Source organism: Acidimicrobiales bacterium (assembly GCA_041394245.1).
GTDB lineage: Bacteria > Actinomycetota > Acidimicrobiia > Acidimicrobiales > Aldehydirespiratoraceae > JAJRXC01.
In genome coordinates, this window is record JAWKIR010000002.1 from 2,114,739 (window position 1) to 2,172,409 (window position 57,671).

The 57,671-nt window shown below is 68.8% G+C and carries 50 protein-coding genes (2 of these 50 cut by a window edge); 34 read left to right on the top strand and 16 right to left on the bottom strand.

Annotated elements, in window-relative coordinates; all coding sequences use genetic code 11:
* From R2707_10595 to R2707_10605, 3 genes are all read left to right on the top strand, one after another.
* Nucleotides 1-2,646, top strand: the 3' portion of a protein-coding gene (locus R2707_10595) for an ATP-binding cassette domain-containing protein (GenBank protein ID MEZ5245536.1). Its footprint begins 666 nt before the window's first position; the window shows 2,646 of its 3,312 coding nt (coding positions 667-3,312); its start codon lies off the left edge, out of view; it ends in the stop codon at nucleotides 2,644-2,646.
* Between the two features lie 109 nt (nucleotides 2,647-2,755).
* Nucleotides 2,756-4,330, top strand: coding sequence for a S1C family serine protease (locus tag R2707_10600; protein MEZ5245537.1), 1,575 nt, complete (start codon nucleotides 2,756-2,758; stop codon nucleotides 4,328-4,330).
* A gap of 10 nt (nucleotides 4,331-4,340) precedes the next feature.
* The gene (locus R2707_10605) at nucleotides 4,341-5,015 is read left to right on the top strand and encodes an O-methyltransferase (protein MEZ5245538.1); all 675 of its coding nucleotides are present in this window, start codon (nucleotides 4,341-4,343) and stop codon (nucleotides 5,013-5,015) included.
* On the opposite strand, the gene R2707_10610 is transcribed toward R2707_10605, so the two are convergent.
* A complete protein-coding gene (locus R2707_10610; protein MEZ5245539.1) occupies nucleotides 5,012-6,112 on the bottom strand; it encodes a mechanosensitive ion channel family protein in 1,101 nt (366 codons plus the stop codon). The genes R2707_10605 and R2707_10610 overlap by 4 nt on opposite strands.
* Before the next feature lie 86 nt (nucleotides 6,113-6,198).
* Here R2707_10610 and R2707_10615 point away from each other — a divergent pair, with 86 nt between their 5' ends.
* From R2707_10615 to R2707_10655, 9 genes are read left to right on the top strand one after another with little or no spacing between them, the layout of a single operon-like run.
* On the top strand, nucleotides 6,199-6,588 hold the full coding sequence (locus tag R2707_10615) for a TOBE domain-containing protein (GenBank protein ID MEZ5245540.1): 390 nt from the start codon (nucleotides 6,199-6,201) through the stop codon (nucleotides 6,586-6,588).
* Nucleotides 6,585-7,289, top strand: coding sequence for a substrate-binding domain-containing protein (locus R2707_10620; protein ID MEZ5245541.1), 705 nt, complete (start codon nucleotides 6,585-6,587; stop codon nucleotides 7,287-7,289). Before R2707_10615 ends, R2707_10620 begins: the two co-directional genes overlap by 4 nt.
* Nucleotides 7,286-8,074 carry an ABC transporter permease gene (locus tag R2707_10625; protein MEZ5245542.1) on the top strand — a complete coding sequence of 263 codons (789 nt, stop codon included), beginning with the start codon at nucleotides 7,286-7,288 and terminating at the stop codon, nucleotides 8,072-8,074. Before R2707_10620 ends, R2707_10625 begins: the two co-directional genes overlap by 4 nt.
* Nucleotides 8,071-8,709: an ATP-binding cassette domain-containing protein gene (locus R2707_10630; protein MEZ5245543.1), complete on the top strand. Its 639-nt coding sequence runs from the start codon at nucleotides 8,071-8,073 to the stop codon at nucleotides 8,707-8,709. Before R2707_10625 ends, R2707_10630 begins: the two co-directional genes overlap by 4 nt.
* A 2-nt stretch (nucleotides 8,710-8,711) precedes the next feature.
* Nucleotides 8,712-9,491: an SDR family oxidoreductase gene (locus tag R2707_10635; protein ID MEZ5245544.1), complete on the top strand. Its 780-nt coding sequence runs from the start codon at nucleotides 8,712-8,714 to the stop codon at nucleotides 9,489-9,491.
* A gap of 23 nt (nucleotides 9,492-9,514) precedes the next feature.
* A complete protein-coding gene (locus R2707_10640) occupies nucleotides 9,515-10,270 on the top strand; it encodes an ABC transporter ATP-binding protein (GenBank protein ID MEZ5245545.1) in 756 nt (251 codons plus the stop codon).
* Nucleotides 10,267-10,974 (top strand): ABC transporter ATP-binding protein, encoded by a 708-nt coding sequence (locus tag R2707_10645; GenBank protein ID MEZ5245546.1) that lies wholly within the window; start codon nucleotides 10,267-10,269, stop codon nucleotides 10,972-10,974. Before R2707_10640 ends, R2707_10645 begins: the two co-directional genes overlap by 4 nt.
* Nucleotide 10,975: 1 nt before the next feature.
* A complete protein-coding gene (locus R2707_10650; protein ID MEZ5245547.1) occupies nucleotides 10,976-11,371 on the top strand; it encodes a DUF2510 domain-containing protein in 396 nt (131 codons plus the stop codon).
* Nucleotides 11,371-11,787 (top strand): DUF2752 domain-containing protein, encoded by a 417-nt coding sequence (locus R2707_10655; protein MEZ5245548.1) that lies wholly within the window; start codon nucleotides 11,371-11,373, stop codon nucleotides 11,785-11,787. The genes R2707_10650 and R2707_10655 overlap by 1 nt, the downstream gene beginning before the upstream one ends.
* A 21-nt stretch (nucleotides 11,788-11,808) precedes the next feature.
* On the opposite strand, the gene R2707_10660 is transcribed toward R2707_10655, so the two are convergent.
* Complete coding sequence (locus R2707_10660) at nucleotides 11,809-13,365, bottom strand: AMP-binding protein (protein MEZ5245549.1); 1,557 nt, start codon at nucleotides 13,363-13,365, stop codon at nucleotides 11,809-11,811.
* Nucleotides 13,365-14,711 carry a carotenoid oxygenase family protein gene (locus tag R2707_10665; protein ID MEZ5245550.1) on the bottom strand — a complete coding sequence of 449 codons (1,347 nt, stop codon included), beginning with the start codon at nucleotides 14,709-14,711 and terminating at the stop codon, nucleotides 13,365-13,367. The genes R2707_10660 and R2707_10665 overlap by 1 nt, the downstream gene beginning before the upstream one ends.
* A gap of 97 nt (nucleotides 14,712-14,808) precedes the next feature.
* Here R2707_10665 and R2707_10670 point away from each other — a divergent pair, with 97 nt between their 5' ends.
* The 3 genes from R2707_10670 to R2707_10680 are packed head-to-tail and all read left to right on the top strand — an operon-like array spanning nucleotide 14,809 to nucleotide 18,731.
* On the top strand, nucleotides 14,809-16,176 hold the full coding sequence (locus tag R2707_10670) for an ABC transporter substrate-binding protein (GenBank protein MEZ5245551.1): 1,368 nt from the start codon (nucleotides 14,809-14,811) through the stop codon (nucleotides 16,174-16,176).
* 18 nt (nucleotides 16,177-16,194) lie between these two features.
* Nucleotides 16,195-18,153, top strand: a complete 1,959-nt coding sequence (locus R2707_10675) for an ABC transporter permease (protein MEZ5245552.1) — start codon at nucleotides 16,195-16,197, stop codon at nucleotides 18,151-18,153.
* Nucleotides 18,150-18,731, top strand: coding sequence for a TetR/AcrR family transcriptional regulator (locus R2707_10680; protein ID MEZ5245553.1), 582 nt, complete (start codon nucleotides 18,150-18,152; stop codon nucleotides 18,729-18,731). Before R2707_10675 ends, R2707_10680 begins: the two co-directional genes overlap by 4 nt.
* A 224-nt stretch (nucleotides 18,732-18,955) precedes the next feature.
* Here R2707_10680 and R2707_10685 read toward each other — a convergent pair whose 3' ends face one another.
* Complete coding sequence (locus R2707_10685) at nucleotides 18,956-21,034, bottom strand: prolyl oligopeptidase family serine peptidase (protein MEZ5245554.1); 2,079 nt, start codon at nucleotides 21,032-21,034, stop codon at nucleotides 18,956-18,958.
* 46 nt (nucleotides 21,035-21,080) lie between these two features.
* Here R2707_10685 and R2707_10690 point away from each other — a divergent pair, with 46 nt between their 5' ends.
* On the top strand, nucleotides 21,081-22,064 hold the full coding sequence (locus R2707_10690) for a Gfo/Idh/MocA family oxidoreductase (protein ID MEZ5245555.1): 984 nt from the start codon (nucleotides 21,081-21,083) through the stop codon (nucleotides 22,062-22,064).
* On the opposite strand, the gene R2707_10695 is transcribed toward R2707_10690, so the two are convergent.
* From R2707_10695 to R2707_10715, 5 genes are all read right to left on the bottom strand, one after another.
* Nucleotides 22,049-26,113: an FtsK/SpoIIIE domain-containing protein gene (locus R2707_10695; GenBank protein ID MEZ5245556.1), complete on the bottom strand. Its 4,065-nt coding sequence runs from the start codon at nucleotides 26,111-26,113 to the stop codon at nucleotides 22,049-22,051. The two genes, R2707_10690 and R2707_10695, sit on opposite strands and share 16 nt — an antisense overlap.
* 20 nt (nucleotides 26,114-26,133) lie before the next feature.
* Nucleotides 26,134-26,388, bottom strand: a complete 255-nt coding sequence (locus R2707_10700) for a WXG100 family type VII secretion target (GenBank protein MEZ5245557.1) — start codon at nucleotides 26,386-26,388, stop codon at nucleotides 26,134-26,136.
* Between the two features lie 159 nt (nucleotides 26,389-26,547).
* Entirely contained in the window at nucleotides 26,548-27,333 is a 786-nt protein-coding gene (locus R2707_10705; protein MEZ5245558.1) for an enoyl-CoA hydratase-related protein, read from the bottom strand.
* A complete protein-coding gene (locus R2707_10710) occupies nucleotides 27,330-28,133 on the bottom strand; it encodes an enoyl-CoA hydratase-related protein (GenBank protein ID MEZ5245559.1) in 804 nt (267 codons plus the stop codon). The genes R2707_10705 and R2707_10710 overlap by 4 nt, the downstream gene beginning before the upstream one ends.
* Complete coding sequence (locus R2707_10715; GenBank protein MEZ5245560.1) at nucleotides 28,130-29,182, bottom strand: LLM class F420-dependent oxidoreductase; 1,053 nt, start codon at nucleotides 29,180-29,182, stop codon at nucleotides 28,130-28,132. The genes R2707_10710 and R2707_10715 overlap by 4 nt, the downstream gene beginning before the upstream one ends.
* Nucleotides 29,183-29,255: 73 nt before the next feature.
* On the opposite strand from R2707_10715, the gene R2707_10720 reads away from it, so the two are divergent.
* Genes R2707_10720 through R2707_10745 form a run of 6 tightly spaced genes read left to right on the top strand, consistent with a single transcriptional unit; the run spans nucleotide 29,256 to nucleotide 34,015 of the window.
* Complete coding sequence (locus tag R2707_10720) at nucleotides 29,256-30,083, top strand: DUF2889 domain-containing protein (GenBank protein ID MEZ5245561.1); 828 nt, start codon at nucleotides 29,256-29,258, stop codon at nucleotides 30,081-30,083.
* On the top strand, nucleotides 30,083-31,378 hold the full coding sequence (locus R2707_10725; protein MEZ5245562.1) for an MFS transporter: 1,296 nt from the start codon (nucleotides 30,083-30,085) through the stop codon (nucleotides 31,376-31,378). Before R2707_10720 ends, R2707_10725 begins: the two co-directional genes overlap by 1 nt.
* Complete coding sequence (locus R2707_10730; protein ID MEZ5245563.1) at nucleotides 31,368-31,529, top strand: hypothetical protein; 162 nt, start codon at nucleotides 31,368-31,370, stop codon at nucleotides 31,527-31,529. Before R2707_10725 ends, R2707_10730 begins: the two co-directional genes overlap by 11 nt.
* Entirely contained in the window at nucleotides 31,526-32,719 is a 1,194-nt protein-coding gene (locus R2707_10735; protein MEZ5245564.1) for a zinc-binding dehydrogenase, read from the top strand. The genes R2707_10730 and R2707_10735 overlap by 4 nt, the downstream gene beginning before the upstream one ends.
* 43 nt (nucleotides 32,720-32,762) lie before the next feature.
* Nucleotides 32,763-33,182 carry a hypothetical protein gene (locus tag R2707_10740; protein ID MEZ5245565.1) on the top strand — a complete coding sequence of 140 codons (420 nt, stop codon included), beginning with the start codon at nucleotides 32,763-32,765 and terminating at the stop codon, nucleotides 33,180-33,182.
* Nucleotides 33,179-34,015, top strand: a complete 837-nt coding sequence (locus tag R2707_10745; GenBank protein MEZ5245566.1) for a phytanoyl-CoA dioxygenase family protein — start codon at nucleotides 33,179-33,181, stop codon at nucleotides 34,013-34,015. The genes R2707_10740 and R2707_10745 overlap by 4 nt, the downstream gene beginning before the upstream one ends.
* A gap of 69 nt (nucleotides 34,016-34,084) precedes the next feature.
* Here R2707_10745 and R2707_10750 read toward each other — a convergent pair whose 3' ends face one another.
* The 5 genes from R2707_10750 to R2707_10770 all read right to left on the bottom strand — a co-directional run bounded on the left by R2707_10750 (nucleotide 34,085) and on the right by R2707_10770 (nucleotide 38,334).
* Nucleotides 34,085-35,185, bottom strand: a complete 1,101-nt coding sequence (locus R2707_10750; protein MEZ5245567.1) for a hypothetical protein — start codon at nucleotides 35,183-35,185, stop codon at nucleotides 34,085-34,087.
* A complete protein-coding gene (locus R2707_10755; GenBank protein ID MEZ5245568.1) occupies nucleotides 35,182-35,703 on the bottom strand; it encodes a sigma-70 family RNA polymerase sigma factor in 522 nt (173 codons plus the stop codon). The genes R2707_10750 and R2707_10755 overlap by 4 nt, the downstream gene beginning before the upstream one ends.
* Nucleotides 35,704-35,889: 186 nt before the next feature.
* On the bottom strand, nucleotides 35,890-36,660 hold the full coding sequence (locus R2707_10760) for an SDR family NAD(P)-dependent oxidoreductase (GenBank protein ID MEZ5245569.1): 771 nt from the start codon (nucleotides 36,658-36,660) through the stop codon (nucleotides 35,890-35,892).
* 20 nt (nucleotides 36,661-36,680) lie between these two features.
* On the bottom strand, nucleotides 36,681-36,878 hold the full coding sequence (locus R2707_10765) for a hypothetical protein (protein MEZ5245570.1): 198 nt from the start codon (nucleotides 36,876-36,878) through the stop codon (nucleotides 36,681-36,683).
* A 529-nt stretch (nucleotides 36,879-37,407) separates the two neighbouring features.
* Nucleotides 37,408-38,334, bottom strand: a complete 927-nt coding sequence (locus R2707_10770) for a nucleoside hydrolase (protein ID MEZ5245571.1) — start codon at nucleotides 38,332-38,334, stop codon at nucleotides 37,408-37,410.
* A gap of 62 nt (nucleotides 38,335-38,396) precedes the next feature.
* Here R2707_10770 and R2707_10775 point away from each other — a divergent pair, with 62 nt between their 5' ends.
* From R2707_10775 to R2707_10785, 3 genes are all read left to right on the top strand, one after another.
* Complete coding sequence (locus R2707_10775) at nucleotides 38,397-40,760, top strand: MMPL family transporter (protein MEZ5245572.1); 2,364 nt, start codon at nucleotides 38,397-38,399, stop codon at nucleotides 40,758-40,760.
* A gap of 11 nt (nucleotides 40,761-40,771) precedes the next feature.
* Nucleotides 40,772-43,984, top strand: a complete 3,213-nt coding sequence (ileS, locus tag R2707_10780; protein MEZ5245573.1) for an isoleucine--tRNA ligase — start codon at nucleotides 40,772-40,774, stop codon at nucleotides 43,982-43,984.
* Between the two features lie 98 nt (nucleotides 43,985-44,082).
* The gene (locus R2707_10785; GenBank protein MEZ5245574.1) at nucleotides 44,083-45,258 is read left to right on the top strand and encodes a hypothetical protein; all 1,176 of its coding nucleotides are present in this window, start codon (nucleotides 44,083-44,085) and stop codon (nucleotides 45,256-45,258) included.
* A gap of 13 nt (nucleotides 45,259-45,271) precedes the next feature.
* On the opposite strand, the gene R2707_10790 is transcribed toward R2707_10785, so the two are convergent.
* Nucleotides 45,272-46,252, bottom strand: coding sequence for a 2-oxoglutarate and iron-dependent oxygenase domain-containing protein (locus R2707_10790; protein MEZ5245575.1), 981 nt, complete (start codon nucleotides 46,250-46,252; stop codon nucleotides 45,272-45,274).
* Between the two features lie 127 nt (nucleotides 46,253-46,379).
* Here R2707_10790 and R2707_10795 point away from each other — a divergent pair, with 127 nt between their 5' ends.
* From R2707_10795 to R2707_10810, 4 genes are read left to right on the top strand one after another with little or no spacing between them, the layout of a single operon-like run.
* Complete coding sequence (locus tag R2707_10795) at nucleotides 46,380-46,832, top strand: sigma-70 family RNA polymerase sigma factor (protein ID MEZ5245576.1); 453 nt, start codon at nucleotides 46,380-46,382, stop codon at nucleotides 46,830-46,832.
* Nucleotides 46,829-48,739, top strand: a complete 1,911-nt coding sequence (locus R2707_10800) for a hypothetical protein (protein MEZ5245577.1) — start codon at nucleotides 46,829-46,831, stop codon at nucleotides 48,737-48,739. Before R2707_10795 ends, R2707_10800 begins: the two co-directional genes overlap by 4 nt.
* A gap of 44 nt (nucleotides 48,740-48,783) precedes the next feature.
* Nucleotides 48,784-49,020 carry an AbrB/MazE/SpoVT family DNA-binding domain-containing protein gene (locus R2707_10805; GenBank protein ID MEZ5245578.1) on the top strand — a complete coding sequence of 79 codons (237 nt, stop codon included), beginning with the start codon at nucleotides 48,784-48,786 and terminating at the stop codon, nucleotides 49,018-49,020.
* Nucleotides 49,017-49,454 (top strand): hypothetical protein, encoded by a 438-nt coding sequence (locus R2707_10810; protein MEZ5245579.1) that lies wholly within the window; start codon nucleotides 49,017-49,019, stop codon nucleotides 49,452-49,454. The genes R2707_10805 and R2707_10810 overlap by 4 nt, the downstream gene beginning before the upstream one ends.
* On the opposite strand, the gene R2707_10815 is transcribed toward R2707_10810, so the two are convergent.
* The gene (locus tag R2707_10815; protein ID MEZ5245580.1) at nucleotides 49,423-50,394 is read right to left on the bottom strand and encodes a prolyl oligopeptidase family serine peptidase; all 972 of its coding nucleotides are present in this window, start codon (nucleotides 50,392-50,394) and stop codon (nucleotides 49,423-49,425) included. The genes R2707_10810 and R2707_10815 overlap by 32 nt on opposite strands.
* A 77-nt stretch (nucleotides 50,395-50,471) precedes the next feature.
* On the opposite strand from R2707_10815, the gene R2707_10820 reads away from it, so the two are divergent.
* From R2707_10820 to R2707_10840, 5 genes are all read left to right on the top strand, one after another.
* Nucleotides 50,472-51,197, top strand: coding sequence for an alanyl-tRNA editing protein (locus R2707_10820; protein MEZ5245581.1), 726 nt, complete (start codon nucleotides 50,472-50,474; stop codon nucleotides 51,195-51,197).
* A gap of 115 nt (nucleotides 51,198-51,312) precedes the next feature.
* Nucleotides 51,313-52,743: an aldehyde dehydrogenase family protein gene (locus tag R2707_10825; GenBank protein ID MEZ5245582.1), complete on the top strand. Its 1,431-nt coding sequence runs from the start codon at nucleotides 51,313-51,315 to the stop codon at nucleotides 52,741-52,743.
* 106 nt (nucleotides 52,744-52,849) lie between these two features.
* Nucleotides 52,850-54,085, top strand: coding sequence for an NAD(P)/FAD-dependent oxidoreductase (locus R2707_10830; GenBank protein ID MEZ5245583.1), 1,236 nt, complete (start codon nucleotides 52,850-52,852; stop codon nucleotides 54,083-54,085).
* Nucleotides 54,086-54,310: 225 nt separating this feature from the next.
* Complete coding sequence (locus tag R2707_10835) at nucleotides 54,311-56,791, top strand: ribonucleoside-diphosphate reductase subunit alpha (GenBank protein MEZ5245584.1); 2,481 nt, start codon at nucleotides 54,311-54,313, stop codon at nucleotides 56,789-56,791.
* Nucleotides 56,791-57,671, top strand: the 5' portion of a protein-coding gene (locus tag R2707_10840) for a ribonucleotide-diphosphate reductase subunit beta (GenBank protein ID MEZ5245585.1). It continues 208 nt past the right edge of the window; the window shows 881 of its 1,089 coding nt (coding positions 1-881); its start codon is at nucleotides 56,791-56,793; the stop codon falls past the right edge of the window. Before R2707_10835 ends, R2707_10840 begins: the two co-directional genes overlap by 1 nt.

Here is a 57,671-nt window from a genome sequence, read left to right on the forward strand (position 1 = left end):
TTCATCGCGACGCTCTCCATGATCCTGCTGAGCAGTGGCAAGGCCGCGACGGGCATCGAGAATCTCGGGCCGTTCACCCTCACGAATGCGCTGGCTGCCGCGGTGATCGCCGGCATGCGGTCGTTCCCCCGGGCCATGGCCGGCGGCATCGCGATCGCGCTGGCCGACAACATCTTCGGCTTCAACTTCACGCGTGACCCCGGCCTGTCCACACTGCTGGTCTTCATCGCCGTCATCGTCGCCCTGTACTGGCAGAGCCGCTCCAACAACGACGAGTCGCCACTCAGCTTCGCGCCGAAGATCAAGCCGCTTCCCGCTCACCTCCAGCGGGTCTGGTGGATCCGCAACATGCCCCGGATCGCCCTCACATCGGTGCTCGTGCTCATCGTCGCGTTCACCATGCGCCACGAATGGGTCTTCGAACAGATCGACCGGTTCGTCTGGTTCTGGGACATGCCACCCGACCGGATCCGACCGTCGCAGTTCTTCCTCTACAGCACGATCGCCGCCTTCGCCATCGTGACCGCGTCGCTCACGGTGATCACGGGCTGGTCCGGCCAGGTCTCGCTCGCGCAGATGGCCTACGCCGGCATCGGGGCGCTCAGCGCGGCGGCATTCAACCGCGGCATCGAGCTCGACATCGGGTTCGCCGACAACCGGCTGCTCGACGTCGAATGGAGCGGCATACCGGCGATCCCGTCGATCGTCCTCTCCGTGTTCTTCACTGCGGCCATCGCGGCGATCACCGGGGTCGGCGCCCTCCGCGTGCGCGGCATCATGCTCGCGATCTCGACCTTCGCGTTCGCCATCGCCGCGGAGAAGTACATCTACAACCGCCCGTTCTTCTCCGACAACGAGAGCTCGGTCGTGTTCGAACGAGGCTGGTTGTTCGACTGGGATCTGAAGGACCAGCGAACGTTCTTCTACTTCTCGCTCGGCTGCCTCGCCCTGACGACCCTCGTCGTGGGACGGCTCCGACGCTCGGGAATCGGCCGCTCGATCATCGCCGTGCGCGACAACGCCGACACCGCATCCGCCTACACCGTGTCCCCGGTTCGCATGAAGCTGACCGCCTTCGCCGTCGCCGGCGGCATCGCAGGCCTCGGCGGTGCCGTGTTCGGCAACGCGGCCCGCCAGATCCGTTTCAGCGAGGCCCACTTCCAGATCGCCGATTCGCTCCAGGTCGTCAACATGGTCGTGATCGGTGGGCTCGGATCGGTGATCGGGCCGGTGATCGGCGCCTTCTGGGTCAAGGGCCTGCCGACCCTCTTCCCCGACAACACGCTCGTGAGCCTGCTCACCAGCAGCATCGGCTTCCTACTGATGCTCATGTACTTCCCCGGCGGGTTCGTGCAGCTCTTCTACCGGGTGCGCGACGGCATCGTCGCCCGCGCCGAGCAGCGCTACGGCTATCTCGAGACCACCAGCACCACGGACACGCCCGTTGCCGTCCGCCGCGGCGCCGCGGTGTCGGCAACCGTCGACCGCACCCCACCGGTGTACGAGACCGTGCTGAGCGGCGCCCTCGTGCTGCTCAAGGTCGCCAGCATCGCGGTGAGCGCCTACACCGCCTACGACCACCTGTTCGCCGACGGCGACAACGGCTGGTTCGGCATCTACATGGCGCTGGCCGCCGTTTCCGGGATCTGGGGCCTCGCCGTGCTGCTCAAGGTGTCGCAGGTCTCCGCGGACTACATCGGCGCCCGCGGCACCAAGACGGGCTACTCGCTCTATCTGCTCTTCGAACCGGTCATCCCGTTCCTCTGGCCGGCGGTGGTCACCCGCTGGTTCGGCCGAGACCTCGAGGCGGCCGCCCCACGGCCGGCGCGCGTCTACGGCGACCTGCCCGTGTCGTCGTCGGGCCGCGAGCTCATGCTCGCCACCCACGACATCACGGTCCGCTTCGGCGGCAACGTCGCCGTGTCCGGGGTCTCCCTCGAGGTCGGTCGCGACGAGATCGTCGGACTCATCGGCACGAACGGCGCCGGCAAGTCGACCCTGATGAACGCAATCGGCGGCTACGTGCCCGCCACCGGCAGGATCGAGCTGCTCGGCACCAGTGTCGAATCGCTCGGCTCGCCGGCCCGGGCCGGTCTCGGACTCGGCAGGACCTTCCAAGCCGCCACGCTCTTCCCCGAACTGACCGTGCGCGAGTGTGTGCAGGTCGCGCTGGAAGGCCGCCACCGGTCGTCGTTCGCCCGCAGCGCCCTGTTCCTCGACATGGCCTCGGAACGACGCATGCGCAGCGAAGCCGACGAGTTGATCGACTTCCTCGGACTCGGCCGCTACGCCGATTCGTTCATCTCCGACCTGTCCACCGGCACCCGACGCATCGTCGAGCTCAGCGGGCTTCTGGCCGTCGACGCCGACGTGTTGTGTCTCGACGAACCCACCGCCGGCGTGGCCCAACGCGAGACCGAGGCGTTCGGCCCGCTCATCCAGGAGATCCGCCGCGAGATGGGTGCCTCGATGCTCATCATCGAGCACGACATGCCGCTGATCATGAGCATCAGCGATCGTGTCTACTGCCTCGAAGCCGGCAGCGTCATCGCCGAAGGCAACCCCGAGGACGTGCGCAACGACCCCCTCGTGATCGCGAGCTATCTCGGCACCGATGACCGGGCGATCGAGCGCAGCGACAGCTGAGCTCCGGGAGAGAAATTCCAACCGCCTGTAACACCCAGACGTTGCGTTCGTCGTGCCACTATGTCCGAGACGAAAAGGAGCCGAAATGCGGCGGATAGTGGTTGTACTGATGGCGTTGGCGATGTTCAGCGCAGCGTGTGGTGGTGGCGACGGCGACGGTGACGTCGACGCGAGCGGCGGCAGTTCCACCACCAAGGCCCCCGACGAGGTCACGACCACCGCCGGAGGCGATTTCGACATCTCCGACGTGGAGGGGTCCGTGGTCCAGATCCAGGGTCAGGGCACGTTCGTGCAATCCGGCGGGGCGGCGGCGTTCAACGTCGGCTTCACCGGCACCGGCTTCGTCATCAGCGAGGACGGCCTCGTCGTCACCAACAACCATGTCGTGCAGGGCGCGGCGACCCTCGCCGTCAGCTTCTCCGACGGCGACCCGATGAACGCCCGCATCCTCGGCGTCAGCGAGTGCAGCGACCTCGCCGTCATCGATCTCGATGGCGGTGGCTACACGCCGCTGACCTTCCGCGACGATCCGGTGACCGTCGGCCTCGACGTGTTCTCCGCCGGGTTCCCCGCGTCCGACGAGGTCGACTTCGACGATCTCGACTACACGCTCACCAGCGGCATCGTCGGATCGGTCGAGGCCGATGGCGAGTCCTCATGGGCATCGGTCGACGGCGTGATCCAGCACGACGCCCGCATTCTCGGCGGCAACTCCGGTGGACCGCTCGTCGACGAAGACGGCCACGTCATCGGCGTCAACTACGCCGGCAACAACGAGTTCGACACGAACTACGCCATCGCGGCACAAGACGCCCGACCGATCATCGACCGGCTGGCCGGCGGCGAGAACGTCGATTCGCTGGGCATCAACGGCGAGGCGCAGGTCTACGACAACGGCCTCTCCGGCATGTTCATCTCCAGCGTCGAGAGCGGCTCACCGGCCGACAAGGCCGGCATCGAGCCCGGCGACGTGCTGATCACGCTGGAGAACCTCGTGCTCGCCACCGACGGCACGATGGCCGACTACTGCGACGTCCTGCGGACCCAGGGTGACGACGCCACGATGGACATCGAGGTCTACCGCCCGTCGCTCGACCTGGTGCTCACGGGTCAGGTGAACGGCGACCCGATCGAGCTGCCCCTGATCACCGGCGCGGTCATCGACGAGGTCGGCGGCGGCGACGGCTCCGACACCGGCGACAACTCGTCGGTCGGCGGCGGCGACGCTCCCTACAGCTACACCACCGTCACCGACGACCAGGGCCTGATCTCGGTCTCGATCCCGCAGTCATGGGTCGAGGTCAACGGCGAGCCGAACCCCGACTTCGGACCGAGCATCTGGGCGTCGCCCGACATCGAGGCCTGGCGCAACACCTGGGACGTTCCCGGCATCATCGTCGAATCGGCCCCGGATCGCAGCGCTTCCGAGATCGATACGCTCCTGCAGGAGCTCGACCTCTCCAGTGTGTGTGAGGACTTCGGCGCCGAGCCCTACGACGATGGCCTCTACGCCGGAACCCTCCAGATCTGGGGCAACTGCGGTGGCACCGACACGATCTACATCGTGCTGGCCGCGGCTCCGAACAACGCCGACTATCTGGTGCGGGTCGAGGTCCAGGCCCCGTCGCAGCGCGACCTCGAGGCGGCCGACGAGGCACTCGCCACGTTCATCGCCAACATCTGAGCCACGGCGCATGAGCCGTCCCACCATTGCCCAGCCGGGCATCGCCGACTACGCGGCGGCCCACAGCGAGCAGCCCGATCCGGTGCTGAGTTCGCTGATCGAGGCCACTGCGAGGCAGGCGGGTGGGGCGGCCATGATGCAGATCGGTCCCGACCAGGGGGCGTTCATGAGCCTCCTGGTCACGGCGCTGCGGCCCGCCTTCGCGGTCGAGGTGGGCACGTTCACCGGATACTCGTCGCTGTGCATCGCCCGGGGCCTCGCCCCGGGCGGTCGCCTTCTCTGCTGCGACGTCAGCGAGGAGTGGACGGCGATCGCGCGTGAACACTGGGAACTGGCCGGTCTCGCCGACCGCATCGACCTGCGGATCGCCCCGGCGATCGAGACACTGCAGGCGTTGCCCGACGAGCCCCGCATCGACTTCGCCTTCATCGATGCCGACAAGCCCGCCTACCGCAGCTACTACGAAGAGATACTCCGCCGCCTCGCACCGAACGGGATGATCCTGTTCGACAACACCCTCTGGTCGGGCAACGTCCTGCCCGACTCGGGCGCCGACGACGAGAGCACCGACGCGCTGCGGGCGCTCAACGACTTCCTGGCCGACGACGATCGCGTCGTCGTGGCCCAGCTCACCATCGGCGACGGCGTGACGATGGTGCGCCGGCGGAACCCGCTGCCGGACTAGGTGGGCGTCTCGTCGTCGTGGGCCTCGGCGATGTGGTGCACGGCGATGGTCGACGGATCGGGCCGCTCGGCGACGGGGTGATCACCCTGGTGACGGAACCACACCGTCTGCTGCGGGAACGGGATCTCGATCCCCGCCTCGTCGAGGGCCTTCTTGAGCCGTAGCCGGAGTTCCCGCTCGACCGCCCACTGCTCCGAGGGTTCGGTCTTGACGACGAGCCGAATGGCGATCGACGACGAACCGAGGCTCTGCACCCCCCAGACCTCGGGCCGCTCCATCACCTCGTCGCCGCCCCAGGCGCTGTTCTCCCACATCTCGTCGGCGACCCGCTGGATCACGCCCTGAGCGAAGTCGATGTCGGTGTCGTAGGCGACCTCGACGTCGATGAGGGCGCGCGACCAGAGCTGGCTGTAGTTGCCCACGCGGAGGATCTCGCCGTTGGGTACGTGCCACACGGTGCCCTGCACATCGCGGATCGTGGTCGACCGCAGTGAGACCTTCTCGACGGTGCCGGTGGCGGGCCCGAGGTCGACGATGTCGCCCACGCCGTACTGATCCTCGATCAGCATGAAGAGTCCGGACAGGAAATCGCGCACCACCGACTGGGCACCGAAACCGAGAGCGATACCGCCGATGCCGGCGCCGGCGATCAGGGGGGCCAGGTCGATCTCGAGCTGACCGAGGACGAGCAGGGCGGCCACGCTCCAGACGGCGGCCACGGCGAGGCTTCGCAGCACGAGTCCGATCGTCTCGGCGCGGGCCGAGGCCCGCTTCTTCTCGGACTCCTCGATGAGGAGACGCCCGGGGCCCCGCTCGCGCAGCGCCTGGAAACGCTCGTCGGTCGGCGATGCGGCGACGGTCGCAACGAAGCGGGCGACGACACGCTGGAGGATCCGCGACGCGATCCACGCCAGCGACAGGATGAGAACGATCCGAATCGGCCGATCGAGGAGCCATTCGGCCGCCGTGGCGAGGAACTTGCTGTTGGTCCAGTCGAACACCTGCTCGCAGATGTAGGACGGATCGACAGCACCGCACGCGTCGGTCAGGGGGTCGACTTCCTGGGCGGGCACGAGGACGAACGCGGCGGGAATCATGCTCGCGAACCTATGGCCGGCGGCGCGGCTCGGTGGATTCGTGGCTGATTCTCGCAGATGCACGATATTCGCTACTGTTTCTCGGCATGCACCAGTTTCGAATGGGTGAAGCCGCTCGCCTTCTCGGTGTCAGCCCCGACACCGTGCGGCGTTGGGCCGATCAAGGTCGTCTCGAGACGACCCGCACCGAGGGCGGCCATCGCGAAGTGGTCGGCACCGAACTCGCCCGGCTGGCCCTCGAGCTCGGCGACCAGCCGGGGGCCGACGCCAACCACGTATCGGCCCGCAATCGCTTCCCGGGCCTCGTGACCCGGGTCGTGCGCGACACGGTCATGGCCCAGGTCGAGATCCAGGCGGGACCCCACCGCATCGTCTCGTTGATCTCCGCGGAAGCCGTCGATGCCCTCGCACTCGAGCCCGGCGCGCCGGCCGTGGCATCGATCAAGTCGACCAACGTGATCATCGAAACGCCGTGAAGCCGACCACCCGGGTGGCGATCGCCATCGTGGCCGCGATGGGCCTCGTCGGATGCGGGGGCGACGGCGACACGACGGTGGTCATGGTCCCGTCCTCGTTCACCGGACTCACCGCGTCCATCGACACCCGACTCGACATCGACACCGACTGGGTCATCGCCGGAAGCAGCCGACTCGTTCGCCAGCTCGCCGACGGGGCCGCGGCCGACGTGTTGATCACGGCCGATGCCGAGACGATGGCCGACGCGGTCGACCAGGGCCTCGTGGCCGGCGAACCGGTGGTCGTCGCCCGCAATCGGCTCGTCGTTGCGCTCGCACCGGGAAACCAGGCCGGTGTTGCCGAGCTCGACGACCTCGCCGACCCGGATCTCCTGATCGGGGTCTGCGCCGCCGAAGTCCCCTGTGGCCGTCTGGCCGCCAGAGCCGTCGACTCCGGACTGGACCTGGCGGTCGACACCGAGGAGCCCAACGTCCGCTCCCTCGCGCTCAAGATCGCCCGGGGCGAACTCGACGCAGGCCTGGTCTACGCGACCGACGCCGCCGACCTCGGGCTCGCGACCCTGGACGACGACTCGTTGACCGGCTTCGAGACGGCGTATCTCGCGGCTTCGGTGCGCGACGAACCATCACCGATCATCGACTTCCTGCGCGCCGATGCCGGCCGCGACCTGCTCGAAGACGAAGGATTCCTCCTCCCGTGAGCGCCCCCCGCCGGATCGTGCCACGGCCGATCGCCGTCCCCGCGGCCGTGGCCGTGGTGCTGCTCGCCCTGCCGTTGGTCGGCCTGCTCCAGCGGGCGCCATGGTCGAGCATCCTCGAGCGACTGACCTCCGGCGAGATCCTCGAGGCGATCCGGGTTTCGCTCGTCGTCTCGCTGAGCGCCGCCGCCCTGTGCCTCGTGTTGGGTCTTCCGTTGGCCTGGGTACTGGCGCGCCAGGAAGGACCGTTGTTCTCCGTCCTCCGGGTGCTCGTGCTGCTCCCGATGGTGTTGCCACCCGTGGTCGGGGGCACGGCCCTGCTGTTCGCGCTCGGGCGCCGCGGCCTGTTCGGCGAGTGGCTCGACCGCTGGTTCGGCATCACCCTGCCGTTCACCACCGCCGGCGCGGTGGTCGCCGCGACCTTCGTCGCCCTGCCCTTCTTCGTGACCACGGTCGAATCGGCCCTCCGCGACGACGGCACCGTGCTCGACGAGGCGGCCGCAGCCGCCGGAGCGTCGCCGTGGCAGACGTTCGTGCATGTCACGCTTCCGGTTCTGCGGCCCTCGATCGCAGCAGGTCTCGCGCTCTCGTGGGCACGGGCACTCGGCGAGTTCGGCGCGACGATCACCTTCGCCGGCAGCCTCGGCGGGCGGACCCGCACCCTCCCGGTCGAGACCTTCCTGGCCCTCGAGCAGGACCCCGAGACGGCAATCGCAGTGAGCGTGCTCCTGCTCGCCATCAGCCTTGCGGTGCTGGCGATCCTGCGGGGGCGGTGGCTCACCCGATGATCTCCTTGCACGGTCGCGTCGTCCGTGGCGAACTCACCCTCGACTTCGACGCCGAGATCGCGCCCGGCGTCTCCCATGTCGTCGGTGCCAACGGTGCCGGGAAGACGACGCTGCTCCGGGTTCTCGCCGGCCTGGAGGCGCTCGACGCGGGCGAACTGCGAATCGACGGGCTCTCGATGGACGAGCCGGCCACCCGTCATTTCGTGCCGACCCACGAACGGCCGATCGCCTTCGCGTTCCAGGACCACCGGCTCTTCCCGCACCTGAGCGTGATCGACAATGTGGCGTTTCCCGCACGGCGGCGAGGCCGTTCCCGTCACGACGCCCGCCACGAGGCGCTCCCCCATCTCGAAACCGTCGGGATCGGCGAACTCGCCCGACGCATGCCCGGCGAATTGTCGATCGGACAGCGGCAACGTACGGCCATCGCACGGGCCCTGGCCACACCCGCGACGGTGCTGCTCCTCGACGAGCCCCTCGCCGCCATCGACGAGGCGAGCCGTGCCACCATCCGCGATCGGCTCCGGGGAGCCGCCCACCCCACCGTCGTCTGGGTGTCGCACGACCCGGACGACGTCGACCGCGGATCGCGGCTCATCTCCGTCACCGACGGCGCCGTACGCCAGACTCGGTGACCATGACGAACGAACTGCCCGATCCCCTTGCACCGTTCCGACTCGACGACCGGGTGGCGATCGTGACCGGCGCCAGCTCGGGTCTCGGTGAGCGCTTCGCCCGGGTGCTGGCCGCCGTCGGCGCGAAGGTCGTCGTCGCCGCCCGACGCGCCGAGCGACTCGACGCGCTGGTGGCCGAGCTCCCCGATGCGTTCGCCGTGCCGATCGACCTCACCGCGCCCGACGCCGGCGAGCTGTTGATCGACGCCGCCATCGAGCACTACGGCCGGATCGACGTCGTCGTGAACAATGCCGGTGCGAGCACGGCGGCGACCGCACTCGACTTCGATGTCGAGAGCTTCAGGCGCGAGATCGAGATCGACCTCGTCGCGCCGTACGGGGTCGCCCGCGCTGCTGCCGCGTGGGCCATCGGCGCATCGCACCCGCTCAGCATCATCAACATCGGTTCGGTCCTGGGGATGGTCGCCGGCGGTCGGCTCCGGGTTCCGGGCTACACCGCGGCCAAGGGTGGCATCCACAACCTGACCCGCGAACTCGCCTCGGAATGGGCCCGCAAGGGCATTCGTGTCAACGCGATCGCGCCGGGGTGGTTCGAGACGGAGATGAACGGCGAGATGTTCGCCGACGACCGGTCGTCGGCCTACATGACCGATGGCGCACCGATGGGTCGAGCGGGAGTGGAGGGAGAACTCGACGGCGCCCTCCTGCTGCTGGCCTCCGACAGTTCGTCGTTCATGACCGGCGCGATCGTCCCGGTCGACGGAGGGTGGACTGCGGTGTGAACCGGTCGGTAGCGTGCCCACAGATGTCCATGCTCCGTACCGACTCCCTGTCCGTCTCCTTCGGCGGCGTTCAGGCCCTGGCCGAGGTCCATCTCACGGTCGAACCGGGCGGCATCACCGGCCTGATCGGCCCCAACGGCGCGGGAAAGACCACATTCATCGACGCAGTGACCGGCATGGTTCCGACGACGGGGTCGGTCCATCTCGGTGACCACGACATCAGCAGGCTGAGCGCCAACGAACGGGCGACGCTGGGACTGGTCCGCACCTTCCAGACGCTCGAACTCTTCGAGGATCTGACCGTCGAGGACAATCTCGCCGCCGCGGCGACGCGGATCCGTTGGTGGGAGTTCATCGTCGATGCGCTCGTCCCCCGTCGTCGCGAAACCTCGATCCCCGCCGTGGAGTCCGCACTCGAGCTCCTCGGCCTGACCGAGGACCGGGACCGCTTCCCGGCCGACCTCAGCCATGGTCACCGGCGCCTGGTCGGGGTCGCTCGTGCGCTCGCCGCCTCGCCGAAGGTCCTCCTGTTGGACGAGCCGGCCGCCGGCCTCGACTCGGCCGAGAGCCTCGCACTCGGCGACCGCCTCCGGGCGATCGCGGCCACCGGCGTCACGGTGTTCCTGATCGACCACGACATGGGGCTCGTCCTCGACGTCTGCGACCGGATCCACGTCCTCGACTTCGGGTCGATCATCGCGACCGGTTCTCCCGACGAGATCCGCACCGACCCCGCAGTGGTCGCCGCCTACCTCGGCCGCGCCGCAACGGCGACATGACCGTCCTTCACCTGCGAAGCCTCGAGGCCGGCTACAACGGCGTCCCGGTCGTCCGCGGTCTCGATCTCGAGGTCGCCGCCGGCGAGGTCGTGGCCCTGCTCGGACCGAACGGAGCCGGCAAGACCACCACGCTCCGCACGATCTCGGGCCTTCTACCCACCATCGGCGGGCATCTGGAGGTCCTCGGCGAGCCGACCGACAGCCGCCGTCCGCACCGGGTCGCTCGACGCGGGGTCGCCCATGTTCCCGAAGACCGCTCGCTGTTCCCGGGGCTGACCGTCAAGGAGAACCTGCGTCTCGCCCCCGGGCTGAAGCGCCGCAACCGCCCGGCAGCCTATACCCGGGCGATCGACGTCTTCCCTGCGCTCGGCCCACTGCTCCACCGCCGCGCCGGTCTGCTGTCGGGCGGCGAGCAACAGATGCTCGCCGTGGCGCGGGCGATCGTCACCGAACCCCAGCTCCTGCTCGTCGACGAGATGAGCCTCGGGCTCGCTCCGGTGATCGTCGAGGAGATGCTGCCGGTGGTCCGCCGCGTGGCCGACGAACTCGGCACCGCGGTGATCGTCGTCGAGCAACACATCCATCTCGCCCTCGAACTCGCCGACCGGGCGGTGGTGCTGGCCCACGGACGCGTCGTCCTCGACGGCGATGCCGCGGACCTCCGATCCGATCCGAGCCTGGTCGAGGCGAGCTATCTCGGCTGACATGTCCGGTCACCCCTCACCTCCCACGGGCTGGTACCCCGATCCCGAGTACCCGGGGCAACTCCGCTACTGGGACGGAACGGGATGGACCGACCAGCGCCGATCGGCGGCCACGCCACCGCCATCGCCGTATCCGACGGCGGCGGGCGACCGGACGAATGCCGGCATCGCCCTCGCGCTCTCGATCCTCGGGCTCATCCTGTGCGGAGTGCTCGCTCCCATCGGGATGGTGATGGGACGCACCGAGCTCCAACGGATCGACGGCGGAGGGGGCGATGCGAACGCCCGAGGCATGGCCCAGGCCGCATGGATCATCGGCCTCATCGGGACGATCATCCTCGTCATCGGCGTGCTGGTCCTGCTGCTCTTCCTGGCCGTCCTCACGAGCCGCGGGTGATGTCCACCGCGTTCGCTCGGGTCGGTCGAGCCCGCGGATTCGACCTGCTGCCGGTGACCGCCGGCGCACTCGTCGTCGGAACCCTCGTGGCGAGCGCCGGTGCCGACGACGGTGTCGTCCTGTGCCCCCTGCGCCGTTGCACCGGTGCCTACTGCCCGGGATGCGGCGCGACCCGGGCCGCGAACCGACTCGTGCGCGGCGACGTGAGCGCGAGCTGGTCGCATCATCCGTGGATCGTGCTCGCCGCGGCGCAGATCGCGGTACTCATCGCCGTCATCGCGCTCACCACGCCGGCGTCGAGGGCGTCGCGACTCCGTTCGCTCGCGGTCCCTCTCCTGGCGTTCAATTGCGTGCTGATGATCGGCATCTGGGTCGTCCGTCTGTCGACCGAGGCAATCCCGACCGGCTGGTTCTGACCCGAACCCGAGGCGGGCCGATCAGATCGCCCGGCCGGCGTCGGCCCAGTACGGCGCACGGAGCTCGCGCTTGAGGATCTTGCCGGTGCCGGTGCGGGGAAGCTCGTCGACGAAGTCGACCGAGCGCGGGCACTTGTAGCCGGCAAGGCGCTCCCGACAGGCCCGCAACAGCTCCGCCTCGATCACGCCCTCGTCGGCGTGCAACGGGACAGCAGACACTTGGACGACGGCCTTGACCTCCTCACCGAACTCCTCGTTCGGGACGCCGATCACGGCGACATCGCCGACCGCGGCGTGCTCGGCGAGCACTGCCTCGATCTCCGCGGGATAGATGTTGACGCCACCGGAGATGATCATGTCGATCTTGCGATCGGACAGCCAGAGGTAGCCGTCGGCGTCGAGGTGACCCACGTCGCCGGTCGTGAACACGCCCGGCTCGAGGTGCGCGGCGGCGGTCTTCTCCGGGTCGTTGTGATACTCGAAGTCACTGCCCATCGCGCTCTTGAAGTAGAGGGTTCCCGTCTCACCGGGACCGAGGTGGTTGCCGTCGTCGTCGACGACGTAGACCTCCATCACCGCGAGTGGCTTGCCGACACTGCCGCCCCGTTCGAGCCAGTCGTCGGCCCGGATGGTGGAGATGAAGGCACCCTCGGTCGACCCGTAGTACTCATGCACGACCGGTCCGATCCACTCGATCATGGCGCGCTTCCACGGCGGCGGGCAGGGTGCGGCGCCGTGCCAGAGCGCGACGAGTGACGAACCGTCGAAGCCGGCCCGCACGTCGTCGGGCAGATCGAGGATGCGCTTGAACTGGGTCGGGACGAGGTGGGTGTTGGTGACCGCGTGTTCGTCGATGAGACGGAGCGTCTCCGCCGCGTCGAACTTGTGGCGCATCACGATCGACGAACCGTTGACCAGCGGCATGAAGCTGAACGCCCATTGCGCCGAGTGGTAGGCGGGTCCGGCGAGCAGTGTGGTGCCGTCGGCCGGGACGTAGTCGTTCATGCTCGAGCTGATGAGCCCGAAGATCTCGCTCGGTATTCCCTGACCGCCCGAGAGCATGCCGCGCACACCCTTCGGCCGACCGGTGGTCCCCGACGTGTAGAACATCGGCCCGCCGAGGAGCTGCTCGGTCAGCGCCGTTTCGGCGCCCGAGCCGAGAAGGTCTTCGTAGGAATCGAGTGCGCCGGTCCCGGCCACGGCCGAGAACTCGATGTTCGCCGCCCGCGGGTCGGCGAGCGCCTCGACCCCCACCTCGGCGAAGCGTTCGCCGACGATGAGGGCGCGGGCGCCGGAGTCGTCGATCACGTAGGCCAACTCGTCGGCCACCCAGTGCCAGTTGACCGGGACGACCGTGAACCCCGTGTGCGCTGCCGCCAACAAGACCTCGAAGAGCTCGCGACGGTTGCCCATCATCACGGCGACCGTGTCGCCGGAACCGATCCCTCGGTCCGCGAACGCCCGCGACAGCTTGGTGACCCGGGTTCGCAGCTCCGACCAGGTGGTCGCGCCCCGCTCGTCGACGAGTGCGGCCTCGTCGGGACGCGCGGTTGCGTGGGCGTCGAGGAGAACCGCCATCAGCCGCGAGGCATCCAGTTGCCGTGTGCGCCGTAGGGCACGCGTTGCGGGGTGAACACCCGGGCCACCGGCTCGCCACTGAAGTCCCGGGCGTCGATGATGCGGAACTCGCTGCGGTCCTCGGCGGGGTCATAGGCGTAGAGCACCACCCAACCGTCGTCCTCGGCCGCATCGATGGCGCGCGGGATGAACACCGGTTCGCCGCCGGTGACCGTCCCCATGTCGTGGATCTCGGGTCGGCCGGTGGCGAGGTCGTACTTGTAGACCTCGGTCCCCATGCTCGGATGATCGGGGGTCGCGCCCAGCTGCATCGTGTAGCCGAACCGCGCCGGCAGGCCGAGCCGTCGGTCGTCGACACGGGCGAAATCCGACGTGCGATCGTCGATCTGTTCCTCCGCGACCGTGCCCGCCGTCGTGTCGATCGTCCAGCGCCACAGCGTCGCCTTCGCCGAGATGTCGTCGAACCCGCCGGCCATGGCGCGATCGGCGCGGCACACCGTCAGCACGATGCGATCGCCCTCCTCGTGGGAGTTGACCGGGTGGAACACGTAACCCGGTTCGATGTCGAACCAGCGGACGTCGGCATCGCCGCCCGTGCGGGGCATCACCCCGAGCCGAGCGCCGTTGTCGGGACGCCAGGCGAAGGGGAGCTCGCCCCTGATCGCCATGTCGAGGTCGAAGCACACGGGGAGGTCCATCCAGATCACGTGGTTCCGGGTGATGTTGAAGTCGTGCATCATCACGCCGGTCGGAAGGGTGATCGGCTCGGACTGCACGAGCTCCCCCTCCGCGTCGAAGCGGTAGTAGCGCAGGAACTCGGGGCCGACGACGTTGTAGCCGAATGCGAGCATCTCGCCGGTCTCCGGACAGATCTTGGGATGGGCGGTGAACGCGCCGGCGATCCGGTCGCCCCACGTCTCCAGGCCGATGGTGTCGAGGTCGGCGTTCATCTCGTAGGCGCCATGGGCCTCCTCGAGGGCGAAGTACCGCCCGGCGTGGCGAACGATGTTGGTGTTGGCCGGCGAGTCCTTCGGGTGCATCGACAGCGCGCCGCCACCCGCTTCGAGGGCAGGAGTGCGGACATAGCGATTCTTGTACGACGCCGCGCCGTCACGGAGGTCGATCGCGTGGATCATGCCGTCGCCGAAGAACCAGTGGTCGCTCCACCCGCTGACCGGATTGAACCCGTTGCGCATGTAGGTGCCGTCGAGCTCAGCCGGGATCTCGCCCTCGACCTCGAGCCGATGGGCATCCAGCTCGTGCTCGATCGGTCCGTAGTTGCCCTGGAGGTGCCACGGCAGCTCTCTGGCCTGCTCGGTCGCCGGTCCGGTCTCGGTCGTCGTCATCGTCGTTTCCCCTCGTCGGACGAGAACATACCCCAGGTGGTTAACACTGTTAAGTCGATCAGCGCTATCGTCCGACGACCGATCTTGGAGGGGACCCATGATGCGACGGAGAATGCTGATCATCCTCGGAGCGTTCGCGCTCGTCGTGGCCGCATGCAGCGAGCCGGCGGACAACACCGAGACGAGCGACACCACCACGACGGCCGCGGCACCCGACACGACGGTCGACGACGGCACCGACGACGGCACCGGCGACGGGGGCGAGCCGCAGGGCGACGGAACATCGATCGTCGAGCGACTCGCCGGCCAGGAGTGGTTCCTCGGCACGATTCCCGACCTGCCGGTGGCCGCCGACGACAATCTCGAGCCGATCCGCATCGGCATGATCAACCAGGAGAACACCGCCGCCGGTTCGTACCCGGAGCTGCGTTTCGCGGCCGAGGCCGCCATCAACTTCATCAACGCCGAGCTCGGTGGCGTCGACGGCCGACCGCTCGAGCTCGTGCCGTGCATCACCGAGTTCAGCGTCGAGAGCTCGCAGGCCTGTGCGCAGGAACTCGTGCTCGAGGACGTGGTGGCCCTCGTCGGCGGCATCGACGTGCTGGTCCAGGGGGCCCTGCCCGTGCTGGAACAGAACGGGCTCCCCATCGTCGGCGGCATCCCCGCCGGCCTCGCCGAGCAGCGCAGCCCGTCGTCGTTCGCATTCTCCGGTGGCACCGCGGGCGGCATGGCCGCCTTCATGCAGCATGCCGCCGAGCAGGGATACGAGAAGGCCTTCATCGCCTACGGGGAGTTCGAGTCGTTCCAGGTCGCGGCGGAGGAATACGGCGCTCGCGTGGGCGAGGATCTCGGCCTCGAGGTCCGCCTCCACGCCTTCCCACTCTTCGGGGCCGACTACACGAGCGTACTCAACGACGCGAAGGCGTTCGGTGCCCAGGCCGTGGTCATCAACGCCGCCGACGCCGCCTGCGTTCCCGTGATGGAGGGCTTCCGCGACTTCGGCTTCGAAGGCACGCTCTACCTCTTCGGCGCCTGCGCGGCCGACGAGATCATCGATGCGGCCGGCGGCGCCGATGCCGGTGTCGTCTTCAACGGCGAAGGACCCCCCGACCCCGACGATGTCGACGGGACCGTCTTCGACCTCGCGTCCAACGAGTACAACACCGGCAACGCCCAGGCCGCCGGCACCGTGGCCTTCCGGGGCATGATGAATCTCTATGCCGTGCTCGCCGAGCTCGGCGGCGACGACATCACGAGCGAGGGCATCGTCGAAGTCCTTGAACGCGCCGTCGATCGTCGCAGCTTCTGGGGTCATCCCTACACCTGCGACGGCAACCAGGTCCCCGGTCTGCCCTCGCTCTGCGCTCCCCAGCAGGCGTTGTTCACCTTCGTCGACGGCGAGCTGACCTTCGTGACCGATTGGATCGACACCGTGGCGCTCTTCGAGAGCGCCTTCGCCGAGTAGTCGACGCCGACCGTAGCGATGACGACACTCTTCTCGAACCTGCTCCTCGGGCTCGGGGTCGGCGGCGTCATCGCGGCGCTGGCGATCGGTGTCGTCGTCACACACCGCGCCAGCAACGTGATCAACTTCGCGCACGCCGCGGTGGGGACCTATCTGGCCCTCGTCTACTACGAGTTCCGCGCCACCGGCGACGTCGTCCAACCGTTCCTCCTACCGTTCGTCCCCTCCCGGTTCCATCTGCTGGACCGACCGGTGGTGACGAGCGCTCTCGTGGTCACACTGTTGCTCGCGGCGATCGTCGGTCTGGCGACCTACTGGTTGATCTTCCGGCCGCTGCGAACGGCGCCGCCGTTGGCCCGGGTCGTGGCCTCCCTCGGTCTCATGACCTACCTGATCGGCGTGATGCAGGTGCGCTTCCCGACCAGCGGGGCGGTACGCAACGTCCTGGAGGGTCCCCTGCCCAACGATCTGGTGACGTTCGGGAGCGTGAGCGTCAACGCGGATCGCTACCTCCTCGCCGGCGGCGTGATCGCGGCTGCCGTCGTGATCAGCCTGATCGGGAAGTTCACCACGTTCGGGCTCGCCACCCGGGCGAATGCCGAGAACGAGACGGGTGCAGTGCTCCTCGGCATCTCACCCGACTGGATCAGCGCACTCAACTGGATGCTGGCGACGGTGCTCGCCGGCGCGGCGATGATCCTCGCGGCCCCGATTCTCAACAGCCTCGACCCGCCGGTGCAGAGCCTGCTCGTCGTCCCCGCGCTCGGCGCGGCACTACTCGGCCGCTTCCATTCGATCGGGATCGCGGCCGCGGTCGGTCTCGGTATCGGGATGCTCATGTCGGAGATCTCTGCGGCCCAGGCCGAGTGGGACGCGCTCAAGGGTGTCGGGCTCCAACAGGGCCTCCCCTTCATCATCGTCCTCATCGCCCTCGTCCTGCGCAGCGATCGCACGGTCGGCCGCGGCGACCTCCACACGGCCCGCCTCCCACCCGCACCGCGCCCGACCGTCACGATGGTCGTCACCCTCGCCTGCACCGCCGTCGGCGTGGTCGGGCTGTTCCGTCTCGACAGCGAGTGGCGACTCGCCATCATCTTCTCGGCGATCGCCGCCATCATGGCCCTGTCGGTCATCGTCCTGACCGGGTTCGTCGGCCAGATCTCGTTGGCGACGTTCGCCCTCGCCGGTACGGCCGGCTTCACGATGGTGAAGGTCGGCGACATGTGGGGAATCGGGTTCCCGTGGGCGCCGCTCGCAGGCACGGTCGCCGCTGTCGCACTCGGCACGCTCGCCGGGCTCCCCGCCATACGGATCCGCGGTCTGACCCTCGCGATCGCATCGCTCGCGGCCGCCGTGGCGATCGAGGAGCTCGTCTTCAAGTGGAACTGGTTCACCGGCGGCATCGAAGGGGCCCAGGTCGATCCTCCCAGCCTGCTGGGGGTCGATCTGCAGATCGCGGCCCGCGGCGCGCTGTTCCCTCGTCGCGAGTTCGGTTTCCTCGTCCTCGGCGCATTGCTGTTCGCGATGTACATCGTGGTGAACCTGCGCCGCAGCCCCACCGGTCGGCAGTGGTTGGCGGTGCGAGCCAACGAGCGCGCCGCCGAGGCGATCGGCATCTCCGCGCCGAGAGTGAAACTCTCGGCCAACGCGGTGGCCGCATTCCTCGCCGGCATCGGGGGAACGCTGACCGCATACCAGAACGGCTTCGTGTCGGCATCGAGCTTTGCTTCGCTCAAGTCTCTCGTACTCGTCGCGATGACCTACCTTTCGGGCATCGCTGCGCCGGCGGCCGCTCTGGTCGCCGGGGCGCTCACCGAGAAGGGTTTGCTCACCGTGGGCATGGATCAACTCAACGACGAGGCATCGCAGTACCAGTTCGCCGTGAGCGGGCTCTTCCTCATCATCGCCGCGATCAAGTTCCCGTCGGGCATCGTCGGCACGTCCGCCCGCGTCGCTCGGCGAGCCCAGCGACGATGACCACACCGCGGCCGGTGCTCTCGGCCGACGGCATCACCGCCGAGGCGATCGCTCTCATTCGCGAATCCGGCGTCGCAGAGCTGTCGATGCGGGCGCTCGCCGGTCGGATCGGGGTCACCGCCCCCGCGCTCTACGCGCACTTCACCAACCGCGAGGCGCTGTTGCGAGCCTGCGCGCAGGTCGGTTACGACGAGCTCGATGCCCGCTTTCGCGCCGGCAACCCGGCGTCGCCGATCGAGATGATCTGGGTGTCGAGCAGGAGCTATGTCCGCTTCGCGATGGACGAGCCCGAACTCTTCTCCCTGATGTTCATGTTCCGACCCGACGCCATCGAGATCACCGTCGATGCCGACATCGAACACGGTGGGGCAACCTCGGTCTTCGACTCGATGCTCGCCAACCTGGCCCACGCGATGGATGCGGGCGAACTACGGACGGCCGACCCGCTGCGCTACGGGCTCGCCCTGTGGGCAGCCGTGCACGGCGTCGCGACCGTCGGCGCGCTCGCGCCGGGCCTCGACACCGATCCACTCCTCGACGACGTGGTGGGCGGGTTGCTCGAGGGCTGGCGGCCCTGAGGACGACAAGGCGCCGCTCGAAGGAGCGGCGGCGGCGGAACGCACCTCCTCCCCCATGGGTGCGCACCGCCGCCCCGCGGTCCCGAGCGCCCGGAGGGCCTCGGAGATCTGTGTGCCACGCAGCCGTGAGGCGACCTCGGGCTGTGGCGAGCTGCCTCATGTTGCGCCACGGCGTCGGCCCGGTCAAGGGTCGAAGTTCCGATGCCGCCCGGGACCACGACCCGTCAGGCCAGCGCGTCCTGGAGGAACGCGAGCTGCAGCATCAGCAGATTCTCCGCCACCTCCTCCTGAGGCGTCATGTGGGTCACCCCCGACAGCGGCAACACGGTGTGGGGCTGGCCGGCCTCGAGCAGGGCGCGCGAAAGCTGCAGCGTGTGGGCCGCCACCACGTTGTCGTCGGCGAGCCCGTGGATCAACAGAAGCGGCGGCAACGTTCCGGGTTCGAGATCGGCCACGGCGGGAGTGAGCGCGCTGCGGAGATAGTTGTCGGGCTCCTGGTCGGGATGCCCGAGATACCGCTCCGTGTAGTGCGTGTCGTAGAGCCGCCAATCGGTCACCGGCGCGCCGGCAACCGCCGCGTGGAAGACATCGGGGCGACGCAGCACCGCGAGCGCGGCCAGGTACCCGCCGAACGACCAGCCCCGGATCGCCACCCGGCCGAGATCGAGTCGGGGTTCGAGGGCCGAGGCCGCCATCAGGGCATCGACCTGATCCTCCAGCACCGGACCGGCGAGATCGCCCCACACCTCCCGCTCGAACGCGGGACCGCGCCCCGGTGTGCCGCGACCGTCGGTGACGAGCACGGCGAACCCTTGATCGGCGAACCACTGTGACGCGTGGAACAGCGAGCGCGACTGCTGGACTCGTTGGGCGTGCGGCCCCCCATAGGGATCGAGGAGCACCGGCAGTCGGGCGTCGTCGGCCACGCCGTTCGGCAGGAGCAGCGCCGCCGCCAGCTCGCGCTCGCCCAGCCGGAGCATCTGCAGGTTGAGCGTCACATCGGGCGTCTCGGAGAGGTCCCCGAGATGGCCGACCTCGACACCGCCGAGCCGCACCGTCGTCCGGGCCCGGTCGAAGGCGAGGCTGCGACCGACCGTGACCGATGCGGGACCGCCGACGAGCATCGAATGCACCCCGTCGTCCGTGGTCAACCATTCGAGGTCGCCGTCCCATCCGACCCGGGCGACATGGACCGAGGTCGGCTCCCGGGACGCGGCGACCACGATGCCGTCGTCGGCGACGTCGATGACCCGACGAACCTGGACGCCGTCTCCGGTCAGCGCGGTACCGTCGACGCACAGCCGGCGGGCGACACCTCGATCCTCGACCGTCACCAGCCGGCCCCCGTTGCGGGCCGGGGTGCCCGGGACCAGCTCGGTCCAGTGCTCGTCGGTGAACCGGTGGTACTCCTCGACCGAGCCCTTCTCGGGATCCACGAACAGGACCGCGGTCGTGCGCTGCGGCCGGTCCTGGACGGTCAGCCAGATGCCGTCGTCGTCCCAGGCCGCATCGGCGAGGTACTCCCAGCCGCCCGACACCCAGTCGACATCGATCCGTCCGCCGTCGAGCGCGACGATCGCGAGGTCGACGCGGGCGTTGGCGGTGCCCGCAGCCGGATAGCGGATCGCGGTCGGTGCCACGGCCGGCGTCACCGGGGCCGCGATCCACCATTGGTCGACCGGCGAGACGTCGACCCGTTCGACCAGCACCCGACGGGAGTCGGGACTCCACCAGAATCCCCGGGTACGACCCATCTCCTCACCGGCCACGAACTCGGCCGAGCCCCAACTCACGGCGTCTCCCGACTCGGCGATCACCGATCGGTCGACCCCGGCGATCACGGCCCGGAGCTCGGGGCCGCAGACGTAGGCGACGCCCGAACCGTCCGGCGAGAGGCGCGGATCGAACACCCCCGACGCGGCCGGGAGGAACGACACATCACCGCTCGCCACGTCGACACGGCCCAGCTGACCCCCGAGGGCGAAGACCGCGACACCGAGGTCGGGGGTCGCGTCGTAGGCGACGATGCCGCCGCCCGACTCGCGGGCTCGTTCGCGGCGCGCTCGTTCCTCGGCCGGCAGGTTCGCCTCGTCGGCGCCGAGCGACCCCGCATCGACCACGAGCCGCTCCTCGCCCGAAGCCGTGTCGAACTCCCACAACGAGTTCACCGGGTCGTCTGGCCCGGCCGAACGGAGAAACAGGACCCGGCCTCCATCGCCCGCGACACGGATGTCGCGCGGCGCACCCAGAGTGAAGCGGCGGGTGACCGCCTGGCGACGAGGAAATGATGATGTGGAACTCACCTGCGTATGGTGGCCGCTGCACGACGCCGATGGAGGGAGACTGCTCATGGAACCGATCGACGGTCCGATCCGGTGGGGCATCGCCGGCACCGGCAGCATCGCGTCGAGCTTCGCCGCCGACTTCGCGAGGCTCGGCGACGGAGAGATCGTGGCGGTGGGTTCCCGGTCAGCGGACTCCGCGGCGCGCTTCGCTGCAGAACGGGGCATCGGGCGCGCCCACGGCAGCTACGACGCACTCGCGGCCGACCCCGACGTCGATGCGATCTACGTCGCCGGGCTGCACCCGGTGCACGCTCCCCAGACCGAACAGTTCCTCGACGCCGGCAAACACGTGCTGGTCGAGAAGCCGATCGCACTCAACGCTGTCGAGGTCGATGCGATGATCGCTGCGGCGGAGCGCAACGACCGTTTCCTCATGGAAGCGATGTGGATGCGGTTCAACCCGGCCCACATCGCGATGATGCAGCGTCTCGACGCGGGCGCCATCGGTGAGGTGCGCCGCATCGCGGCCGACTTCTCGTTCGCGCTGCCCTTCGACGAGACCCACCGGCTGTGGGACCGCAGCAAGGGCGGCGGCGCGCTGCTGGATCTGGGCATCTATCCCGTCACGCTCGCCTGGTGGACACTCGGCCCGCCCGACCGCATCGACTGGACGGGGCATGTCGCCACCACCGGGGTCGACGACGAGGTCGCCCTGCTGTGCTCCTGGGAAGGCGGTGCTTCGGCGAGCGTGACCACCTCGCTGCGCCTGCCGGGGACCATGACGGCCCGTATCGAAGGCACCGAGGGGACGATCGATCTGCCCGCCCCCGCGCACTGTGTCGACCGGTTCGTCGTTCGGCGGGGCGCCGAGGTCGAGGAGATCACGGCCGAGGCCGGCGGGCTGCACCATCAGGTCGCCGAAGTCCACCGCTGCCTCCGGGCCGGAGAACGCGAGAGCCCACGCATGCCGCTGGCCACCAGTCGGGCGATCATCGAGCGGTTCGACCGCATCCGGGCCGGGCTGGGCGTTCGCTACGACGCCGATTGATCATCGGGGAGAACCACCTGGACCTCCTCGATCGATCCGTCGGCGACGATCAGCCCGCGACCCGGCAACGGAGCGACCGCGAGCCGAGGCGGAAGCGGCCGGCCGAGCAGATCCCCGTCGAGCGGATCCGGCCGCAGGAGCAACCCGGCGCGCGAACTCTTGATCTCGGCCGACCAGTGACCGTAGGCGGCGCGGTACCGATCGGGGCGAACCGAAACCACGATGTGGACCCCCGGCGGCGGACAGGCGACGAGTTCGGCGAGTCGACCGTCGGCATCGGCGATGTCGAGCGCATCGTCGACGAGTACGAGCGACGACCCGCGCCCGGCGAGCTCGTCGACGACGCGTTCGGGCGCAGTTGGTGGCAGCCGGCTCCGCCTTGCCAACTCCTCCCCCACGACCAGGACGAGATCGGGCCCCGCTGCCCGGGCGATCGAGACCAATGCCGTCGTGCGACCCGAACGAGCCGGCCCCGTCACGAGGGCATGCTCGCCGGGGTGCAGGCGCAGCGTCGCCGGACGCAGATCGCGGTCTCCGATCGCGATCGTCAGTGCCGCTCCGGTGGGCGAGATCGAGACACTCGGCTCGCCGTCGGACCACGTGATCTCGGCCCCCAACTCACCGACATCGTGTGGGCGCCGTGCCGGCACCGGCCCCCGGGCCCGACCGGCGACCGATGACCCGATCGTGTCGGGCTCGCGGATCACCTGCAGCAGCTTCCCGTCGCTCGCCCGCACGGCCCGACCGGGCGGGAAGTGCTCCGTCGACGACTTCAGACCCAGCCGCAGTCCCTCGGACGGGTCGGTGGTGCGGTGGGCCAGCACCGTGCCGGCGGTGGCGAGGAACGCGGGTGGGAGATCTGCGACCCGCTTCACCGACAAGGCGATCGCGACCCCGACCGCAGGGCCGTCGGCCCAGACGCGGGCGAACTGCTCATGGATCGTCGGTTCCTTCACGACGTCGTGGGCTCGGGCGAGACCGGCGAAGTCGTCGATCACGACCAACAGCATCGGCGACGACCCGTCCGATGTTTCGGCCCGCCGGCGAACCACCTCCTCGTCGAGCCATCGAAGCAACCGTCGCCGACGCACGGTCTCGGCGGGCGTCACCACGGTGCCCGCGGCCGGGAGGTCGGCCAACCCCGTCAAGGCGCCGCTGTCGAGATCGATCACGTGGAGATGTGTGTCGGTGCCGTCGGCCACTGCCGCGAGCGCAGCGGCGGCGAGCGTGGTCGTCGTCCCCGACCGAGGACCTCCGGCGACCACCAGGTGCCCGTCGGAGGGCACCCACCCGCCGAGGCGCTGGCACTGCTCGTCGGGATCATCGACCACGCACCAGTGAGATGAACGCTCGTCGACGCGGCGGCGATCCACCGGCAAGGGCGGCGGCCAGGGAGATCGGGGTCGCCGTCCCCCGCGCCGCTGATGCGCCGTCGTGATCGCGGCGACCAGACGATCGAGGTCGGTGGGTCCCGCTCCAGACGTTGCGGCGGGCAGCTCGATCCCCCGGACCCGCACGCCCACCGAGGCATCGGAGCGTCCGGTGACCTGCGCGGCCTGGAACGGCACGAGCTCACCCGGCCCGAACCGGGCGACGGCCCTTCCCGGACGGGATCGGGGGATCGCGGCTGCGTCGGCCGCATCGATCACGTCGATGGAATCGTTTCGATCCGTGACCCGCAGCGCGATCCGACAACCGGCATTGGCCTTGATGTCGGCGGTCACCACTCCGGCGGGTCGCTGCGTGGCGAGGATCAGGTGGACGCCGAGGCTTCGCCCCCGCTGTGCCACACCGACGAGCGCCTCGACGAAGTCGGGCAGATCGGCGACCAGCGAAGCGAACTCGTCGACGACCACGAGCAGCCGGGGCAACGGCTCGATGTCGTCGATCGACGCGGTCGCGGCCCGAAACGAGTCCATGTCGTCGGCGCCGACGGCACGCAGCCGTCGCTCGCGGTATCGGAGTTCGGCCTCGAGGCATCGCATGGCTCGAGCCGCCAACTCGGCATCGAGATCCGTCACCAGGCCGGCCACGTGCGGCAGGTCGGCACAACAGTCGAATGCGGCGCCGCCCTTGTAGTCGACCAGCACCATCGCCACATGGTCGGGATCGGCGGTGGCCGCGACACCGGCGACCATCGAACGCAGTAGCTCCGACTTCCCCGACCCGGTGGTCCCACCCACGAGCAGGTGCGGGCCGTCGGCGACGAAGTCGAGCACGACGGTTCCGTCGCCGTCGGCACCGATCGGTGCGGCCAGGCGGGCGCTCCCGTCGAGCCGCGTCCATCGCGACTCGATCTCGTCCGGATCGTCTCCCGTGATCCCGAGCAGGGCGAGCAGCGGGGCCTCGGCAGGGACGCCGGCACCGGCGACCGGGAGCTCGGGATCATCGAGACGGGCCAGGCGACGCGCCGCCCGCTCGGCCACCTCCTCACCGACACCCCATCCGAGCCCGGCCCGGCCGTTGTCGGCCCGCCGCGGGTCGACGACGGAGATACGGCCGAGCGCGTCGGTGCGCACGACGGTGTCGCAGCGAGCCGGGAGCCGGTGCTCGTCCCTGACGAGGACGATCGCAGCGGTCGACGGCGATTCCAGGAGCAGCCGGCCCACGGTGCCGCGGCCCTGGAACGGGTCGTCACCGTCGAGTACCGCGAGGACGGCGCGATCTCCGGCCCCCGACAGCACCGCCACCGCCGCCTCGGGTCGATCCGTCGCCACCACCCCGACACCGCGCCGACCGGCCGCGTGGTCGGCGGTGTGGGGCAGCCACGACACCCACCGCCAGCGGGACGGATCGTCGGCCCCGACGACGACGGAGAGGTCGGCCGGACCGTGGTGGACCACCATCTGCAGCAGCAACGAGCGCGCCACTGCGACCGAGGCCTCCCGATCACCGACCAGACCGATGACGTGGCCGGGCGACAGGTCGACCGGCAGGGGAACATCGGGCATCAGCGCGAGCGCGGCCACCCGATCGATGATTTCCGCAGCCACCCCGTCGCCGTCGACCGGGGCGAGCGTCGGAGCGAACGACACGTCGGCGACGCCGACCGCCACGCAGAACGCGTCGGGATGGTCGGCTCGACGCTCCCAGAGCCGAACCGACGCGCCCTCGGCGCGGCGGACGACCTCGGCGGGATCGGGATGGGCACGGCGACGGCGGCGGATCTCCTGCCTGCGGTCCTCGGGCAGTCGGTCGACGAGCGCCGCCACCTCGGCCTCGAACGCCGCCACCGACCGGCGATGCTCGCGAGCCGATCGGCGGCGCCGCTCCCACCATGTGCCGATCGTCAGCACGGGGCCGAGCGCGGCGAAGACCGCCATGAACGGTGAGAAGAGCACGGCGACGATCGCCCCGGCGACGATCGGGAGCACGATGCCCGCCAACGAGAGGGGCTCACGCGGGGGTGGCGCCGGCGCCACGCCCGGGCAGCGGACGACCGGCGCCGCAGCGCCCGGCATCACCCGCGGCGGCCGGTTGAAAGGAATGGTCCCGCCACGGGCGCCGAGGCCTCTGGCGACCGAGACGGGCTGGTCGTCGACGAACGCACCCGTGCGGAACCGGCTGGTGCCGGCGCGGATCACCGCGTCCGGGCAGACGGGGGTCGGGCCGATCAGCCGGTGTCCTTCGAGCGCCGTGCCGTTGCGGGAGCCGAGGTCGACGACGACTCCGGCCCGGATGTCGAGATGACGAGCCGACAACGCCGGGTCGTCGAGACGGAGGCCCGCCCCTTCACCCCGCCCGACGGTGAGCGGGCCGTCGGCCCCCACCACGACCCCGGCCCGGATCCCGCCGACGACGGCGACGATCCGGGCCGGCGGCCTGGTGGTGGTCGGTCCGCCCGTCGTGTCGACGACCGAACCTTCGCAGAGGGCCACCACCGACAGGGGGGAGTCGGCGGTGGCCGGAGCGCCGTCGATGACGGGCTCGATCGTGGGATCGACGCGGGGGTCGAGGGCCACGAGCAGGTCGGCGACGGTCCGGTCCGGATGGTCGGTGTCGATGTCGACCACCCGGCTCCCCGCCGTGGTGCGATGCACGATGCGCACGACCGGCTCGATCGGAAAGGTCAGACGGTGTCGAGTGCGGTGACGCCGGCCTGCAACTCCCGACCGATGAAGGTCGAGTGTTCCCCGAGCGCATCGACCAGGTTCATCAGGTTCGGTCGGAACTCCGTGTCCCACAGCTGGCGGAACCGATCCGCACGATTGCCCTGCCACGTCGTGGCATCGATGGCGCCCTGAATGGCCCGGATCACATCCTGCACCGCCTGGCTCTGGTGACCGAAGGTCGCCCCGAGCTGCTCCATCTGAGACTTGCTCATCACCAACATGTCGCCTGCCATCACGCATCTCCTTCGTTCATCGCACCACAGGGTCGTGAGTGCGTTTCATGATGTTTCACTCTGACGAGGACACTGGCAGACAGAGCGCGGAGATGCAAGAGATTGCGCGAAATAATATGAAAGGCAGCAGATGGGGTCTCACTGACCCCGGAACTCGGTGCTGCGCCGTTCGACGAAGGCGGTACCGGCCTCGAGCACGTCGGCGGTCGTGAAGTTGACGTTCTGGGCGAGGGTCTCCGCTTCCACGGCCTGCGTCAGGGTCTGGTGCGCGGCGTTGTCGAGCAGTCGCTTCGACATCGACAGCGCGAGCGGCGGACCGGCGGCGATCCGGGCGGCGAGATCGGCGGTCGCCGACGGCAACGAGCCGGCCGTGACGACCTCGTTCACGAATCCGATCTCGCGAGCGGCATCGGCGTCGTACTCGGCCGCCGTGAACGCCATCTCCTTGGCCCGGTGGAGTCCGACCCGTTGCGGCAACAGGTACGAGGTCCCGAAGTCGAGCGACAGGCCCCGACGGGCGAAGATGAGCGAGAACCGGGCGCGATAGGTGCAGATCATCAGATCGGCGGCCAGCGCGAATCCGAAGCCGGCACCGACGGCCACACCGTCGACGGCGGCGATGGTCGGCATCGGCAACGCATGGAGTGCGATCACCGCGTCGCCGATCCGCCGCATCGTGTGCAGCGCATGGTCCGTGCCCTCGATCTCGTCGCCGGCCTCGCCGCTGACGTCGGCACCGCTGCAGAAGTGGTCACCACCACCTCGGAAGACCACGACACGCGGGCGCTCCACCCGCATCGTCATTGCGGCGTCGTGGAGGGCGTCGAACATCGCACCGGTGCAGGCGTTCATCCGCTCGGGACGGTTGATCGTGATCGAGCCGACGTCGCCGTCGATCGACACCTCGATGTTGGGATGGCTCATTCGGCAACCGTCCTCTTGATCGCGCCGAGCGGATCGGCTCGGAAGGCCTCGACCGATGCCTGATGCCCGGCGAGGGCCTGGAACTCCTGCCCGGCCCGCATCGCGGCCCGACCACCCTGTACGTCGAACTGACGGTGCACCATGCGTTTCAGGATCTGCGAGAGGTCGGTCGCCACGCCGGCGATCCGCTCGGCGACGGCGAGCACGTCGGCCTCGAGTGACGCCGCCGGATACGCCCGATTGGCCCAGCCGATCCGAGCGGCCTCGGCGCCATCGATGGCGTCACCGGTGAGCATCGTCTCCATCGCGTGACGCAGACCCATCAGTGGCTCGTGGTACTGCCAGTCGGGCGGCGAGGCCACCCGCACGACGGGATAGGAGATCCTGGCGTCGTCGGCGACATAGACGAGATCGCACGCCGACGCGAGCTCGGTCGCGCCGGCCATCGCGTAGCCGTGCACCTGGGCGATCACCGGCTTGGCGAGGTCCCAGATCGAGAACCACCCGTCGGTCGCCTGGCGCGCCCACTGACCATCGCCGGGGGCCGACGGATACGGCGGGTCTGCCATCAGATCGCTTCCGAGGTCGTAGCCCGACGAGAAGCACACCCCCGCGCCGCGCACGATCGAAACGCGCACGTCGTCGTCGTGGTCGTGGTCGTGGAGGATCTCGAAGAGCCGGGCGCGCAACGGCGTCGAGATGGCGTTGCGCTTGTCCGGTCGGTTGAGGGTGACGTAGCGCACGAACGGCGCGGCCTCCTCGACGGTGACGAGTTCGTCGTCGGCGGATTCGGTGCTCACGTGTGCACTCCCGTGTCTCTTGTGCCGGCCATCTCGGCCGCGATCTCGAGTCCTTCGTCGGTGTCGGTCCGCACGGTGAGGCCGGTCACCCCCGCCGGGATCACCTCGTGCCAGCGCGAGCGCACCCGATCGACCGAGCCGAACAGGGCGCCCGCGTCGATGTAGTCGTCGGGCACCGCGGCGATCGCCTCGTCCTTGCGTCCGGCCAGCCAGAGCTCCTGGATCCGCTCCGCCGCCTCGGGAAATCCGCGGCGGGCCATCGCATCCTTGTGGAAGTTCTTCGACTCGCTGCCCATCCCGCCCACGTACATGCCGGTCAGTGGCTTCTTGGCGTCGATCGCGGCCTTCACGTCGTCGGTGATCTCGATCGTGATGCCACCCATGATGTCGAAGTCGTCGGGTCGGCCACCTCGACGGGCCCACCCCTTCTCGAGGTTCGGGCCGTGGATCTCCCAGCCGTCGGACCCGTAGCCCATCGGCAGCCAGCCGTCGCAGATCTCGGCCGCGAGCGCGGTGTTGAGCGGGGCGCCGGCGGCGATCCAGATCTCGATGTCGCCGGCCGGATGCAGGATCGACTTCAGCGCCTTGCCCTGGCCGATCGAACCAGGACCGTCGTAGGGCAGCGAGATCTCCCGACCGTCGTGGGCGACGGGTTCCTCACGGGCGATGATCTTGCGCATGATGGTGACGTAGTCACGCAGCCGGTTGACCGGCGACCCCCACGGCTGGCCGTACCAGCCCTCCACGATCTGCGGGCCGGACACGCCGAGACCGATGATGACCCTGCCCCCTCCGGCCAGGGCGTCGATCGTCATCGCCTGCATCGCGGTGGCGGCCGGGGTCCGGGCCGCGAGTTGCACCACGCCGGTGGCGAGCTTGATCCGGCTCGTGTGCGCGGCGAGGTAGGCGAGCGGCGTCATGGCATCGCAGCCGTAGGCCTCGGCGGTCCACACCGAGTGGTAGCCGAGCGATTCCACGAGCTTCACCCGCTCGATCGGCACCTCGAGGGTGGCGGCGCGGTAGAGGTCGAGTCCGAGTCCGAGCTTCATGCCCGGACCCTATTGCCTCGCTCGGGGCCGGGCGATCTCGGTGCCGCGACGGCCGAGCGATAGCGTCGGCCTGATGGATTCGCCGCCTGCACCCCGCCGTGCGTCCCGTGACGTGTTCGACCGTCTCGACGTCGTCCCGCGGGCGTCCGAGCGCCCCTGGGGCGAGGGCACCTACCGGCGGCGCATCCTCGTCCGCCTCGACGGCGACCGGGCCTGGGGCGAACTCGAGGACGACTTCCACCACTTCCGCGTCGAACTCCGCCACGACGGTTCGACCGTGACCGAGGTCGCCGGATCGGGCATCCGGTCGCCGTGGAGGACCTGTCTCGACGCCGGCATGCCGTTGCAGACCCTCGTCGGCACCGCCCTCACGACCGGACCGCTGGCGCTGAGCCACCTCGACGCCCGCCAGAACTGCACCCACATGTTCGACCTCGCCGGGCTGATCGTCACCCATGCCGCCCGCAGGGTCGATGGCGACCGCCTCTACGACATCGCCGTCGACGATCCCGCCGACGGCACCGGGCCCCGCAATGCCCGCCTGTGGCGAGACGGCGATGTGGTCCTCGACTGGCGGCTCCAGGATCGCACCGTGCTCTCCCCCGCCGAATGGATCGATGTACCGCTCTGGCAGCGGTTCATCCCGTGGGCCGGCGAGCACCTCGACGACGAGGTGGGCGAGGCAGCGGTCGCCCTGCGCCGGGCCTGCGACATCGCCCACGGGCGTCAAGGCGATCTCGACCTCTTCGCCAAGGCGGCCGACCTGCCCCACGGCATGAACGGCATCTGCCACTCGATGCAGCCCTCGACCGCGCCCGTTGCGCTGCGCAACGTCGGTTCGGGCCGCGACTTCACCGATCACGAAGAGATCCTCCTGGCCGACTTCGATCGGCGGAGCTGATGAGCGCACGCCTGATGGCCGATGGCCGGCGACCGACCATCGTCGCGCTCATGTCGGTGATCGCGATCGCCTCCTACAACAACCTCTCGGCCGCCGCTGCCCTCCCCGACATCGGCGACGACCTGGGCGACATCGGCCTCCTCCCGTTCGTCATCACCATCGAGTTGTTGACCTCGGCGGTCGCCGTGCTCGCCGCCGGACCCATCGTCGACAGCCTCGGTGCCCGACGGGTGTTCCGGGTGGCCTCGACCGGTTTCATCGTCACGTCGCTCACCGTGGCGGCGGCACCGACGATGCCGTTGCTGCTCGTGGCCCGCGGCGTCCAGGGTGTGTTCGCCGGTGCGATCATGACCGTCGCCGTCGCCAGCATCGGTCTCGCCATCCCACAGAACCTGCGGCCGAAGGCCTTCGCCCTCACCTCGGCCGTCTGGGGCGTGATGGGCGTCGCCGGACCGGCGATCGCCGCGTTGTTCGTGGCGACGGTCGGATGGCGTGCGATCTTCCTGGTCAACGTCCCGGTCACCGTCCTCGCCGTGGTCATCGGCTGGGACCGCATCCCTGACCGTCCGGAGGGCGCCGCCCACCAGGCCGTCGACCGGGTCGGACTCGGCTTCGTCGCGGTCATCACCACATCGGCGCTGGCCCTGGCCACCTACTCACCGCTCGTCATCGGTGTGGCGACCGCGATCCTCGCGGTCTCGGTCCCTCTCTACGTCCGGTGGTCCCGCCGCACCCCCGATCCCGTCGTCCGGCTGCACCATCTCCTCGAGGACCGCTACCGCACGGTGCACCTCACCTCGATGGCGGTCCTCGCCGGCGGTGTCGGCGCCAACTCGTTCCTTCCGCTCTATCTGCGAACCGCACGGGGGCAGAGTGCAGGGCTCGCCGCGTTCGGGGTGCTGTTCCTCACCGTCGGTTGGTCCACCAGCGCCTACGTCTCCAGCCGCTTGCAGGAACGCTGGAGCGGTGAATGGGTCAGCCTGCTCGGTTCGGCCAATCGCCAGCCCCGGTGTCGTGTTCGCCGCCGCCTGCATCCACCTCGAGGCGCCGGTCGCCGTCGTCTACGCCGCCTTCTTCTGGGTGGGATCGGGCGTCGGGATGGTCACCTCCACCGGCGCCGCGCTCCTGCAATCGCGCACGATCTCCTCCGAGATGGGTCGACTCAACGCCGCCCACCAGTTCCTGCGAACCCTCGCGATCACCTTCGGCATCGCCGCCGTCGGCGCGATCACCCTGGCCGTCGTCGACGCGAGAACCGGCAATGTCGAAGCCGTCCGCGACCTGTTGTCGGGTGACGATCTGATCGTTCCGGCCGACCTGCTCGAGTCGATCGGCGACGGCTACACGATCGCGATCGCGGCGATGGCCGTCGTGGTCACGGCCTCCGTCCCCGCCGCGGTTCGCCTCGTGCGCACCCGGGGCGAGGCACTAGCCTCCGCAGCGTGAAAGCCCTCCGGTTCAGCCGCAAGGAAGCCCGCTACGCCGCCGCCATGGTCGCGTCGCGCCTCCGGCCCGGCGCCGGCGCCGCCGTCGGACCGCTCGATCTCGTCGACGACGACCCACCCGACCTTCCGGCCGAGGGCTGGCACCGGGTGTGGCCCCGCCTCACCGGTATCTGCGGCAGCGATCTCTCGACGATCGACGGCCACAGCTCGCGCTACTTCGAAGACTTCGTGTCGTTCCCGTTCGTCCCCGGCCACGAGATCGTCGGCGACATGGAAGGCGGCCGCCGCGTCGTCATCGAACCCGTCCTCGGCCACGCCGCCCGCGGTTTCGCACTCCCCTTCCCCGGCGCGTCGCCCGGCGACGGCAACGACTACCGGCATCTCACCCGCGGGCACCTCGAGCCCGGAATCCAGACCGGCTTCTGCGAGAGCACCGGTGGTGGATGGTCCACCGAGTTCGTCGCCCACGACAGCCAGATCCACGACGTGCCCGACTGGATGAGCGACGAGCTCGCCGTCACCATCGAACCCGTGGCCGGGGGTGTCCACGCCGCCCTCCGGGCCCAGGTGGCCGACGGCGACACCGTGGCCGTGATCGGCGCGGGGCCGATGGGCCTCGTGACTGTCGCCGCCCTGCGACACCTCACCGACCCGGGCTCGATCATGATCGGCGCCAAGTATCCGGTGCAGCGCGAGCTCGCCACCGAGTTCGGTGCCGACGTGGTGACTGCGCCGGGGGAGTTCGGTCGCGCAGTGCGCAGGGCCACCGGAACGTTCATGATCGGCAGCCGTCTCTCGGGCGGCGCCGACGTGGTGATCGACGCCGTCGGTTCGCCCGAATCGATCGAACAGGCCATCGGTCTGTGCCGGCCGCGGGGCCGGGTCGTCCTGCTGGGCATGCCGGGCCGTGTCGACATCGACCTCACGGCGCTCTGGCACCGCGAGACCGAACTGGTCGGCACCTACACGTACGGAACCGAGACGACGAAGGACGGTCGGGTTGCGTCGAGCTTCGAGCTCGCGATGGAACTGGCCGGCAAGGTCGCGTTCGACAAGATGGTCTCGGCCACGTATCCACTCGACCGCTACCGCGACGCCCTCGATCACGCGGCCAATGCCGGCAGCCGAGGCGGCGTGAAGATCGCCTTCGACCTGCGCGGCGAGAAGAACCGCGGACTCCCCGCCGAATAGTCCCAGGGTCGTGACTGCGGCCCCGACCCGACAGAATGGTCCCATGCCCGAATCCGATACCGCGCCCAAGCTCGACGACGAGACCTCAGCGGCGCTGACGCTGTTCAACGAATACGTCGAAGCCGACCGCGAACGCACCAACCGCGAGAAGCGCATCAAGAAGGCGGAGCGGGCGAAGGACGAGGCCGCGGCGGTCGTGAAGAAGCTCAACGAGCGCGGATCGGCAACCGAGAAGGCCGAGGCCGAGGCGGCATACCGCGATGCGGCCGACCGCTGGAAGAAGCTGCGCGACGGCGAAGAGCCCGACGAGCCGGCACCGGCCGCCGAGGCCGCCCCGGTCGACGATGAGGCCGCCCCGGTCGACGAGGCCGCACCGGCACCCACCGATGAGTCAGCCGCACCCGCCGACGATGACGAAGAGGAGGAGCCGCCCGTCGAGGCGGCCTCCGACGAAGAGGAGTGAGTCCGACGTCGGCCGTCAGTGAGGCGGACCGACGTGCGTTTCGCGAGCACGGTGTCGTCGCACTCCGCGGTGTCCTCCCGCTCGGCGTGGTCCGGTCGCTCGATGCCCCCGTCGCCCGCGCCGTCACCGGCGACGACGCCACCGCCGATCTCTCGGCCCTCGGCGACGCGCTGCGCGACGCTCCCCCGTCCGATGGTGCCCGGGGTCGGTTCCGTTCAGGCGTCGACCACTGGCTGGTCGACGACGACATGCGCGCCTTTGCGACCACATCACCGCTGCCGGCGATCGTGGCCTCATTGCTCGAGACGACCGATCTGTACCTGTACGAGGATTCCATCCTCGTGAAGGAGCCGGGCAGCCGCGAACCCACGGTGTTCCACCAGGACCACCCGTACTTCTCGGTCGACGGCGACGCGGTCTGCACCACATGGATTCCGCTCGACTCCGTGTCGCGCGAAACCGGCGCCATGGGCTACGTCCGCGGCAGCCACCTCGACGACACCGAGTGGCGGCCGAACCTCTTCGTCACCCGCGACCCGATACCCGGAACCAGCGGAACCGATGTGCCCGACTTCCACGCCGACCCGGACGGCGCCGACATCGTGTGGATCGAAGCCGAGCCAGGCGACGTGATCGTGCACCACGCCCGCACGATCCACGGTGCCGGACCCAACCAGTCGACGACGACCCCGCGCCGCGCCGTCTCCGTTCGCTATTGCGGTGCCGGGGTCACCTACACGCGGCGCGCACTGACCCCGAAGCCCCACCACGAGTCGCTCGCCGACGGCGACCCCGTGGGTCCGCCGGCGTTCCCCCTTGTCTGGCCGGCGTAGGACCGGAGGCGGCACCGACGTGCACCCGCGCGCGGGCGGTGTGCTCGGAACCGATCGATCAGATCCCGGTCACTCCGGTGAGGCGTCCGTGACCGTGTAGCTGAGACCACCGTCGTCGTTGGGCCATGCCTCGACGATCCAGAGGCTTCCCTCACCTTCGAAGTCGATCTTGGCGACCTCGGCCGGCGCTCCCTCGTTGTAGTCCCAGAAGCCGTAGCCGGCTGCGGGATTCGCTTCCTTGACGTAGACGAGTCCGTCGCTCCAGAGCTTGAACTTGACGACGCCCACACCGGGCACCTCGACCAGCTGATACACCGGCTCGAAGGGCGGCGGCTCGTCCCAGAAGTGCTGCTCGACCTCACCGGCGTCGTTGATCAACGCCTTGCCGTACCAAACCCATTCGCCGTTGGTGAACCTGACGAAGACCTTCCAGCCCTCACCCTGCACGACCTCGTAGTCGAAGCCGCCGGCGGGCGTGACATCGCCCACCCAGAGCTTCTCGCCTTCGCGTTCGACGATGAAGGAGCCCTTGCCCTCGACCGTGACGGTGAAACGGTCGGTGATGACGGTGGGGGGTGCCGCCGTGGTCGTGGTGGTGGTCGTCGTCGGGAAGACGAGATCCTCGATCCGCACGTCGATCTCGTCGCGAACGCCGTCGCTGATGGTCACGACCTTCAACGAATCGCCCTTCTTGACGATCAGCACGATGCCGTCGTCGGTGAGATCGATCGTCACGATCTCCCATCCTTCGACGAGGTCGGCATGGAGGAGGTCGAGACCGTCATCGGTCTCGGAGATCTCGGCCGAGCCGAGAGGACCGAGACTGAGTACCTTCGTTTGTGCCTCCGTCGTCTCGGCGATCACCGGGTGCTCGTCGCCATCGGAACCGCCGTCGGCGCCGGCGGCTTCATCGTGACCGGGATCGACGAGGTCGCTGGCGCTGCCGATGTCGGGCAGGTCGACGTCGGGAGTGGAGTCGCCGCCGTCGGGCGCACCGTCGGCGGTCTGGAGCGCAGGCGCCTCCGCACCATCGGCAGCCATCGCGGCAGCGCCGAACCCGAGCAACGGGACCACCGCGAGGCCGGCGAACAGGCGGCGGACATGACCGACGCGGGCCGTGTGCATCCGGGGCCGGAGGCCCTCGAGGATCTGATCGGTGTGGGGGTTCATCGCACTACTTCCTGACGGCAGGGGGCCATCTCGTGTCGGCCGAGCTGGTCGGCCATGCGTGGCTTGAGAGAAGAACGGGCTCGGCTCAGGTGGAAGCGGAACGCGCCGGGCGAGATGCCCATGCGGTCGGCCGCCTCGTCGGTGCTGAAACCTGCCCCGTAGAAGAGGTCGACGGCTTTGCGCTGCTGGGCCGGCAGCAGATCGAGGGCCTCGTCGAGTCCCTCGATCGAGTCGCTGCCGTGTGCCGGAACCGAGACCGGTTCCGCCGCGAGCTTCGGCAGCGAGTTCTCCCGGACCGTCCGGTGACGATGCTGATCGCGCACGATGTTGACCGCCACGCGACGCACCCACGCGGCCGGTTCCTTGTAGTGACCGACCCGCCACCATCGGGCATAAGCGCGGACGTACGCCTCCTGGGCGGCGTCGTGGGCGTCGTCACGGCGGGTGCCGTCGAGTTCCAGCCCCCGGACCGTCAGGTCGTAGGACGATCGGAAGAAGTCGTCGAAATCTCGGGCCATGCCCTGCCTATCTGCTGATGTTGCCGTCGCACATCGCCGCCGCCTCCCACGCCTCTCACGTGCGAGACCGAGGAAATGTTTGGCCACGCGAAGAAAAAACTCCGCGGTGCGTGTTCATCGGCAGATCAGCCCTGCGCACTGAGCTCCCGCCACATCGGTGTCTGACACCGATGTGGCGGGGAGAGGTCAGTGGGGGTGCATGCCCCCGTCGACGACCAGGACCTGGCCGGTCATGTAGCTCGATGCCCGGCCGGCGAGGAAGAGCGCGGGGCCAACCATCTCGTCGGCGTGCGCCGGACGACCGAGCAGGGTGCCCGCGCCCATCGCCGCAGGAGCGCCCTCGCCGAGGTTGCGGGTCATGTCGGTGTCGACCGGCCCGGGCGCGAGGGCGTTGACCCGGATGCCCTTTCCGGCCAGCTCCCCGGCGAACGAACGCGTCACGGACAGCAGCCCGGCCTTCATCGCCGCATACATCGCGACGCCGCGGGCGAACTGGAAGGCGCCGACACTGATGACATTGACCACGGCGGCATGGTCGGCCTTCTCGAGGTGGGGCACCGCGGCCTGGATCAGGAGCGCCGGACCGCGCAGGTTGACCTCGAAAGACTTCTGCCAGGTCGCATCGCTTTGTTGACCGACCGGCGCAGCCAGCGCGTTGGCCGCGTTGTTGATGACGATGTCGAGCCCGCCGAAGCGATCGATCGCTGCGGCGACCAGCTGATCGGCGGCATCGGCGTCGCCCATGTTCGTCGGGACACCCAGCGCGGCTGCCCCCATCGACTCGAGATGGGCCTGCGTGTCGGCGCAGGCGTCGGCCTTGCGGCTGGCGACTACCACGTTGGCCCCGGCCGCGGCCAGACCTTCGGCCACGGACCGGCCGATACCGCGGGTTCCTCCGGTGACGATGGCCGTCCGGCCGGAGAAGTCGAGCAGGCTGTGCAGTTGCGTGGCGTCCATGCCGCGACGCTAGCGGCCGGTCACGTCGCCGATGATGCCAGCCGCACCGCGTGCTCGTAGAGCCGAATGTCGTACTCGTTGTCGGCCGTGATCCGGGCCAGCAACTCCGGCGAGACGGCATCGGCGCCGTCGCCGACATTGGCGTGTGGCGCCGGTGGGAGATCGAGCCCGGTCAGGGCGGCAACCCGGTCCACCATGCCCGGGAGATCCTCGGTCACCCCGACACAGTCGTAGCGCTCCAGAACCGCGACGGCGTCGTCGAGCTCCGCCGGACCGATATCGAACGGTCGGGAGATGGCGGTTTCCCAGAACTGCGAGAGCGCCAGCCGAAGACCATCGCGCCCGTCGGCGTCGAGGCTGTTGCCATCGAGCGCAGCCGCGGCGGCCTCGTTGCGAGCCCGGGTGTCGGCGAAGAGTTGCGTCTGGTAGTTCGAGAGCCGGCTCCGCCACCCGTCATCTGCGTAGATGGCGGCGAGGTCGTCGGGTGCGTCCTGCGCGAAACGGAGCAGGAAGGGTGGTGGACGCTGACGAGCCCGAATCGTCGTACCTCCGCCGCATCGAGCCCGAGCCGGAGATGACTGAAGGTCTTCGCCGCGACCTGACCCGGCCCGGGGTCCTCGGCCGGATAGGTCGCCGCCTCGCCGATGCGGGCCCGAAGCACGCGGTGAAGCGACGTGCCGCCCGTCTTCATGACGTGGGTGTAGAAGAGCTGCCGCGACGACATCCGACGAGTGTGGCAGAGATGGGTCAGTCCTGGAGGAGCTCGAACAGCATCCCGAAGAAGTGCTCGGTCGGATAGTGGGTCACCAGATCGAGGTTGGGGACACCGTCGGTGATGCCGATCTGGTCGACGTCGAGCACCCCGCGTTGCGGACCGTCACCCACCATCACATCGACCCACAGCCGGGTCATCTCGGCGGGAGCGGGATCGATGGCGTGCGCCATGGCGATCGGGTCGGGAAGATCGTCGCCTTCCAGCCCGTAGGCCATCGCGTAGCGCCGCACCACCTGTGCGATGTCGACGGCGAAGTCCGAGTACTTGGTTCCCACGGCCCGCATCCGCGCATGGCGGTCGGCGTCGACCACCGCCGACGAGATCGAGATGTCCCACCCGACGAGCTCGAGCGGCAGGCCGGACCGCACCACGATCTGCGCTGCCTCGGGGTCGGCCCAGAAATTGTATTCCGCCATCGCCGAGACGTTGCCGGGGCCGTGGACCCCGGTGCCGCCCATGACGACGACCCGATCGACGGCGTCGACGATCTCGGGCGCCCGCAACACGGCGAGGGCGACATTCGTCAGCGGTCCGAGGGTGACGAGGGTGATCTCGCCGGGGGCGCCGAGGATGGTGTCGACGATGACATCGGCACCGCGTCCCTCCGCCGGAATGCGGCCGTGGAGCGGGAGACCGCAGTCGCCCATTCCGTCGGCCCCGTGCACATAGTCCGCCGTCTCGAGCGTGCGCATCATGGGGCGAGCAGCGCCCGGGTGGACGGGCACGTCGGCCCCGCACAGCTCGACGGTGTAGAGCGCGTTCTGGACCGCCTGATCGAGGCCGACGTTGCCGCACACCACGGTCAGGGCCTCGACCTGGATCTCGGGATGACGCAGCGCCATGAGGATGGCGACGGCATCGTCGGAGGCGGTGTCGGTGTCGATCAGGAAGCGGCGCATCGACGGATCCTAGGGCCGCGCGCCCACGGCGACCCGACCACGTTGCGTGATAGACCGGCGACGTGTTCTCACGACTGGGCAGATCGGCGGTGCGGCATCGCGGCGCCGCGCTGGGGCTCAGCGTCGCAGTCGTCGTCGCGTCGGTCGTCTTCGGCGTCGGCGTGCTCGACCGACTCGCAGGATCGGGCTTCGACGACCCCGACTCCGACTCGGTCGCCGCCCGCGCCGAACTCGACCGGCTGTTCGACACCGGCTTCACCGATGCCGCGTTCCTGTTGACCGTTCGGGACGCGGCCGGCGCCGACAGTCCCGCCGTCGACAGTCCCGAAGCGACCGCGGCCGGGCTCGCGTTCACCGAGGAGATCGCGTCGATGGAAGGCACCGACGATGTCGTGTCCTACTGGTCGGCGGGCTCCCCGCCGTCGCTGCGATCCCGCGACGGCACCCGCGCCCTGCTCCTCGTCCGCTTCCCCGGCGACGCCAACGACCCCGTTCGCGAAGAGCTGTCGATCCGGCTCACGGAGGACTTCGTGCTCGCCGCGCGCGGCCCGCTCGACGTGCAGATCGGCGGTCGTGATCCCGTCTTCGAACGCATCGGCATGGCCGCCGAGTCCGATCTCGCGACCGCGGAGCTCATCGCCATACCGATCACACTCCTCCTGCTCCTCGTCGTGTTCCGATCGCTCGTCGCCGCGCTCGTCCCTGCTCTCGTCGGCGTGGCGACCATCATCGGGGCCCTGCTGGTCCTCTACCTGGTCACGCTGTTCACCGATGTCTCGATCTTCGCGATCAATCTCGTGGCGACCCTCGGGCTCGGCCTGGCGATCGACTACTCGTTGCTGATCGTCACCCGGTACCGGGAGGAACGGGCGAGCGGCCTCGATGTCGACGCCGCCGTCGTGCGCACCGTCGAGACCGCCGGGCGAACCGTCGCGTTCAGCGGCCTGACGGTGGCGGTCTCGTTGTCGGCTCTGCTGGTGTTCCCCATCTACTTCCTTCGCTCGTTCGCCTACGCCGGGATCGGGGTGATCGGTTTCGCCCTGCTCCTCTCGGTGGTCGCCCTCCCCGCCGCGCTCAGCCTTCTCGGCGACCGCATCGAAGCCGGCGCCGTTCGCAGGCGAAGGATCCGCCGTCACGGCATCAGCGTGTGGCGGGAGCAGGCCGACCGGGTCGTCGATCACCCCTGGCGCTATCTGGTCCTCGGCGCCGTTGGTCTCGCCGCGATGGCGGTCCCGTTCCTGGGTGTCGAGTGGGGCGAGTCCGACCATCGTTCGCTCGCGCCGGATGATCCCGTCCGGGCGACGACGGAGCTGATGACCGAGGCGTTCGACTCGTCCGAGGCGAATGCGTTCCCCATCGTCGCGCGCGGGGGCGTCGACCGCGCGTCGATCACCGGCTACGCACTGGAGATCTCGCAACTGCCGGGGGTGGGCCGGGTCGACACCGCGCACGGTGCCTTCGTCGACGGCGCCTCGATCGACCCGGGCGACGAGGCGGCGACCGCTCGGTTTCTTCGCGACGACGCGACCTGGTTCAACGTCGTGCCCGACGTCGAACCGATCAGCGCCGAGGCGGAGTCGTTGATCCGCACGATCCGTGCCGCGGACGCGCCGTTCGACGACGTGCTCGTCGGTGGAGGCACCGCGGCGTTCATCGACACCAAGGACTCCATCCTCGACAATCTTCCGCTCGCCGGCGCACTGCTCTTCGGCGCGACCTTCGTGCTCCTCTTCCTCATGTTCGGGAGCATCCTCGTCCCGCTCAAGGCGATCGTCCTCAACCTGCTGAGCCTCGGCGCCACCTTCGGCGTCATGATCCTCGTCTTCCAGGAGGGCATGTTCGAGTCCGTCCTCGGCTTCACGGCGACCGGGTTCACCGACATCAGTACCCCGGTGCTCGTCTTCGGCATCGCGTTCGGGTTGAGCATGGACTACGAGGTCTTCCTGCTGTCGCGCATCAAGGAGGAGTACGACCGCAGCGGCCACAACGAGGACGCCATCGTCGACGGGATCGACCGGACGGGGCCCCTCGTCTCCGCAGCGGCCCTGCTGTTGACGGTGACGTTCCTCGCCACCGCGACCTCGAGCCTGAGCTTCCTCAAGCTGTTCGGGCTCGGACTCGCGGTCGCCGTCGTGGTCGACGCGTTCATCGTCCGCATCACGATCGTTCCCGCGCTGATGGCGATCGCCGGCCGGTGGAACTGGTGGGCGCCCGCCCCACTGCGGCGCTTCCACGACCGATGGGGCCTGCCCGACACCGATCCCGATCCGGTCATCGACCTCACCGACGTGATCGACCTGCGGGACCCGGCCCCGTCGACCCCGCCGCCAGGAGCCTTCGCCGCAGGCGATACTCGGGAACCGGTGGCGCCGGGACGTTTCGCCGCAGGCGAAACTCCAAGCGATGCGCAGCATCGCCGCCGGTAGCCTGATCAGCCATGACTGCTACCGAGAATGACGGCGCGTCCGCGCCCTATCCGCACGTCGAGAGTCCGGATCTTCCGGCCATCGAAGCGCGCATTCTCGAGCGGTGGGAGACCGCCGCCACCTTCGAGCAGTCGGTCGAGCAGCGCTCCGAGGACAACGAATACGTCTTCTACGACGGTCCGCCGTTCGCCAACGGCCTGCCCCACCACGGCCATCTGCTCACCGGCTACGTGAAGGATGTCGTCCCCCGCTACCAGACGATGAAGGGCAAGCGGGTCGAGCGTCGCTTCGGCTGGGACTGCCACGGCCTGCCCGCCGAGATGGAGGCCGAGAAGGAACTCCCGGTCTCGGGCCGGGCGTCGATCATCGACTACGGCATCGAGCGGTTCAACGAGTACTGCCGCACCTCGGTGCTCAAGTACACCCAGGAGTGGGAGACCACCGTCACCCGCCAGGCCCGCTGGGTCGACTTCGAGAACGACTACAAGACCATGGACCTCCCCTACATGGAGTCGGTGATGTGGGCGTTCAAGCAGCTGTGGGACAAGGGGTTGATCTATCAGGCCAACCGTGTGCTGCCCTACAGCTGGGGGGCGGAGACACCGCTGTCCAATCACGAGATCCGCCTCGACGACGCGACCCGCCCGCGCCAGGACCCGGCTGTCACCGTCGCGTTCACGCTCGACGATGCCGACGGCATCCCCGGCGAGGGACCCGCCGCGATCCTGGCCTGGACCACCACCCCGTGGACGCTGCCGTCCAACCTGGCGCTCGCGGTCGGCCCCGACCTCGACTATGCGGTGATGCTCGACGCCAACGGCACCCGCTACCTCATCGGCGAGGCCGTGCTCGGCAAATACGACAAGCAGATGGAGCATGCCGAACAGATCGGTACCGTCAAGGGCTCCGACCTCGTCGGTCGCACCTACGTGCCGCTGTTCCCTTATTTCGCCGACATGGCCGAGGTCGATCCGACGAAGCCCCATCACGGCACCAATCGTGCGTTCGTGGTGCTGGCCGGCGACTTCATCGACACCGACGAGGGCACCGGCGTCGTCCACATGGCGCCCGGGTTCGGTGAGGACGACCAGCGCTTGTGCGGCGAGGCGGGCATCGGCATGGTCGTGCCCGTCGACGACTCCGGTCGCTACACCGACGACGTGGTGGAGTGGGCCGGCGAGAACGTGCTCGAGGCCAACCCGTCGATCATCAAGCATCTGCGCGACACGGGTCAGCTGATCCGCCACGACAGCTACACGCACAACTACCCGCACTGCTGGCGCACCGACACGCCGATCATCTACAAGGCGATGCCGAGCTGGTACGTGAAGGTGACCGACATCCGCGACCGGATGCTCGAGACCAACCAGGAGATCAACTGGGTCCCGGGCCACATCAAGGACGGCCGCTTCGGCATGTGGCTCGAGGGCGCCCGCGACTGGTCGATCAGCCGCAACCGCTTCTGGGGTTCACCGATCCCCGTCTGGGTGAGCGACAACCCCGAGTACCCCCGCACCGACGTCTACGGGTCGCTCGACGAGCTCGAGGCCGACTTCGGCGTCCGGCCCGACAACCTGCACCGCCCGTTCATCGACGAGCTCACCCGTCCCAACCCCGACGATCCCACCGGCCAGTCGACGATGCGGCGTGTGCCCGAGGTGCTCGACTGCTGGTTCGAGTCGGGCTCGATGCCCTTCGCCCAGGTGCACTACCCGTTCGAGAACAAGGACTGGTTCGACGAGCACTTCCCGGCCGACTTCATCGTCGAATACATCAACCAGTCGCGCGGCTGGTTCTACACGATGCACGTCCTGTCGACGGCAATCTTCGACCGGCCCGGATTCAAGAACGCGATCTGTCACGGGATCCTGCTGGCCGACGACGGCGCCAAGCTCTCGAAGAAGCTCCGCAACTACACCGAGCCGTCCGAGATCTTCGAGAAGCAGGGCGCCGATGCGCTGCGGTGGTACTTCATGTCCACCAACATCGTGCGGGGCGGCGACACCCGCATCTCCGATCAGGCGATCGACGACGTCGTCCGCCAAGTGATCCTCCCGATCTGGAACGCCTATTCGTTCTTCACCCTCTACGCGAACGTCGAGGGCTACCGGGCGAGCTTCCGGACCGACTCGACCGAGCTGCTGGATCGCTACGTGCTCGCGAAGACGCGCGACCTCGTGGAGCAGGTCGAAGCGCGCATGGACGCCTACGACCTGCCCGGGGCGGCGATGGAGATCCAGTCCTTCATCGATGCGCTGAACAACTGGTACATCCGCCGGTCGCGCGACCGCTTCTGGGGCACGGCGTCCGGCCGGGCCGACCGGGCCGGTCTCGACACGCTCTACACGGTGCTGGTGACGCTCGTGCAGGTCGCCGCGCCGCTGCTGCCGATGATCACCGAGGAGATCTGGATCGGCCTCACCGGCGGCGACGCCGGCCAGCCCGACTCGGTGCACCTGACCGACTGGCCCTCGGTCGACGCCTACCCGTCCGATCCGGCGCTCGTCTCGGCCATGGACCGTCTGCGCGATGTCGCGTCGACCGGGTTGCGGCTCCGCGAAGACCAGGGTCTACGGGTTCGCCTGCCGCTGGCGTCGGTCACCATCGCGGGTCGCGACGCACCGACCCTGGAGCCGTTCGCCGATCTCCTCGCCGACGAGCTCAACGTGAAGGCCGTCCACGTCACCGAGGAGATCGGGTCGTTGGCGACCTTCGTCCTGCGACCCGATGGCAAGGCGCTCGGGCCCCGTCTCGGCAAGGACGTGCAGACCGTGTTCGCCGCGGCCAAGAACGGCGAGTGGGAATCGAACGACGACGGCTCGGTGACCGTCGCCGGGCACACACTCGCCGAGGGCGAGTACGAGCTCGCGCTCGAGTCGCCCGACGACGTGGTGGCCGCCGCGCTGCGGTCCAACGACGCCGTGGTCACCCTCGACACCGATGTCACCCCAGCGCTCGCAGCCGAGGGTCTGGCCCGCGACATCGTCCGGGAGATCCAGAACGCCCGCAAGGCCGAGGACCTGGTGGTCACCGACCGGATCGACGTGTGGATCGAGGTCGCCTCGACCGATGCGCTCGCCGCGCTCGACACCCATCGGGCCTACATCGCCGAGCAGGTGCTCGCCGAGTCGATCACCGCCGGCGCCGGCGACGACCACCTCCACATCCACGAAGCCAAGGTCGACAACGAACCCCTCCGCTTCACCCTCGCCGTCACCAAGTAGGTATCTCGGGGTCAGACACCCATACCTTCTCGAGGGAGACCCAGAAGGTATGGGTGTCTGACCCCGGCGTACTTTCCCGAGTGGCTACCGTTGCTGCCATGGCGAAGCGGATGCGGACTGTTCTGTTCTCGGCTGTCGTGGTGGCCCTCGTGGCCACCTCATGCGGCGGAGGTGACGGCGAGTCGAACGAGGTAAGCGACCCCACGACCGCCACTGCGGTGACCACCTCCGTCCCCACGACGTCGACCACCTCCTCCTCCTCCACCACCACCGAACCGCCGTCGCCGACCGGCCCGACCCCGCTCCCGCTCGACGAGATCCCCGACCTCGTCGTGGCTTGGGGGGACGGCACCGGCGACCCGCTCGAACTCGCACTGGCGATCATCGGCTTCCCACTCGCGATCCCGACTCCGGAGAACACCACGCCGCTGCGCGTCTCGGTCGACATGGTCCCCGGGAGCGACGAGCGGTCGCCCTGGACGTGGGACTGGAGCTACGAGGTCCTCTCGGCCGACCCCATGCCCGACATCGACATCCAGGCCGACGAACCGAGCCCGGGCAACGTCGCCCTCCGCGAGTTCTACGACCCGATCATGACCGACCTGGGTTGGACCTATTCCAACTCGACCGGGAGCGACCCGAGCAGCGGAGCCGGTGGGCCCCAGTCGATCAATCACGTGTACCAGAGCGGCGCCGCGACGATCGTGGTGAACGGTCTCCCGGCCACACCGAAGCCGATCTTCGTGTGGGCCGACGAGGAACAGGTCTACGGCGAGGGAATCCCCGGCTACCAGGTCGACGTGCCGTTCGAGTTCGAACCCGGCGTGATCCCGGTGCCGTTCATCCAGACGATCGTGGACGAGCTCCCCGAGATCGACGGCGCGCAGCTCACCGACGTCCGGCTCCAGAGCTGGAACCGTTCGGAGGACAGCTTCGACGCCGACCGAGGGCTTCGCTACCTCGAGGTGACCATCGAGCTGACGCTCGCACCCGATGCCGTCGACGACGCGAAGGCGACGTTCGCCGGCGACCTCGGAACGTCGGCGTTCTTCGCCGGCGAGGAGAGCTTCTTCGAGCCGGGATTCGTCGAGCCCGCGGAGCCACGGGAGTTCGGCGACGACTGGACCCAGCCCGTCGTTTTCCTCGACCGCTACGAGGGATCGATCGTCGTCTCCGTGCAGGACAGCGCCGAAGACGACCGTGCCGGGGCCACTGCGACGGTGAAGGTCACCTTCGAGCCGAATCGGCCCGTGCTCGAGGAACTCTCGGACTGATTCGAGGTGACGTTCAGTCGGTGACCCGCCGGCCGTCCTCGACGAGGTTGATCTCCCAGAGCACCTTGTCGAGCGCGTCGGCCGCGCTGATGGTCGGGAACCGCAGCGGCGTCTCCGCGGTGACGCAGGTGCCGATGGGCTGGAGCATCGTCCACGGTGTCGGGTGGGCGAACTGGACGACCGAGTAGCGGTCGCCCTGCTGGCCCGGGGCCGACACCACGCGATGGATACCCGGCGGGATCACCCCGTTGGTGAGCCGCTCGAGCATGAGGCCCGTGTTGATGATTGCCCGGTCGGGCGGGGGTGCCGCGTCGACCCACTCGTCGTCGATCTTCACCTGCAGGCCGGCAGCGGTGGCCCGGGGCAGGGCGGTGATCAGGTTGATGTCGGCATGCTCGCCGGCCCACACGTGTTGCTCGCCCGGCGCGTTCTCCATGGCCGGATAGTGGATCGCCCGGGTGAGGGTGGCGCCGTCGACCAGCATGTCGTCGAAGAAGCGCTCGTCGACACCGAGGCCGGCGGCGATGATGCGCAACACCCGCGCCTGCAACGACGCGATCGAGTGGTGGAAGTCCAGCAGGAGCTGATGGACGCCGGGCAGGTCGTTCTCCGGAAGCGTCGGGGGGCCGTAGCGATGCGGGTACTTGGACCGCAGCGGGTGGCCCTCGCCGAGGGGAGCGCCCCAGTTGAGCATCTCCTTCCAGTCGGGCACGTCGGCGCTCGCCGCCGTCTCGACGAGAAGGCCCGTGTAGCCGGTCTGCCCGTGCGACCCCGGCACGATGTACGCGTCCTTGTTCTCCTGCGGCAGCGTGAAGAACGCCTCGAGCTGCCCGTAGACCTCGTCGATCATGGTGACCGACAGGTCGTGCTCGACATAGACGAACCCGGTGCGCAGGCTCTGCGTCACCCCGTCGACCACGGCCTTTCGGGTCGCCGCATCGCCGTTCTCGAAGGCGATGAGGTCGACGTCGAGGATCTCCATGTCAGTGGCCATGTCTTCCACGCTACCCCCTTCCCCCTTTCCGCAAATCAAGGCGAGACGACCTGCAATTCGCGGGTGGGACAGCCTTCAGATCGGGGATGTGGCGCGGGGCGGCGGTTCTTCGGTTACTACGGGTGACATGGGAGACGAGAACGAGGAGGAGTTCGACGTGTTCGTCACGCGTGTCCAGCCCCAACTCGAACGTGCCCTCGCCGGTCATCTCCCCGCGCCGATGGTCGGCGACGCCGTCGCCGAGGCCCTCGCCTACGCCTGGGAGCACCGCGACCGCGTGCTCCCCATGACCAACCCCGCCGGCTATCTCTACCGGGTGGCCCAGTCACGCTCCCGCCGCCGCCGGCAAGGGCTCCTCCCGTGGACGTCCGACGACGCGATCCCCGACATCGAGCCCGGGCTGCCCGCCGCCCTGGCCCGACTCTCGCCGAAGCAGTCGCAGGCGATCTGGCTCGTCCATGCGGCGGGCATGACGCATGTCGAAGCGGGCGAGGCGATGGGCATCAGCGCATCCACCGTCGCCAACCACCTCGAGCGGGGCATGATCCGCCTGCGCACCGAACTGGGAGTCGACCGATGACCCTCGAGGACCAGATCCGCCGCATGGGCGAAGCCCGGGCGAGCGTGATCTCGACACCGACGTGGCGAGATCACGTCGGCGGCGGTCGGGGCCTGCCGTGGCGCTGGGCGGGTGCCGCCGTCGCGATCCTCGTCCTGGCCGTCGGGGCGTTCGCCGTTCTCCCTGGTGATGATCCCGACACCGACGTCGCCGGACCCGAGTCGGCTCGCCGCTGGATACCGGCGTCCGGCGTGGAACGTATCGACTACCCGGGCGAGCTCGCATTCGTGGCCGGCTTCCTCGCCTGGCCTGAAGTCGCGCTCGTCACTCCGGACGCGCGAACCGACGTTGCGGTCGACGACATCACGCGACTGTTCGGCGGCTCCACGCCCTATCGGAGGAACACTGTGCCGGCCGACGGATTCAGCGTCTCCACCCGCAACGACGGTGTCGTCGCCGTCTCATTCACGAGAGGCGGCGACGAGGATCTCGTCGCGAGCATCGAGACGCGACGGTTCTCGGCCCAAGATCTCGAGCGGAGGGCCGCGGAACTCCTCGGCGTCACGACCGACCTCGCCGCGCTGGCCGACGCGGTCGCCTCCTGGGACGACGCGCTCGCGGTCGCCTACGTGGGCGAGCCCGTCCCCATCGAGGCGAGCATCTCCGCCGACGAGACCTTCGACGAAGCGGTCTTCTGGCTCCACACCGCGTCGGCAGGTCAGTTCCTGGCGACGAACGGCGGGGAACGTCCGGGCTGGTTCGACGAACTGCTCGCGCTGGAGTCGACCGACGACCACGCGCTCACCGAGGAGTACTTCGGCTCCGTCGGCGCCGGCCCCGTGGTGGGCGTCACCGACGCCGAGTGGTTGCTGATCGTCGACGACGTGCTCGGACCCGACCCCCAGGTGGAGTTCCCCGGAAGCGAGCTGCTGTTCGCGGCTCCCGGTGCGCCCGAGGTGGCGACGCCCGCGGCCGAGCCCGCTCGCACCGAGGACGGCGCATGGACGCTCGCCCTGAGGTTCGACGAGCCCACGAGTTTCCGCGACGGTGGCGCCGTCGTCGCCACGATCGGCGGGGTCACCCTCACCTTCGGCTTCGCCGAGCCCGGGATGACATTCACGGAGTTGACCGTGCCGACCCGCATGCTCGAGGCCGAGGCCCGGAGCTACGCCGAACTGATCAACGATGCGCTCGCCGACCCGGCTCCGACGGCCACGACGACCACCGATCCGTATCCGACGACGGGGCCGAGTCAGTCGGGCGTCTGCGCGGCCAACCCGGTGCCGAGCGACGACGTGCTCGACCTCGCCGCCCACATCGCCTTCGACCGGTCACCGCTCGACCTCGACCAGGACGGCGTCGACGACGAGATGCTCGTCTACGACGACGCCGACGGGAACTGGTTCCTGCTCGCTCGTCTCCAGGCCGGATGGACCAACGCGCTCGATCTGGGGACGCCGCCGGAGGTGCCGGGCCTCGCCCGGACGAGCGACGGCGTCCCCGCGGGGACGGATCTCGACGACGACGGCGGCCTCGAGTTCTTCGTCACCGGATACCTCGGGCCGTCAGCAGGGATGGTCACGCTTCGGGGCTGCGAACTCGTCGACGAGTTCTTCCTCGACGAGCCAGCCGAAGGAATCGGTGCCACCTTCGGCGTTCAGATCGGGCTCTCGCCCGACATTCCGCTGTGTCAGGGACGGGCGTGTGCGACCCGCGTCCGGTGTGTCGACGACGTGCTCACACAGGAACTGTTCGTGGGAGTGGCCGTCAACGACGACTCGGGATACTGGACGACAGTCGAGCTACGACTCGATCCGAGCGGCATGATCATCAGCAACGAACTGCCAACCCGTCCCGTGGGACCGTTCGAAACACTCGACGATCCCCCGACCGAGGCCACCACCGGCGTGATCGACTGCGTTCCCTGAGCACGCTTGGTAGCGGGCATCCGCTCACCAAGTACGCTGCATGCATGACGAACATCGATCAGTACCTCGTCTCCGCCTCCGGGCAGATGTCGTTGCCCGCTGCGGCGCGCCGCCGATGGGGACTCGCCCAAGGCGGCCCGGTCGATGTGCTCGACCTCGGGTTCGGCGTGCTGACCGTCCCGGCCGGCGACGGGCCGGCCCTGCTCGACGACCTGCTCAGCGCCGGTGACCATCGCGCGTTCGTGGCCGCCCTCGATGACCCCGAACTCGCGACGACGTGAGCCACGTCGTCCTCGACGACCACCTGCTGCGGGATCTGCTGGCCGATCGACCCGCGCCCGCGCTCGCCCGCATCCTCCGTACCCGCGCGCCGGCGACCACGAACCTCTACTACCTCCGACTCTGCCGAAGCGTCGTGAGTGCCCGCGGCGGCACGCTCACCGGCTCGTGGCCGACCGAGCAGCGCCGAGCGCTCGGCCGGGCCCTCATCGCCCTTCCCGACGAGATCCGGATCCTCTCGCTCAGGACGCTCGCGTACGACATCGCAACGCTGGCCGAAGACCACGGCCTCTCGAGTCTCGGGGCGGAGGCGATCGCCGCGTGCCAGATGCTCGACGCGCCGCTCTACGTCGACGAAGCCGACGACGGTCCGCGCATCCGCGGTGCCGCAGCGGTCCTGCGCATCACGTACCGGACCGTCCCGAGAACGGCCTGATCCACGAGCGCCGTTCCGCGACCGAACCGACGTACGAGTCGATCACCGGCACCAGCGCGGCACCGGCCGCGGTCAACGAGTCGGTCCCGTAGCCGTCGAACACGTGGTTCTCCCCTTCGAGCAGGAGCAGTTCGACGTCGACGCCCTCGGACTCGAGCGCGTCGGCGAGAGCCGCGGCGCCGGCCGGGTCGGTCATGACGTCGTCGGTCCCGTGCACGATCAGCACCGGCGCATCATCGGCCGACGCCATGGCGATCGTGCTCGCGGCCACGGGAACGTCGGCCGCCCCATAGTACTGCTCACCGTGGAACTGCGAGCCGTCGTAGTAGCCGTAGAACAGGATCGCGCCGTCGACCCGGGTCGACACACCCTGGTGCAACTCGGCGCCCGCGTAGGCCGGATCGTCGGCCGCCGTGGCGACGACGGCGGCGAGTCGTGCACCGGCGCTGAACCCGTGCAAGATCACGTCGTCCACCTCGAGCATGCCCTCGGAGCCGAGGATCCGGATGTACTGCACGGCCGCCATCACGTTCTGCTCCGGCCGCGGATAGGCGGCCGCATCGGAGCCGGTGTCGAGCAGCGTGTAGTCGATGACGAAGGTGGCGCGGCGTGCGGCCAGGTGTGCGTCGCGCCACACCGCCACGTCGGCGGGATCGCCCTCGTAGCCGCCGCCGCCATGGATCAGGATCACGACGTCGCCATGGTGACCGACCGGCACGCAGAGCTCGCCACTCATTGGCGCCACCGCGCCGGCCGGCGTGTAGCCGACACGGTCGCAGTCGGGTTCCGTGTCGATGGCCATCTTCGGCGGGGTTTCGGGAGCGGCCACCGGCTCGATGGTCGGGGCGGCGGCCGCGGTCACGCCGGAACCGAGACCGACGAGGACTGCGACCGCCGTCGCGACCACCGAACCGATGCGCCTGGGGGAACGCCGGAACATGCCTTCACCGTGACGACCCTTGGTAAGCGGCGGAGAAGAGGAGTGTGAACAATCCGTGAAGGGCTACCGTCGCCTTCATGACCGAGCAGCTGTACCTCGCCGATCAGGAACTGCGGACGTTCACCGCCACCGTGACCGGGGTCGAGCCCGCCGACGAGGGTGACGGCGGTCGGGTCCTCCTCGACCGCACCACCTTCTACGCGACCGGAGGCGGCCAGCCTCACGACACCGGCACCCTCACGATCGACGGCGCCGACCAGGAGGTGACCGACGTCCGCAAGCAGGGCGTCGACATCTGGCACTCGATCGGCGGGCCACTGCCCGAGGTCGGCACCGAGGTCACCGGCGAGGTCGACTGGGAGCGTCGTCATCAGCTCATGCGCACCCACTCCGCGATGCACGTGCTCGGCGGAGTGATCTGGAACGAGTACCGGGTGCTGTCCACCGGCAACAACATGGAGCCGCTGAAGGGCCGGATCGACTACGAGTTCGACCCCCTCCCCGAAGGGTTCGCCGAGAAGATCGAAACCGCCGTCAACGCCGAGATCGCAGCGGACCGCCCGATCGAGGTGACGTTCCTCCCCCGCGAGACCGCGGTGGAAGACGAGGACCTCATCCGCACGAAGGTCAACATGATCCCCGAGTCGGTCGCGGAGATCCGCGTCGTCGACATCGTCGGGCTCGACAAGCAGGCCGACGGCGGCACCCATGTCCGCTCCACCGGCGAGATCGGCACGTTCACCGTGGTCAAGACCGAGTCGAAGGGCAAGGGCAACAAGCGCATCCGCTGGGAGCTGGCGTGACCAACAACCGCTTCTGAAGGCGGCCCGACCCGAAAAACGCGGGCGAACCCACCCAAATTTGGTGGGGTGGGGGGTGCGGGTGCGCAGGGCGGGGATCGCTGGCATCCTTTGGGGTATGGCCATCACCGATCGTTCAGATTCAGCGGATTCCGACATCGACCTGACCACGGTCGACGTGGCGGGGATCGTCTCGCGGGTCCGCGAGACCTACAACAGTGGCCGCACCCGCCCGATCGAATGGCGCGAGGAGCAGCTCGACGGACTGGTCCGCATGCTCAAGCTCGAGAGTCCGCGCCTCGAGGCCGCCCTCGCCGCCGACATGGGCAAGCCGGCGATGGAGGGCTTCACCACCGACGTCGGATTCATCGCCACCGAGATCGCCACGATGCGCAAGCACGTCGCCAAGTGGGCCAAGCCCCGCAAGGTCCGCCTGCCGATGACCGCCATGCCCGGCAAGGGCTACATCGTCCCCGAGCCCCTCGGCGTCGCCCTCGTGATCGCGCCGTGGAACTACCCGATCAACCTGCTCCTGTTGCCCGTTGCCGCCGCGATCGCCGCGGGCAACGCCGTGATCGCCAAGCCGTCGGAGCTCGCCGGGGAGACGAGCAGGGCGCTCGCCGAGCTCATCCCCCGCTATGTCGACCCCGAGGCCATCGCCGTGATCGAGGGCGACGTCGCCGTGGCCACCGAGCTGCTCGAACAGCGCTTCGACCACATCTTCTACACGGGCTCCACCGAGGTCGGCCGCATCGTCGCCACTGCCGCGGCACGGTTCCTGACCCCGGTCACCCTCGAGCTCGGCGGCAAGAGCCCCGTGTTCGTCGACGACTCGGCCAACATCGAGGTCACCGGACGCCGCCTCGCGTGGGGCAAGTGGCTCAACGCGGGCCAGACCTGCGTGGCCCCCGACTTCGTCCTCGTGACCGACAAGACCCGCGACGCCCTCGTCGACAGCATGCGGACCGCCTTCGACGAGTTCGCCGACGGCAAGGGCACGAAGGACAACCCCGACTTCACCTCCATCGTCAACGAACGCCACGCCGGCCGCCTCCAGGGCCTGCTCGCCGATCACGGCGGCACGATCGCCCTGGGCGGCGACAGCGACGTCGACGCGAGATACGTGGAACCGACGATCGTCGTCGACCCCGATCCCGACTCGCCGCTGATGCGCCAGGAGATCTTCGGACCGATCCTGCCGATCATCACCGTCGAGTCGATGCACGAGGCGGTCGAGTTCGTCAACGACCGCGAAAAGCCGCTCGCCCTCTACGTGTTCGCCGAGGACGACGAGAAGGCCGATGAGCTGCTCGCGCAGACGACCTCCGGCGGCGCCTGCGTCAACCACGTGATCCAGCACCTCGTCCCCGCCGATCTCCCGTTCGGCGGCGTCGGCGAGTCCGGCACCGGCCGCTACCACGGCCAGTCGGGCTTCGACACGTTCTCCAATCTCCGTTCGGTGCTGAAGAAGCCGACGAAGATGGACCTGAAGATGCTGTACCCGCCCTACACCGCCAAGAAGGAAAAGCTGATCCGCCGGTTCATCTGAGCGGACTCGCGATGCGCGCGACACAAAGAAGTCGGCGCCGGGGTCGACCACACGCCGGGCGGTCGGTAACGTGCTCCTCCGTGACTCCGCGGGGCGAGTTCGAGGCATGACCTCTCATGATGTCGTCGTCGTCGGCGCAGGCCTCGCCGGCCTCGCTGCGGCCATCCGACTCCGCGACCGGGGTCACGAGCCGCTCGTGCTCGAGCGCTCCGACGGGCCCGGCGGCCGCGTCCGCACCGACGACGTCGACGGCTTCCGGCTCGACCGCGGCTTTCAGATCTTCCTGAAGGCCTACCCCACCGCGCACGACATGCTCGATTACGACGCGCTCGACCTGCGCGCGTTCGATGCCGGGTCGCTCGTGCGCATCGGCGACCGGTTCCATCGCGTCGCCGACCCGTTCAGGAATCCCGGCGACGCCTTCGGCACGATGCGAGCGCCCATCGGCAACCTCAAGGACAAGCTGGCGATCCTCAAGTTCCGCAACAAGGTCCTGAAGCCCGAGATCGAAGAACTCTTCACGGCCAAGGAGACCACCGCGCTGGAACGACTCCGGGAGGCCGGCTTCTCCGAGCGCATGATCGACCGGTTCCTGCGTCCGCTGTTCAGCGGCATCGCCCTCGATCCCGAGCTCGGGTTCTCGAGCCGTTCGCTCGAGTTCATCTTCCGCATGTTGTCCGACGACGACGCCACCGTACCGGCGGGCGGCATGGGGCAGATCTCGCTCCAGCTCGCCTCTCGGCTCCCGGCCGGGACCATCCGCTACGGCACCGAGGTGACCGAGGTCGGCGAACACCATGTCGTCGTCGACGGCAGCAGGGTCGAATCCCAGGCCGTGGTGGTGGCCACCGACGCAGTCGATGCGGCCCGACTCACCGCGGGCGAGGTCGGCGACCCCGGCACCAACCCGGTCACGACATGGTGGTTCGCCGCCGACGAGACGCCGGTGCAACGGCCGGTGATCGTCCTCAACGGCAACGGGACCGGCGCCGTCAACAACCTCGCCGTGCTCTCGCAGGTCTCCCCCGAATACAGCCCCGACGACCGGGCACTGATCGCGGTCTCGACGCCCCATCTCGGGGTCGAGGAGTCCGCGGTGCGGTCGACCCTCGCCGAGTGGTACGGCGGGGTCGTCGAAGACTGGCAGACACTGCGGGTCGACGAGATCGAGCGGGCGCAACCCCGCCAGAACGTGGGCGAGGATCCCGACCAGTCGGTGCGGCTCCCGTCGGGCATGTTCGTGGCCGGCGATCACCGTCAGCACGCCTCGATCAACGGTGCCCTCACCTCCGGGTGGCGGGCCGCCGATGCCGTCACCGCCCGGCTCTGTCGCGACTGCTGAAACCGGGTCCGACCGAGGTGTGGGGCGCGTGTCGTTCGCGACTCCGCGCCGTTTGTGCAGGTCAGCGAGGCGCGACGGCACGCCGAAACTTCCCCTTGACGTGGGTGTAGTTACGCGACTGTAATTACGAGTCCGCAACTCTCGACAGAGCGGCGCGGCGAGGCGTGATCTGACCGGGAGTCACCGCCTTCGACTCGCACTTCCCGGCGCGGGGAAGGGGCCACGATGGCTATTACCGATGAGACGATCACGACCGAGCGCCTGAGCGCAGTCGCCAACCAGGAATCGAGCGGTACGACCGCGACGACGATGCGGGTGAAGAAGCGCAGCGGTGCGCTCGAACCCGTCGATGTCAACAAGATCGTCAACGCCGTCGCCCGAGCGACCGAAGGAATCGTCGGGGTCGATCCGATGGTCGTCTCGACCCGCACGATCGCCGCGCTGGCCGATGGCGCCACGACCCAGGAACTCGACGAGCTGTCGATTCGCACCGCGGCCGGTCTCATCGTCGAAGAGCCCGACTACTCCAAGGTGGCCGCCCGCCTCCTGTCGACCTACATCGACAAGGAGGTCCGCAACCAGAACGCTCCGTGGTTCTCCGAGTCGGTCGCGCTGGGTCACAAGGTCGGCATCATCGGCGACGAGGTCTTCGAATTCGTCAACGCCCACGCCCCCGAGCTCAACGCGGCGATCGACAGCCAGCGCGACAAGCGCTTCGAGTTCTTCGGCCTGCGCACCGTCTACGACCGCTACCTCCTGCGCCACCCCGAGACCCGCAAGGTCATCGAGACCCCGCAGTACTTCTTCCTGCGGGTCGCCTGCGGCCTGTCGACCAACCCCGAGGAAGCGATCCGCTTCTACGACCTGATGTCGTCGCTCGCCTACCTCCCGTCCTCGCCCACCCTGTTCAACTCGGGCACCACGCATCCCCAGATGTCGAGCTGCTACCTGCTCGATTCTCCGGAAGACTCGCTGGAAGGCATCTACAAGCGCTACACCGACATCGCCCGGCTCTCGAAGTTCGCCGGCGGCATCGGGGTCGCCTGGCACCGCATTCGTTCGAAGAACAGCCTCATCGTCGGCACCAACGGCCTGTCCAACGGCATCGTGCCGTGGCTCAAGACCCTCGATGCCTCCGTCGCCGCCGTCAACCAGGGAGGCCGCCGCAAGGGTGCCGCGTGCGTCTACCTCGAAGCGTGGCACGCCGACATCGACCAGTTCCTCGAGCTGCGCGACAACACCGGCGACCACGCCCGGCGCACCCACAACATCAACCTCGCCAACTGGATCCCCGACATGTTCATGGAACGGGTCGAGAAGGACTGGCAGTGGAGCCTCTTCGATCCGAAGAAGGTCCCCGAGCTGATCGACACCTTCGGCGACGAGTTCCGCGCCATCTACGAGCAGGCCGAGGCCGACGGCAAGTACGAAAAGCAGGTCCCTGCCCGGCAGCTCTACCAGCGGATGATGAAGACGCTGGCGGAGACCGGCAACGGCTGGATGACCTTCAAGGACTCCTCCAACGAGAAGTGCAACCAGACCGGGCCCGGCACCAGCGGTGGAACGGCGAACGCACGAGACCGCGTCGTGCACCTGTCCAACCTGTGCACCGAGATCCTCGAGGTCACCAGCCAGGACGAGACCGCGGTGTGCAACCTCGGCTCGGTCAACCTCGGTGAGTTCGTCGTCGAGTCCGAGGGCGTCATCGCCATGGACTACGTCCGCCTCGGCGAGGTCGTCCGCCAGGTCGTGCCGTTCCTCGACCGGGTGATCGACATCAACTACTACCCGACGAGCGAATCGGGCGCCTCCAACAGCCGCTGGCGTCCAGTCGGTCTCGGGTTGATGGGTCTCCAGGACGTCTTCTTCAAGATGGGCGTGCCGTTCGATTCCCCGGTGGCGCGCGACGTCAGCCGTCGGATCTCCGAAGAGATCTACTTCAACGCCCTGTGGGCATCGACCGAGCTCGCGGAAGCCAATGGCCCCCACGCGGCGTTTGCCGAGACCCGCGCCGCGGCCGGCGACCTCCAGTTCGACCTCTGGGGCGTGGAGCCGTCCGATCCCGAACGGTGGGTCCCGCTACGCGAGCGCATCGAGAGCCACGGTCTGCGCAACTCCCTGATGATCGCCATCGCCCCGACGGCGACGATCGCGTCGATCGCGGGCTGCTACGAGTGCATCGAGCCGCAGGTCTCCAACCTGTTCAAGCGCGAAACCCTCTCGGGCGAGTTCATGCAGATCAACCGGCACCTGGTGAAAGAACTCCAACGCCGCAACCTGTGGGATGCCGAGATGATCGGCGACGTGAAGAAGGCCGAAGGCTCGATCCAGGGCATCGAGCGCATCCCCGACGACCTCAAGGCGATCTATCGCACCGCGTGGGAGATCCCGATGAAGTCGCTCATCGAGATGGCCGCCGACCGTGGCGCCTTCATCGACCAGAGCCAGTCGCTCAACCTCTTCATGGAAGCGCCCACCATCGGCAAGCTCTCGTCGATGTACATGTACGCATGGAAGTCCGGACTCAAGACCACCTACTACCTGCGCAGCCGGCCGGCGACGAAGATCAACAAGACCACCACCTCGGTCGGCCCCGAGTCGGGTCCGACCGGTGGGCCCGACGGTGCACCGAAGAAGACATTCACCGACGAAGAGGCCATCGCCTGCTCGCTGGAGAACCCCGAGGCCTGCGAGGCGTGCGACTGATGGCACTCGCCGACGACTATCTCAACACCGCGCCGGCGAGTGCGCCCGACACCAACGCCGGGCACTACGCGGCGCCGGCGAATTCCCGGACCAACATCCTCGACCCCGGGTTCAATCTCACGCTGCGGCCGATGCGCTACCCGCAGTTCTTCGACATGTACAAGGACGCGATCAAGAACACCTGGACGGTCGAGGAGATCGACTTCTCCGACGATCTGACCGATCTCGACCGCAAGCTCATGCCGGCCGAGAAGCACATGATCAGCCGACTGGTGGCGTTCTTCGCCACCGGCGATTCGATCGTGGCCAACAACCTCGTCCTCAACCTCTACGAGCACATCAACGCTCCCGAGGCTCGGATGTATCTGTCGCGCCAGCTCTACGAAGAGGCGCTCCACGTCCAGTTCTACCTGAACCTGCTCGACAACTACATCCCCGATCCCGCCGAGCGGGCCGAGGCCTTCGCCGCCATCGAGAACATCCCGTCGATCCGGGCCAAGGGCGAGTTCTGCTTCAAGTGGATGGAGTCGGTCGGCAACGGTCCCCTCGAGACGGTCGAGGACCGCAAGCGGTTCCTGATGAACCTGATCTGCTTCGCGACCTGCATCGAAGGCCTGTTCTTCTTCGCGGCATTCGCCTACGTCTACTTCCTGCGATCGAAGGGCCTGCTCAACGGGCTCGCCGCCGGGACCAACTGGGTGTTCCGCGACGAATCGATGCACATGAACTTCGCCCTCGAGGTGATCAACACGGTCCGGGCCGAAGAGCCCGAGCTGTTCGACGCCGATCTCGGTGAGCGCATCACACTGATGATCGAGGAAGCGGTCGACGCCGAGTTCAAGTTCGCCGAGGACCTCCTCGGCGAGGGAGTGCCCGGCAT

Bases quoted from the DNA above. Each gene is read 5' to 3' on its own strand.
- R2707_10740 (MEZ5245565.1), top strand. From the start codon at position 32,763: ATGCCCGAATCCGATACCGCGCCCAAGCTCGACGACGAGACCTCAGCG.
- R2707_10755 (MEZ5245568.1), bottom strand. From the start codon at position 35,703: ATGGCCCGAGATTTCGACGACTTCTTCCGATCGTCCTACGACCTGACG.
- R2707_10635 (MEZ5245544.1), top strand. From the start codon at position 8,712: ATGACGAACGAACTGCCCGATCCCCTTGCACCGTTCCGACTCGACGAC.
- R2707_10800 (MEZ5245577.1), top strand. From the start codon at position 46,829: ATGACCCTCGAGGACCAGATCCGCCGCATGGGCGAAGCCCGGGCGAGC.
- R2707_10715 (MEZ5245560.1), bottom strand. From the start codon at position 29,182: ATGAAGCTCGGACTCGGACTCGACCTCTACCGCGCCGCCACCCTCGAG.
- R2707_10785 (MEZ5245574.1), top strand. From the start codon at position 44,083: ATGGCGAAGCGGATGCGGACTGTTCTGTTCTCGGCTGTCGTGGTGGCC.
- R2707_10640 (MEZ5245545.1), top strand. From the start codon at position 9,515: ATGTCCATGCTCCGTACCGACTCCCTGTCCGTCTCCTTCGGCGGCGTT.
- R2707_10655 (MEZ5245548.1), top strand. From the start codon at position 11,371: ATGTCCACCGCGTTCGCTCGGGTCGGTCGAGCCCGCGGATTCGACCTG.
- ileS (MEZ5245573.1), top strand. From the start codon at position 40,772: ATGACTGCTACCGAGAATGACGGCGCGTCCGCGCCCTATCCGCACGTC.
- R2707_10670 (MEZ5245551.1), top strand. From the start codon at position 14,809: ATGATGCGACGGAGAATGCTGATCATCCTCGGAGCGTTCGCGCTCGTC.
- R2707_10820 (MEZ5245581.1), top strand. From the start codon at position 50,472: ATGACCGAGCAGCTGTACCTCGCCGATCAGGAACTGCGGACGTTCACC.
- R2707_10630 (MEZ5245543.1), top strand. From the start codon at position 8,071: ATGATCTCCTTGCACGGTCGCGTCGTCCGTGGCGAACTCACCCTCGAC.
- R2707_10675 (MEZ5245552.1), top strand. From the start codon at position 16,195: ATGACGACACTCTTCTCGAACCTGCTCCTCGGGCTCGGGGTCGGCGGC.
- R2707_10605 (MEZ5245538.1), top strand. From the start codon at position 4,341: ATGAGCCGTCCCACCATTGCCCAGCCGGGCATCGCCGACTACGCGGCG.
- R2707_10680 (MEZ5245553.1), top strand. From the start codon at position 18,150: ATGACCACACCGCGGCCGGTGCTCTCGGCCGACGGCATCACCGCCGAG.
- R2707_10770 (MEZ5245571.1), bottom strand. From the start codon at position 38,334: ATGCGCCGCTTCCTGATCGACACCGACACCGCCTCCGACGATGCCGTC.
- R2707_10650 (MEZ5245547.1), top strand. From the start codon at position 10,976: ATGTCCGGTCACCCCTCACCTCCCACGGGCTGGTACCCCGATCCCGAG.
- R2707_10615 (MEZ5245540.1), top strand. From the start codon at position 6,199: ATGCACCAGTTTCGAATGGGTGAAGCCGCTCGCCTTCTCGGTGTCAGC.
- R2707_10665 (MEZ5245550.1), bottom strand. From the start codon at position 14,711: ATGACGACGACCGAGACCGGACCGGCGACCGAGCAGGCCAGAGAGCTG.
- R2707_10610 (MEZ5245539.1), bottom strand. From the start codon at position 6,112: ATGATTCCCGCCGCGTTCGTCCTCGTGCCCGCCCAGGAAGTCGACCCC.
- R2707_10790 (MEZ5245575.1), bottom strand. From the start codon at position 46,252: ATGGCCACTGACATGGAGATCCTCGACGTCGACCTCATCGCCTTCGAG.
- R2707_10825 (MEZ5245582.1), top strand. From the start codon at position 51,313: ATGGCCATCACCGATCGTTCAGATTCAGCGGATTCCGACATCGACCTG.
- R2707_10815 (MEZ5245580.1), bottom strand. From the start codon at position 50,394: ATGTTCCGGCGTTCCCCCAGGCGCATCGGTTCGGTGGTCGCGACGGCG.
- R2707_10835 (MEZ5245584.1), top strand. From the start codon at position 54,311: ATGGCTATTACCGATGAGACGATCACGACCGAGCGCCTGAGCGCAGTC.
- R2707_10830 (MEZ5245583.1), top strand. From the start codon at position 52,850: ATGACCTCTCATGATGTCGTCGTCGTCGGCGCAGGCCTCGCCGGCCTC.
- R2707_10795 (MEZ5245576.1), top strand. From the start codon at position 46,380: ATGGGAGACGAGAACGAGGAGGAGTTCGACGTGTTCGTCACGCGTGTC.
- R2707_10600 (MEZ5245537.1), top strand. From the start codon at position 2,756: ATGGCGTTGGCGATGTTCAGCGCAGCGTGTGGTGGTGGCGACGGCGAC.
- R2707_10750 (MEZ5245567.1), bottom strand. From the start codon at position 35,185: ATGAACCCCCACACCGATCAGATCCTCGAGGGCCTCCGGCCCCGGATG.
- R2707_10700 (MEZ5245557.1), bottom strand. From the start codon at position 26,388: ATGAGCAAGTCTCAGATGGAGCAGCTCGGGGCGACCTTCGGTCACCAG.
- R2707_10725 (MEZ5245562.1), top strand. From the start codon at position 30,083: ATGAGCGCACGCCTGATGGCCGATGGCCGGCGACCGACCATCGTCGCG.
- R2707_10705 (MEZ5245558.1), bottom strand. From the start codon at position 27,333: ATGAGCCATCCCAACATCGAGGTGTCGATCGACGGCGACGTCGGCTCG.
- R2707_10645 (MEZ5245546.1), top strand. From the start codon at position 10,267: ATGACCGTCCTTCACCTGCGAAGCCTCGAGGCCGGCTACAACGGCGTC.
- R2707_10760 (MEZ5245569.1), bottom strand. From the start codon at position 36,660: ATGGACGCCACGCAACTGCACAGCCTGCTCGACTTCTCCGGCCGGACG.
- R2707_10690 (MEZ5245555.1), top strand. From the start codon at position 21,081: ATGGAACCGATCGACGGTCCGATCCGGTGGGGCATCGCCGGCACCGGC.
- R2707_10660 (MEZ5245549.1), bottom strand. From the start codon at position 13,365: ATGGCGGTTCTCCTCGACGCCCACGCAACCGCGCGTCCCGACGAGGCC.
- R2707_10720 (MEZ5245561.1), top strand. From the start codon at position 29,256: ATGGATTCGCCGCCTGCACCCCGCCGTGCGTCCCGTGACGTGTTCGAC.
- R2707_10805 (MEZ5245578.1), top strand. From the start codon at position 48,784: ATGACGAACATCGATCAGTACCTCGTCTCCGCCTCCGGGCAGATGTCG.